The 51,197-nt window shown below is 68.9% G+C and carries 77 protein-coding genes and 1 tRNA gene (1 of these 78 only partly in view); 11 read left to right on the plus strand and 67 right to left on the minus strand.

Annotated elements, in window-relative coordinates; translation table 11 throughout:
* Positions 1-260 precede the first annotated feature (260 nt).
* The 36 genes from WFH25_RS14060 to WFH25_RS14225 all read right to left on the minus strand — a co-directional run bounded on the left by WFH25_RS14060 (position 261) and on the right by WFH25_RS14225 (position 14,048).
* Entirely contained in the window at positions 261-413 is a 153-nt protein-coding gene (locus tag WFH25_RS14060; protein ID WP_336698200.1) for a hypothetical protein, read from the minus strand.
* Positions 410-1,084: a DUF7341 domain-containing protein gene (locus WFH25_RS14065; RefSeq protein ID WP_336698202.1), complete on the minus strand. Its 675-nt coding sequence runs from the start codon at positions 1,082-1,084 to the stop codon at positions 410-412. Before WFH25_RS14065 ends, WFH25_RS14060 begins: the two co-directional genes overlap by 4 nt.
* Positions 1,081-1,323 carry a hypothetical protein gene (locus tag WFH25_RS14070; RefSeq protein WP_336698203.1) on the minus strand — a complete coding sequence of 81 codons (243 nt, stop codon included), beginning with the start codon at positions 1,321-1,323 and terminating at the stop codon, positions 1,081-1,083. The genes WFH25_RS14065 and WFH25_RS14070 overlap by 4 nt, the downstream gene beginning before the upstream one ends.
* Positions 1,320-1,994, minus strand: a complete 675-nt coding sequence (locus WFH25_RS19385; RefSeq protein ID WP_442892421.1) for an HNH endonuclease signature motif containing protein — start codon at positions 1,992-1,994, stop codon at positions 1,320-1,322. Before WFH25_RS19385 ends, WFH25_RS14070 begins: the two co-directional genes overlap by 4 nt.
* Positions 1,995-2,178: 184 nt before the next feature.
* Entirely contained in the window at positions 2,179-2,316 is a 138-nt protein-coding gene (locus WFH25_RS14075; protein ID WP_336698204.1) for a hypothetical protein, read from the minus strand.
* A 100-nt stretch (positions 2,317-2,416) separates the two neighbouring features.
* Positions 2,417-2,890, minus strand: a complete 474-nt coding sequence (locus tag WFH25_RS14080; protein ID WP_336698205.1) for a hypothetical protein — start codon at positions 2,888-2,890, stop codon at positions 2,417-2,419.
* 102 nt (positions 2,891-2,992) lie between these two features.
* Positions 2,993-3,490, minus strand: a complete 498-nt coding sequence (locus WFH25_RS14085) for a hypothetical protein (protein ID WP_336698206.1) — start codon at positions 3,488-3,490, stop codon at positions 2,993-2,995.
* Complete coding sequence (locus WFH25_RS14090; protein WP_336698207.1) at positions 3,487-3,699, minus strand: hypothetical protein; 213 nt, start codon at positions 3,697-3,699, stop codon at positions 3,487-3,489. The genes WFH25_RS14085 and WFH25_RS14090 overlap by 4 nt, the downstream gene beginning before the upstream one ends.
* A complete protein-coding gene (locus WFH25_RS14095) occupies positions 3,696-3,827 on the minus strand; it encodes a hypothetical protein (protein ID WP_336698208.1) in 132 nt (43 codons plus the stop codon). The genes WFH25_RS14090 and WFH25_RS14095 overlap by 4 nt, the downstream gene beginning before the upstream one ends.
* Positions 3,824-4,078 (minus strand): FDXHR family putative zinc-binding protein, encoded by a 255-nt coding sequence (locus WFH25_RS19390; RefSeq protein WP_442892422.1) that lies wholly within the window; start codon positions 4,076-4,078, stop codon positions 3,824-3,826. Before WFH25_RS19390 ends, WFH25_RS14095 begins: the two co-directional genes overlap by 4 nt.
* On the minus strand, positions 4,078-4,530 hold the full coding sequence (locus WFH25_RS14100; protein WP_336698210.1) for a hypothetical protein: 453 nt from the start codon (positions 4,528-4,530) through the stop codon (positions 4,078-4,080). Before WFH25_RS14100 ends, WFH25_RS19390 begins: the two co-directional genes overlap by 1 nt.
* Positions 4,530-4,838: a hypothetical protein gene (locus WFH25_RS14105; protein ID WP_336698211.1), complete on the minus strand. Its 309-nt coding sequence runs from the start codon at positions 4,836-4,838 to the stop codon at positions 4,530-4,532. Before WFH25_RS14105 ends, WFH25_RS14100 begins: the two co-directional genes overlap by 1 nt.
* Positions 4,828-5,166 carry a hypothetical protein gene (locus tag WFH25_RS14110; protein WP_336698212.1) on the minus strand — a complete coding sequence of 113 codons (339 nt, stop codon included), beginning with the start codon at positions 5,164-5,166 and terminating at the stop codon, positions 4,828-4,830. Before WFH25_RS14110 ends, WFH25_RS14105 begins: the two co-directional genes overlap by 11 nt.
* Positions 5,157-5,990 (minus strand): hypothetical protein, encoded by an 834-nt coding sequence (locus tag WFH25_RS14115; RefSeq protein WP_336698214.1) that lies wholly within the window; start codon positions 5,988-5,990, stop codon positions 5,157-5,159. Before WFH25_RS14115 ends, WFH25_RS14110 begins: the two co-directional genes overlap by 10 nt.
* 15 nt (positions 5,991-6,005) lie before the next feature.
* Positions 6,006-6,299, minus strand: a complete 294-nt coding sequence (locus tag WFH25_RS14120; protein ID WP_336698215.1) for a hypothetical protein — start codon at positions 6,297-6,299, stop codon at positions 6,006-6,008.
* 5 nt (positions 6,300-6,304) lie between these two features.
* Positions 6,305-6,451, minus strand: a complete 147-nt coding sequence (locus WFH25_RS14125; RefSeq protein WP_336698217.1) for a hypothetical protein — start codon at positions 6,449-6,451, stop codon at positions 6,305-6,307.
* A complete protein-coding gene (locus WFH25_RS14130) occupies positions 6,444-6,794 on the minus strand; it encodes a nuclease-related domain-containing protein (RefSeq protein ID WP_336698218.1) in 351 nt (116 codons plus the stop codon). Before WFH25_RS14130 ends, WFH25_RS14125 begins: the two co-directional genes overlap by 8 nt.
* Entirely contained in the window at positions 6,775-7,329 is a 555-nt protein-coding gene (locus tag WFH25_RS14135; RefSeq protein WP_336698219.1) for a hypothetical protein, read from the minus strand. Before WFH25_RS14135 ends, WFH25_RS14130 begins: the two co-directional genes overlap by 20 nt.
* Before the next feature lie 2 nt (positions 7,330-7,331).
* Positions 7,332-8,153, minus strand: a complete 822-nt coding sequence (locus tag WFH25_RS14140; protein WP_336698221.1) for a PD-(D/E)XK nuclease-like domain-containing protein — start codon at positions 8,151-8,153, stop codon at positions 7,332-7,334.
* A gap of 23 nt (positions 8,154-8,176) precedes the next feature.
* Complete coding sequence (locus tag WFH25_RS14145; protein WP_336698223.1) at positions 8,177-8,581, minus strand: hypothetical protein; 405 nt, start codon at positions 8,579-8,581, stop codon at positions 8,177-8,179.
* Between the two features lie 65 nt (positions 8,582-8,646).
* Positions 8,647-8,838, minus strand: a complete 192-nt coding sequence (locus WFH25_RS14150) for a hypothetical protein (RefSeq protein WP_336698225.1) — start codon at positions 8,836-8,838, stop codon at positions 8,647-8,649.
* Positions 8,835-9,161, minus strand: a complete 327-nt coding sequence (locus WFH25_RS14155; protein WP_336698227.1) for a hypothetical protein — start codon at positions 9,159-9,161, stop codon at positions 8,835-8,837. Before WFH25_RS14155 ends, WFH25_RS14150 begins: the two co-directional genes overlap by 4 nt.
* The gene (locus tag WFH25_RS14160) at positions 9,154-9,471 is read right to left on the minus strand and encodes a hypothetical protein (protein WP_336698229.1); all 318 of its coding nucleotides are present in this window, start codon (positions 9,469-9,471) and stop codon (positions 9,154-9,156) included. The genes WFH25_RS14155 and WFH25_RS14160 overlap by 8 nt, the downstream gene beginning before the upstream one ends.
* Entirely contained in the window at positions 9,468-9,602 is a 135-nt protein-coding gene (locus tag WFH25_RS14165; protein WP_336698231.1) for a hypothetical protein, read from the minus strand. The genes WFH25_RS14160 and WFH25_RS14165 overlap by 4 nt, the downstream gene beginning before the upstream one ends.
* 97 nt (positions 9,603-9,699) lie before the next feature.
* Positions 9,700-10,047, minus strand: a complete 348-nt coding sequence (locus WFH25_RS14170) for a hypothetical protein (protein ID WP_336698232.1) — start codon at positions 10,045-10,047, stop codon at positions 9,700-9,702.
* The gene (locus WFH25_RS14175) at positions 10,044-10,562 is read right to left on the minus strand and encodes an HNH endonuclease signature motif containing protein (protein ID WP_336698233.1); all 519 of its coding nucleotides are present in this window, start codon (positions 10,560-10,562) and stop codon (positions 10,044-10,046) included. Before WFH25_RS14175 ends, WFH25_RS14170 begins: the two co-directional genes overlap by 4 nt.
* Positions 10,559-10,732 (minus strand): hypothetical protein, encoded by a 174-nt coding sequence (locus tag WFH25_RS14180; RefSeq protein ID WP_336698235.1) that lies wholly within the window; start codon positions 10,730-10,732, stop codon positions 10,559-10,561. The genes WFH25_RS14175 and WFH25_RS14180 overlap by 4 nt, the downstream gene beginning before the upstream one ends.
* A complete protein-coding gene (locus WFH25_RS14185) occupies positions 10,729-11,049 on the minus strand; it encodes a hypothetical protein (protein ID WP_336698236.1) in 321 nt (106 codons plus the stop codon). The genes WFH25_RS14180 and WFH25_RS14185 overlap by 4 nt, the downstream gene beginning before the upstream one ends.
* Positions 11,046-11,315, minus strand: a complete 270-nt coding sequence (locus WFH25_RS14190) for a hypothetical protein (protein ID WP_336698238.1) — start codon at positions 11,313-11,315, stop codon at positions 11,046-11,048. The genes WFH25_RS14185 and WFH25_RS14190 overlap by 4 nt, the downstream gene beginning before the upstream one ends.
* 62 nt (positions 11,316-11,377) lie before the next feature.
* Positions 11,378-11,542 carry a hypothetical protein gene (locus tag WFH25_RS14195; RefSeq protein WP_336698240.1) on the minus strand — a complete coding sequence of 55 codons (165 nt, stop codon included), beginning with the start codon at positions 11,540-11,542 and terminating at the stop codon, positions 11,378-11,380.
* 161 nt (positions 11,543-11,703) lie between these two features.
* On the minus strand, positions 11,704-12,012 hold the full coding sequence (locus WFH25_RS14200) for a hypothetical protein (protein WP_336698242.1): 309 nt from the start codon (positions 12,010-12,012) through the stop codon (positions 11,704-11,706).
* Entirely contained in the window at positions 12,009-12,482 is a 474-nt protein-coding gene (locus tag WFH25_RS14205) for a hypothetical protein (protein WP_336698244.1), read from the minus strand. Before WFH25_RS14205 ends, WFH25_RS14200 begins: the two co-directional genes overlap by 4 nt.
* Entirely contained in the window at positions 12,467-12,946 is a 480-nt protein-coding gene (locus WFH25_RS14210) for a hypothetical protein (RefSeq protein ID WP_336698245.1), read from the minus strand. The genes WFH25_RS14205 and WFH25_RS14210 overlap by 16 nt, the downstream gene beginning before the upstream one ends.
* Before the next feature lie 7 nt (positions 12,947-12,953).
* A complete protein-coding gene (locus WFH25_RS14215) occupies positions 12,954-13,232 on the minus strand; it encodes a hypothetical protein (protein WP_336698246.1) in 279 nt (92 codons plus the stop codon).
* A gap of 340 nt (positions 13,233-13,572) precedes the next feature.
* Positions 13,573-13,815: a helix-turn-helix domain-containing protein gene (locus tag WFH25_RS14220; RefSeq protein WP_336698247.1), complete on the minus strand. Its 243-nt coding sequence runs from the start codon at positions 13,813-13,815 to the stop codon at positions 13,573-13,575.
* Complete coding sequence (locus tag WFH25_RS14225) at positions 13,812-14,048, minus strand: hypothetical protein (protein ID WP_336698248.1); 237 nt, start codon at positions 14,046-14,048, stop codon at positions 13,812-13,814. The genes WFH25_RS14220 and WFH25_RS14225 overlap by 4 nt, the downstream gene beginning before the upstream one ends.
* Positions 14,049-14,178: 130 nt before the next feature.
* On the opposite strand from WFH25_RS14225, the gene WFH25_RS14230 reads away from it, so the two are divergent.
* Positions 14,179-14,430: a helix-turn-helix domain-containing protein gene (locus tag WFH25_RS14230; RefSeq protein WP_336698250.1), complete on the plus strand. Its 252-nt coding sequence runs from the start codon at positions 14,179-14,181 to the stop codon at positions 14,428-14,430.
* A 60-nt stretch (positions 14,431-14,490) separates the two neighbouring features.
* On the opposite strand, the gene WFH25_RS14235 is transcribed toward WFH25_RS14230, so the two are convergent.
* The 9 genes from WFH25_RS14235 to serS all read right to left on the minus strand — a co-directional run bounded on the left by WFH25_RS14235 (position 14,491) and on the right by serS (position 19,772).
* On the minus strand, positions 14,491-14,646 hold the full coding sequence (locus WFH25_RS14235) for a hypothetical protein (RefSeq protein ID WP_336698252.1): 156 nt from the start codon (positions 14,644-14,646) through the stop codon (positions 14,491-14,493).
* Between the two features lie 115 nt (positions 14,647-14,761).
* Positions 14,762-15,961, minus strand: a complete 1,200-nt coding sequence (locus tag WFH25_RS14240) for a tyrosine-type recombinase/integrase (RefSeq protein WP_336698253.1) — start codon at positions 15,959-15,961, stop codon at positions 14,762-14,764.
* 327 nt (positions 15,962-16,288) lie between these two features.
* Positions 16,289-16,510 carry a hypothetical protein gene (locus WFH25_RS14245; RefSeq protein ID WP_336698254.1) on the minus strand — a complete coding sequence of 74 codons (222 nt, stop codon included), beginning with the start codon at positions 16,508-16,510 and terminating at the stop codon, positions 16,289-16,291.
* Complete coding sequence (locus WFH25_RS14250) at positions 16,507-16,863, minus strand: hypothetical protein (protein WP_336698255.1); 357 nt, start codon at positions 16,861-16,863, stop codon at positions 16,507-16,509. Before WFH25_RS14250 ends, WFH25_RS14245 begins: the two co-directional genes overlap by 4 nt.
* Complete coding sequence (locus WFH25_RS14255) at positions 16,850-17,062, minus strand: hypothetical protein (RefSeq protein ID WP_336698257.1); 213 nt, start codon at positions 17,060-17,062, stop codon at positions 16,850-16,852. The genes WFH25_RS14250 and WFH25_RS14255 overlap by 14 nt, the downstream gene beginning before the upstream one ends.
* The gene (locus WFH25_RS14260) at positions 17,059-17,364 is read right to left on the minus strand and encodes a helix-turn-helix transcriptional regulator (RefSeq protein WP_336698259.1); all 306 of its coding nucleotides are present in this window, start codon (positions 17,362-17,364) and stop codon (positions 17,059-17,061) included. The genes WFH25_RS14255 and WFH25_RS14260 overlap by 4 nt, the downstream gene beginning before the upstream one ends.
* A gap of 154 nt (positions 17,365-17,518) precedes the next feature.
* Positions 17,519-17,603, minus strand: a tRNA-Ser gene (locus WFH25_RS14265).
* A 52-nt stretch (positions 17,604-17,655) separates the two neighbouring features.
* A complete protein-coding gene (locus WFH25_RS14270; protein ID WP_175473690.1) occupies positions 17,656-18,510 on the minus strand; it encodes an HAD family hydrolase in 855 nt (284 codons plus the stop codon).
* Positions 18,507-19,772 carry a serine--tRNA ligase gene (gene serS / locus WFH25_RS14275; protein ID WP_070418122.1) on the minus strand — a complete coding sequence of 422 codons (1,266 nt, stop codon included), beginning with the start codon at positions 19,770-19,772 and terminating at the stop codon, positions 18,507-18,509. The genes WFH25_RS14270 and serS overlap by 4 nt, the downstream gene beginning before the upstream one ends.
* A gap of 128 nt (positions 19,773-19,900) precedes the next feature.
* On the opposite strand from serS, the gene WFH25_RS14280 reads away from it, so the two are divergent.
* Complete coding sequence (locus WFH25_RS14280) at positions 19,901-20,971, plus strand: diacylglycerol/lipid kinase family protein (RefSeq protein ID WP_083403430.1); 1,071 nt, start codon at positions 19,901-19,903, stop codon at positions 20,969-20,971.
* 286 nt (positions 20,972-21,257) lie between these two features.
* On the opposite strand, the gene pheA is transcribed toward WFH25_RS14280, so the two are convergent.
* Genes pheA through WFH25_RS14300 form a run of 4 tightly spaced genes read right to left on the minus strand, consistent with a single transcriptional unit; the run spans position 21,258 to position 24,702 of the window.
* On the minus strand, positions 21,258-22,214 hold the full coding sequence (pheA, locus tag WFH25_RS14285; protein ID WP_071296051.1) for a prephenate dehydratase: 957 nt from the start codon (positions 22,212-22,214) through the stop codon (positions 21,258-21,260).
* Between the two features lie 52 nt (positions 22,215-22,266).
* Positions 22,267-22,812, minus strand: a complete 546-nt coding sequence (locus tag WFH25_RS14290) for a MarR family winged helix-turn-helix transcriptional regulator (protein ID WP_070418120.1) — start codon at positions 22,810-22,812, stop codon at positions 22,267-22,269.
* Positions 22,813-22,840: 28 nt separating this feature from the next.
* Complete coding sequence (locus tag WFH25_RS14295) at positions 22,841-23,278, minus strand: hypothetical protein (protein ID WP_336698264.1); 438 nt, start codon at positions 23,276-23,278, stop codon at positions 22,841-22,843.
* Positions 23,275-24,702 carry a molybdopterin-dependent oxidoreductase gene (locus WFH25_RS14300; RefSeq protein WP_336698265.1) on the minus strand — a complete coding sequence of 476 codons (1,428 nt, stop codon included), beginning with the start codon at positions 24,700-24,702 and terminating at the stop codon, positions 23,275-23,277. Before WFH25_RS14300 ends, WFH25_RS14295 begins: the two co-directional genes overlap by 4 nt.
* A gap of 54 nt (positions 24,703-24,756) precedes the next feature.
* Here WFH25_RS14300 and WFH25_RS14305 point away from each other — a divergent pair, with 54 nt between their 5' ends.
* The 3 genes from WFH25_RS14305 to WFH25_RS14315 are packed head-to-tail and all read left to right on the plus strand — an operon-like array spanning position 24,757 to position 27,493.
* Complete coding sequence (locus tag WFH25_RS14305) at positions 24,757-26,202, plus strand: glycosyltransferase family 87 protein (protein WP_336698266.1); 1,446 nt, start codon at positions 24,757-24,759, stop codon at positions 26,200-26,202.
* A gap of 5 nt (positions 26,203-26,207) precedes the next feature.
* The gene (moaA, locus tag WFH25_RS14310) at positions 26,208-27,251 is read left to right on the plus strand and encodes a GTP 3',8-cyclase MoaA (protein WP_336698267.1); all 1,044 of its coding nucleotides are present in this window, start codon (positions 26,208-26,210) and stop codon (positions 27,249-27,251) included.
* Positions 27,248-27,493 carry a MoaD/ThiS family protein gene (locus WFH25_RS14315; protein ID WP_070418116.1) on the plus strand — a complete coding sequence of 82 codons (246 nt, stop codon included), beginning with the start codon at positions 27,248-27,250 and terminating at the stop codon, positions 27,491-27,493. The genes moaA and WFH25_RS14315 overlap by 4 nt, the downstream gene beginning before the upstream one ends.
* A gap of 72 nt (positions 27,494-27,565) precedes the next feature.
* Here WFH25_RS14315 and WFH25_RS14320 read toward each other — a convergent pair whose 3' ends face one another.
* Genes WFH25_RS14320 through WFH25_RS14340 form a run of 5 tightly spaced genes read right to left on the minus strand, consistent with a single transcriptional unit; the run spans position 27,566 to position 31,780 of the window.
* Positions 27,566-28,612, minus strand: a complete 1,047-nt coding sequence (locus WFH25_RS14320; protein ID WP_336698268.1) for an ABC transporter ATP-binding protein — start codon at positions 28,610-28,612, stop codon at positions 27,566-27,568.
* Positions 28,609-29,433 carry an ABC transporter permease gene (locus WFH25_RS14325; RefSeq protein ID WP_336698269.1) on the minus strand — a complete coding sequence of 275 codons (825 nt, stop codon included), beginning with the start codon at positions 29,431-29,433 and terminating at the stop codon, positions 28,609-28,611. Before WFH25_RS14325 ends, WFH25_RS14320 begins: the two co-directional genes overlap by 4 nt.
* A gap of 3 nt (positions 29,434-29,436) precedes the next feature.
* Positions 29,437-30,279: a molybdate ABC transporter substrate-binding protein gene (gene modA, locus WFH25_RS14330; protein ID WP_336698270.1), complete on the minus strand. Its 843-nt coding sequence runs from the start codon at positions 30,277-30,279 to the stop codon at positions 29,437-29,439.
* Positions 30,276-31,373, minus strand: coding sequence for a ThiF family adenylyltransferase (locus WFH25_RS14335; protein ID WP_336698271.1), 1,098 nt, complete (start codon positions 31,371-31,373; stop codon positions 30,276-30,278). Before WFH25_RS14335 ends, modA begins: the two co-directional genes overlap by 4 nt.
* Positions 31,370-31,780, minus strand: coding sequence for a TOBE domain-containing protein (locus WFH25_RS14340; protein ID WP_336698272.1), 411 nt, complete (start codon positions 31,778-31,780; stop codon positions 31,370-31,372). The genes WFH25_RS14335 and WFH25_RS14340 overlap by 4 nt, the downstream gene beginning before the upstream one ends.
* A gap of 92 nt (positions 31,781-31,872) precedes the next feature.
* On the opposite strand from WFH25_RS14340, the gene WFH25_RS14345 reads away from it, so the two are divergent.
* Positions 31,873-33,546 (plus strand): glycosyltransferase family 39 protein, encoded by a 1,674-nt coding sequence (locus WFH25_RS14345; protein ID WP_336698273.1) that lies wholly within the window; start codon positions 31,873-31,875, stop codon positions 33,544-33,546.
* Between the two features lie 20 nt (positions 33,547-33,566).
* Here WFH25_RS14345 and WFH25_RS14350 read toward each other — a convergent pair whose 3' ends face one another.
* From WFH25_RS14350 to WFH25_RS14370, 5 genes are all read right to left on the minus strand, one after another.
* Positions 33,567-34,499 (minus strand): 4-(cytidine 5'-diphospho)-2-C-methyl-D-erythritol kinase, encoded by a 933-nt coding sequence (locus WFH25_RS14350; RefSeq protein WP_070418109.1) that lies wholly within the window; start codon positions 34,497-34,499, stop codon positions 33,567-33,569.
* A 9-nt stretch (positions 34,500-34,508) separates the two neighbouring features.
* The gene (locus WFH25_RS14355) at positions 34,509-35,825 is read right to left on the minus strand and encodes an O-acetylhomoserine aminocarboxypropyltransferase/cysteine synthase family protein (RefSeq protein ID WP_070418108.1); all 1,317 of its coding nucleotides are present in this window, start codon (positions 35,823-35,825) and stop codon (positions 34,509-34,511) included.
* Positions 35,825-36,877, minus strand: a complete 1,053-nt coding sequence (locus tag WFH25_RS14360) for an LLM class flavin-dependent oxidoreductase (protein WP_336698274.1) — start codon at positions 36,875-36,877, stop codon at positions 35,825-35,827. The genes WFH25_RS14355 and WFH25_RS14360 overlap by 1 nt, the downstream gene beginning before the upstream one ends.
* Positions 36,878-36,967: 90 nt before the next feature.
* Positions 36,968-37,957: an ATP-grasp domain-containing protein gene (locus WFH25_RS14365; RefSeq protein WP_336698275.1), complete on the minus strand. Its 990-nt coding sequence runs from the start codon at positions 37,955-37,957 to the stop codon at positions 36,968-36,970.
* A 60-nt stretch (positions 37,958-38,017) separates the two neighbouring features.
* Positions 38,018-38,860 (minus strand): helix-turn-helix transcriptional regulator, encoded by an 843-nt coding sequence (locus tag WFH25_RS14370; protein WP_071296062.1) that lies wholly within the window; start codon positions 38,858-38,860, stop codon positions 38,018-38,020.
* Between the two features lie 101 nt (positions 38,861-38,961).
* Between WFH25_RS14370 and WFH25_RS14375 the strand changes: the two genes are divergently transcribed.
* The gene (locus WFH25_RS14375; RefSeq protein ID WP_336698276.1) at positions 38,962-39,705 is read left to right on the plus strand and encodes an SDR family oxidoreductase; all 744 of its coding nucleotides are present in this window, start codon (positions 38,962-38,964) and stop codon (positions 39,703-39,705) included.
* A gap of 82 nt (positions 39,706-39,787) precedes the next feature.
* Here the strand turns inward: WFH25_RS14375 and WFH25_RS14380 are convergent, their stop codons facing one another.
* The 3 genes from WFH25_RS14380 to WFH25_RS14390 are packed head-to-tail and all read right to left on the minus strand — an operon-like array spanning position 39,788 to position 41,477.
* A complete protein-coding gene (locus WFH25_RS14380) occupies positions 39,788-40,237 on the minus strand; it encodes a hypothetical protein (protein ID WP_336698277.1) in 450 nt (149 codons plus the stop codon).
* 57 nt (positions 40,238-40,294) lie between these two features.
* Entirely contained in the window at positions 40,295-40,834 is a 540-nt protein-coding gene (locus tag WFH25_RS14385) for a hypothetical protein (RefSeq protein ID WP_336698278.1), read from the minus strand.
* A gap of 46 nt (positions 40,835-40,880) precedes the next feature.
* The gene (locus WFH25_RS14390) at positions 40,881-41,477 is read right to left on the minus strand and encodes a hypothetical protein (RefSeq protein WP_336698279.1); all 597 of its coding nucleotides are present in this window, start codon (positions 41,475-41,477) and stop codon (positions 40,881-40,883) included.
* Between the two features lie 302 nt (positions 41,478-41,779).
* Between WFH25_RS14390 and WFH25_RS14395 the strand changes: the two genes are divergently transcribed.
* Both WFH25_RS14395 and WFH25_RS14400 read left to right on the plus strand, forming a co-directional pair.
* On the plus strand, positions 41,780-42,250 hold the full coding sequence (locus WFH25_RS14395) for a YbaK/EbsC family protein (protein ID WP_071296066.1): 471 nt from the start codon (positions 41,780-41,782) through the stop codon (positions 42,248-42,250).
* Positions 42,250-43,167 carry a pentapeptide repeat-containing protein gene (locus tag WFH25_RS14400; protein ID WP_336698280.1) on the plus strand — a complete coding sequence of 306 codons (918 nt, stop codon included), beginning with the start codon at positions 42,250-42,252 and terminating at the stop codon, positions 43,165-43,167. The genes WFH25_RS14395 and WFH25_RS14400 overlap by 1 nt, the downstream gene beginning before the upstream one ends.
* Here the strand turns inward: WFH25_RS14400 and rsmA are convergent.
* The 4 genes from rsmA to rsmI all read right to left on the minus strand — a co-directional run bounded on the left by rsmA (position 43,112) and on the right by rsmI (position 47,388).
* Positions 43,112-43,963: a 16S rRNA (adenine(1518)-N(6)/adenine(1519)-N(6))-dimethyltransferase RsmA gene (gene rsmA / locus WFH25_RS14405; protein ID WP_070418099.1), complete on the minus strand. Its 852-nt coding sequence runs from the start codon at positions 43,961-43,963 to the stop codon at positions 43,112-43,114. The two genes, WFH25_RS14400 and rsmA, sit on opposite strands and share 56 nt — an antisense overlap.
* Entirely contained in the window at positions 43,963-44,871 is a 909-nt protein-coding gene (locus WFH25_RS14410; RefSeq protein WP_092385956.1) for a TatD family hydrolase, read from the minus strand. Before WFH25_RS14410 ends, rsmA begins: the two co-directional genes overlap by 1 nt.
* Positions 44,868-46,445, minus strand: a complete 1,578-nt coding sequence (gene metG / locus WFH25_RS14415; protein WP_336698282.1) for a methionine--tRNA ligase — start codon at positions 46,443-46,445, stop codon at positions 44,868-44,870. Before metG ends, WFH25_RS14410 begins: the two co-directional genes overlap by 4 nt.
* 121 nt (positions 46,446-46,566) lie before the next feature.
* Complete coding sequence (gene rsmI, locus WFH25_RS14420; RefSeq protein WP_336698283.1) at positions 46,567-47,388, minus strand: 16S rRNA (cytidine(1402)-2'-O)-methyltransferase; 822 nt, start codon at positions 47,386-47,388, stop codon at positions 46,567-46,569.
* Positions 47,389-47,454: 66 nt separating this feature from the next.
* On the opposite strand from rsmI, the gene WFH25_RS14425 reads away from it, so the two are divergent.
* On the plus strand, positions 47,455-49,086 hold the full coding sequence (locus WFH25_RS14425) for a dolichyl-phosphate-mannose--protein mannosyltransferase (protein ID WP_070418095.1): 1,632 nt from the start codon (positions 47,455-47,457) through the stop codon (positions 49,084-49,086).
* Between the two features lie 56 nt (positions 49,087-49,142).
* Here the strand turns inward: WFH25_RS14425 and WFH25_RS14430 are convergent, their stop codons facing one another.
* Entirely contained in the window at positions 49,143-49,790 is a 648-nt protein-coding gene (locus WFH25_RS14430; RefSeq protein ID WP_070418094.1) for a TetR/AcrR family transcriptional regulator, read from the minus strand.
* A gap of 166 nt (positions 49,791-49,956) precedes the next feature.
* On the opposite strand from WFH25_RS14430, the gene WFH25_RS14435 reads away from it, so the two are divergent.
* Positions 49,957-51,197: the 5' portion of an MFS transporter gene (locus tag WFH25_RS14435; RefSeq protein ID WP_071302831.1), read on the plus strand. The gene runs 301 nt beyond the window's last position; 1,241 of the gene's 1,542 nt are visible here — the first part of the coding sequence; the start codon lies at positions 49,957-49,959; its stop codon lies beyond the right edge, outside the window.

Below are 51,197 nucleotides of genomic sequence, written 5' to 3' on the forward strand. Positions count from 1 at the left end.
GTTTGGGGTTGGCAGGGGTGACAGGATTCGAACCTGCAGCCGGCGGGTTTGGAGTCCGCTGCTCTTCCATTGAGCTACACCCCATCGAGGCCCCGTATGCGTCTGCGGGGCTACCAGCTCGTATTCACCACTCCGCACCTGAGGCGGGGGTCAGCGCGTCATGATCGCGCTTGCTTGTGGGAATGAGTAAAGCCACCGACCTGGTGTGGTTGGTGGCTTTAAGGCGCACTGGTGGTACGCACTTCCGATGGTACAACAGTTCAGTGCGTGTCGGGAGTGCTTTCTGACTGCAACACGCCGGATCGTGCTGCACGACGTAGATATGCGATTGTCAGGTAATCGCCGCCGCGGTGTTCCTCCCAATCCGCTTGGGCCAGCAGCTGCTCTACCGAAACCGGGTTGTTGCTAATCATGCGCTCATCCTCTCACTCACCTCTGTCAGTTCTTCCCCGAGTTCCTTGATCGCATCCCAGTTGTCCCACCGTGTGCGGCACCGCTGGCATGTGACCTGTTCCTCGGATGTGCGCCCGTCCTCATCACGCCGGTACGACAGGATGAGTCTGGCGGGCTGTCGTTCACCGTCCTGGTCGATCCACTGCTGATCCTTGCAGAGCACGCACAGGTAGCCGGTGGGGATCTGCTTGATGCTGCGGTCGAGCTTGGCGGTGATGACGCGTTCCCACCGGCGGAGTTCGCGGACGTGCCACTCGACCCACTGCAACGTGTCGGGGTTCTCGGCAGTGCGCTCGGCCTTCACGTACCAGCGCCTAAGGGACGCGGGTAGGTCAGATCGGTCGAACGCGGTCAAGTCGTGGCGCATCCAGTCACGGAGCTCGGTCTGGATTTTGGTGAGCTCCCACAGCGCATCGGAGTCGAGAACGTTGCGTTCCCGTGCACTGGCCGACTTGGAGCCGCCGTCGTTTCCAGCGGACGGCACGACCGCGTCGGCCAACTGTTGCAGCAGTGGCGGGTGTTCGACGGGAACGGTGCGCAGGTATTCACCGTCGTCGGTGGTCTGCTTGACATGGTCGATGGTCGGCTTGGTGAGGGCGTCGACCGCGTCGAGCAGTCTGGTGTCGGTCATGCTTCCTCCCTAAGCCATGTCTTCGCCTCACGCTTCACCTGTGCCGTCCTAGCATTCGTGGTATCGACGAGCAGGTATCCGTATGAGTTCATGACCGACGCCGCGTACAACTGCTCTTCGCGGGTCAAGCTTTCCGGGGCATACCGGAGCTTCCAGGAAACGCTTACTTCCTCGTCGCGCTCCATTTCTGGGCGCGGCCAGTTACTATCGGCAATCCTCATCCAGCTGATGTTGCTCATCGTTCTTCCTCCCGTGCGACGTCGTGCGCCGGCTCTTCGCTAGCAGTGAAGATGGCGGCTCGGGCAGCGATTACCGCAGTGCGAGCTTCCTCAACGCTGTCGAAGTAGCCGACGTGGACGTTCCTGTCGTTGTGTCGTACAGAACCGCGGTATCGGCCGGTTGCTTTCGTGAGCGAGACGCCACGCACATTGGTCGAGCTGTTGCTGTTAGCGCCCGCGCGATGTTCCCCGTTCTGCTTGTTCGTTACGGCGCGTAGATGGTCAGGTCTGACGCAGAGCTTGTTGTGGCACAGATGATCGATTACTAGTCCCTCAGGGATGCGCCCATTTGAACGCATCCAGGCGACACGGTGGGCGAGAAACGTGTGCTTGTGCCACATGATCTGCCCGTAACCGCTTCGCATCGGGTGCCCGATCCATGGATGGCATGAGCCAGATTCCGTCCACCTCGCGTCAAATCGCTCAATGAACGCTTCGTCTTGCAGCGCTTGAGCGACTAGATCAGTCGCAGTCATTTGCGTCCTCCCAGTACGCCTTGTCGGTGTTGCGTTGTATAGGCCACCGCCACACGTCGGTGGCAGCAGTTGGGGCCACAGCCGGTGTGACTGTGGCCCCTTGGTTGCCGCTCGCTTCTTCGAGTAGCCATTTGCGGAAGATGCGTTCGAAGTCATCCATCGGCTTTACCGTTGCGTCGTGCGAGGTCGCGTTCTGCCTCGGCAGCGGACAGTGCGGGCATGTACTTCGCTTCAGCCGCCGCGTAACCGATGTCGTACCCAGCGGTGAACGACACGGGATCTACTTCGTCGTCATCAGGTCGAGCATCTGACCACTTTCGCCACGCTTGGTCGCTTCCAATCATCGTCGTTCTCCTGTCTCCGGTACGGGTTCATCTTCCTCGTCGTCGGCGTACTCGCGGCACATCAGGTCAGCGGTGTCCTTGTCGATTCCGTGGTCGAGCAGTCGTTCGCGCCACTCGTCGCGGGTCAGTGCCATCGGTTCCTGTACCTTTCGTCGGTGCTGGTCTGCCAGACGAAGACGCCGCCTGCTGCGATGAGGCAGCAGGCGGCGTCCAGGGCTATGGCGAGCGCCGGGTTCACGGTGTCGGTCCGGTCGTGGGCGGCGGGGTCACGTCGCGGATCGTGGACGGGTCGATGCTGGCAGGCGACCACCGCTGCCCCTCGTCGCTGATGGCGAGCATCATGTCGAAGTGTTGAGCGATGAACCAACGGCGCTCGATCCCGCCGCATTCCTCGGGATCAACGTGCCGTGCGGTGAACGTCGCCCCCGGCACCATGTCGGCGATGCTCGGCGGGGCGGCGTTCGCAGCGCACGCGGTGCAGCCCTTCCGCATCGTGATCTGACCCGGCTCCCAGTGCGGGCATGCGATCAGTTCGGCGGTCGGGGTCGGCTGCGAGAGCACGGTGCGGAGCAGATAGTCGGCAGTTGCGAGATATTCACTGCGGTATAGGTCGCCTTCGAGGTCCCAGCGTTCGGGCGAGCATCGGTCTTCCTGCTCCGCCAGCGCTTTCGCGATCCGTTCGCGCATCGATACGGTCGGCTCAGCCACGGTCGGCCTCCTCGTCAGCTTCCACCGGTTCCGGCTGGTCTCGTAGCCATGCGTTGAAGTCCGCACTGTTGGCAATCGCCAGCACTTCGTCCGTGTGCTTGCTCATCGGTCGGCTCCGTTCTGGATCAGGGCGAGCAGGCGTCGCGCTGCGTCGATGCCCGCGAGGATGGCGGGGACCTCTTCGGCGTACCAGCCGGGACGGACGCCCTCCTGCTGGGCCAGCCACTCGAACGCAGCGCGCATGCCGATTTCGGTCGGCAGCACACAACCGCCCATCTCCTCGACGGCGGCAATGTCAGCCTCCGCGATCTGCTCGCGCGTCGGCGGGTGCAGGGCAACTGGGACTTCTCGACTGCCGCGCATGTCATGCACGCTGCTCGTAGCGGTCTCGTCGGTGGTCGACACCGGGCGCTCGATGCGGTCGATACGCGCCATGGCTAGTCTGCTGCCCGATACGTACAACACGCGGTCGCCATCGACGATGTCCGTCCACTGCGGGTCGTCGCCCTTGTCTCGGTCCGCGATGACGCGGTACTGCTGCTGGTCGAGTTCGTGAGTGATCCACGCGTTCTCTTCGTCGGTGGTCTGCTGCTCGGTCATGATGCGCGCTCCGGGGTGTAATCGGTGGTGCCGTATGCGGATCGTGTTGGTGCTGCCCAGACGGCGAAGGAGTCTTCAGTGAGGGTGTTAATCCGGTCAGCCATGCTCTTGTTCACCTCAGCGGCGTACCTGAAGGCCTCAGCAATCGTGAACGGCCCCGCAACGTCGTCGGGGCCGAGGATGTGCACGTACCACTGCTGCTCGGTCATGTGGTGATCCCTTCTGCGGTGAGGGTGCGTTGGATGATGTGGACGCCGTGCGGTGTGATGTCGCCGGAGTCGATGAGCATGCGGAGAAGCGCGTCGAGGCGGGCGCGGGTGGAAGCGGTGTCGGTCACGAAGCGTCCTTAAACACGTCTGCAGCCCATGCAGGGCCGCGCCACGTACCGTCGATGAGACGTAGACCCTTGCTCGCCCACCTCGGTTCTGACGGATCGCGGCAGATCACGCTTCCGTCGTCTGCGAGTACCTGGTGCCAGTCGAAAAGGCTCAATCCTTCGAACGTCTCGTGGCAGGCGCTGCAGTGTCCGGTGCGGTTGCCTCGCTGGTTCCACGTTTTGCCACATGCTCCGTGGCTCACGGTTGCCATCAGAACGGCGTTTCGTCGTTGGGGATGCCTGCAGTAGCCCACGCGTCCTGCGCGCTCGTCTGCGGCCCGTTCTGCTGCGTGTGGTCCACCTGGCCGGCGTACGGTTCGGACTGGCGTGCATGGTTCCCCTGGCCGTTCTGGGGTGCAACTGTCACCGACGTCGCCTTGCAGACGAGGTCGTAGTACTTCTTCCCGTTCGCCTCACGCACCTCGGTGACCTCGGTGCCGGTGACGACGACCCGGTCACCATTCCGGAACTGGGTGAAGTCGATGCGCACAGGTAAGTCGTTCGCGTACCCACCCTTGACGGTCCGGAACGTGCGCGCTGTCGTCACCCACTGGTCACCATCACGCTTCCGGTGCGGTTCAGCGGTCTTCATTGCCCAGTCGGGATGCTGCTGGTGGTTCTGCGTCCAGTCCTCGACGAATGCGGTGAACGTGATCTGAGCCATCAGGCTGCCTTCCTTGCCCGGTACGCCTGAATGGACGCTTCGAGCTCGATGTCGTGTTCGGTGATGTGTGCGTTGATGGTGGTGTCGGCGTCTGCGAGTTGCAGTCGGTGTATCTCGCCGGCCATGTCGTCGTCGGTAGCTGCTCGGATGCGTTCCTGTTTCAGCCATTCGTGCGCATGCCGCATCTCGTGGTCCTGTCTGCTGCCGGGGCGTTCGTGCTCGAGGTTGCCGTGGACGCGCATCCGTTCAAGTTCGATCGCTACCGGGTCGATGGAGGCGATGAAGTTCGCCCACGCGTCATCCATCACGCGCCGCCCTGTACTCGGCAAGCGCCTTCTGGAACTCGGCTTCATGCGCTGCCCGGTCGAGTGTCACGGCGGCCGGTTCCAGTGCCGGCCGTGACATCCGCCGCTGCCGTTCCAACACGTCGTGTACACGACGTGCAGCCGCGTTCACATGCCCGGGCAACAGGTAGGCCGTGGATTCCTTGAAGTGGAGCACCACGGCCTGCTGTGCGACGTCGAGCGTGAGATGTGACAACGCTTGCTGCCAGACGATTACGGTTTCGCGTTGCACTTTGCGGTTGTCGTATGCGGCGACGACGGTGAGCAGCTTCGCGGTTTCGTCTAGGTCCACCCGTCTGCCTCCATCCCGCGTTCCGTGAGTGACGGCAGCGATGAGGGCGCGTTCATCCAGTCGTCAGGACCGCTGAACGTGCCGACGAGAGACGCTGCCTGCTGAGCCGGCGTGGGCCGCTGCTGTTGTTGCGCTCGAGCGGTCGGCAGTTCGTCGTTCCACCTGTCGCCGTTCAACCAGACGCCCAGCGCCGGCACGAACTGCCGATCCGTCGTCGCTGCGTACGCGTCACCAAACCGAATGATCGCCGCGACAAGCTCTTCGACGTCGATGCGCTTGGCTGCCTTCTTGAACCGCTCAAAGGCTTCCTTGCGCTCTACCTTCTTGGGCCAGTGCTCCCACGCCTCTGCGAACTCACTGTCGAGCACCGCAGGTGCGGGAGAGATCTGTTCCTCTGTTCCCCTGTTCCTCTGTTCCCCTGTTCCAGACGCCTCTTTTGCTGCAACCCTCGCGAGGGTGTCGCGAATTTCAGCGCCGTTCGCTTCCGACCTGGGGAAACGTGGTTTGTTGGGGCGGTCGATGCGCTGGTGCTTGTCCCAGTTCACAACCTCGAGGTACGGGCGGCTCTCGACGGTGTATCGGACGATGCGACCTGCTGTAGCAAGCTGCTGCAACCCTCGCGACACCCTCGCGAATGTCTCGGGAGGGTTGCGCTCAAGGTCGCTGGCAAACAGGTCAGCAGCGATAGACGAAAGCTTGTCAACACCCACACCGTTGTCGTCCACATACGACCACAGCCCGACGAACAGCAGCCGCTCATCCCACTCAAGTGCGCTGATGTCGTCAGAGCGCCAGAACTCCGGCTTGATCGATCTGATGCGCACGGCTTCTCCTTCCTATCATTCCCGCCACCCCAATTGGGGACGCATGGCTGCAAGGCCGGACAGCGCATCGAACTCGTCGCGGTCGATGGCTCGGACAGACTCAACCTCGCGATGCGTCCAGTGCCCAGCCGTGCGTTCGGTCCCTGCGTGGCGACCAGTTGTCACGTACGCCGTGCCACCGTCATCCCAGCCCACGAAAGCGCCGTCCACGCTGCGATCGATCGGGCTGTAGTGGATGGACGTGACTACGCCGCGTCTGCCGCCGATGATGCAGTTGGTGCCGGCAACCTCGACGTAGATCGTTTCCATCTCCATCAGTCGTCACCCCACACCGCTGCGTGCATAAGCCGTTCGAGGTCACGAATGTCGAGGATGACCTTGCCGAGCTCTTCCAATGCGTGTTCGTCGATTTGGTGACGGATGCGGCGGGTGACGTCGGTGATCGTCTCGGTCCTAGCCATTTGTCGGTCCTCCGAGCAACTTCACGAGGCCGTCGACAGTGAGCGTCACGTACTGCTCACCGGCTTGCCCCTTGCCGCAACGCTTGTGCACGACGACACCGACGAGCGCGTCAGCGTTGCCTCGTTCGACTTCCGCTTCCTCAACCCACGTGCCGAGCGTCATGCTCTTGTGGTTCTTGCACTCGATGACGACCTTGCCGAATGGAGAACGGACCCCGGAAATGTCTCCGAGGTCCGTGTTTCCGCGCAGCACTTGCCGGTCTATGCGGTCGTCGAGGGCGGCTGCGAGGTGGTCTGCGATGAGCCGTTCGAACGCTGTGCCCTTAGCCTTGCTGCGGCTCATCTGCGCCTCCTACCTTGACCGCGTTGTACTTGTCCCGGATCTGCTGCACCACGTCTGCGGGTGCGCCTGCCTGTGTTGCCTGCTGTCCGAGTGCACCGATCGCGGCGAGGTCGGTGCCGGCGTTGGTGAGTTCGGTCATCCAGTCAGGCAGCGGCTCGACGTGCCATGTCTGCGTCCGGCCAGCGCCCGACGCACGGATCATCACGTCTCGCGGTCCGTCGATGTGCGACAGGTGGCTGATGCGAGTACCGCCGCGCTTCTCCTTCCCGAACATCACGTCCCTGTCGTTGTAGACCGTGACGTGACGGCCGACCCACCTGCTACCGTCCTTGCCCCAGCAGCCGGCGAGGACGTCAAGCATCCCTTTACTAGGACGCCAAACGCGGTCCAGGCCGACTAGGCGGATCTCGACTACTGCTCTACCGTCTCGCGTGCCGAGCCGTGAGCCCGTGTCGATGGTGAAGGTGCGCGGTTCGACGAGTTCGATTGCGTCGAGCTGATCGCTCTTTGGCGCAAGAGCTTCGGTAATATCCAATGTCAGAACTCGATTCCGTGGAGCGGCCCGTACTCGTCCTCATGTGCGTAGACGAGCCAGTTGGGCGGGCTGATGAGTTGCGGCTCGGTCGGGTAGCCGGGCCAGATGCCGGATGCGGTGCAGTCGGCGTAGAGCTCGAGGGCTCGTTGCACGCGCGCGTCACCCATGCGCGCCCATTTGATGTCGAGCGTGTGGACGCCGACGAGGTGGGGCGCTTCGGTTTCGACGACGACGAAGTAGAACGGGACCGACTGGCCGAGGGTGCGGAGGTAGTGGGCTTGCTGCACGTCGTAGCCGTAGTCCGCGACGGTGCGGGTGAAGCCGTCGACGGATGCGGACTTCGCGGTCGTCTTGAGGTCGACGGCGACGGGGCGTCCGGTGACCGACAGGTAGTCGAACCGTGCGCGCATGTCGACGCCGGTGTCATCGTCCGTGGCGAACACGGACGTCTCGGGGTGGCCGCCGCGCTCGAACAAGGGCCGGGCGACGGGGTGCTTGAGCACCGCTTCCGCCATTCCGTCGATCCGCGCGGCCTGCGCCGGCGCTACTGGCGTGAGGCCTATCGCGCGCTGCTCTTCCGCCCACGCGACCGTCGCGGCCTTCGTGCTGACTGCACCGGATGCGGTCACGTGCTCGTCGGGGTAGGCGATCGTGCCTGCCCCAACGCCAAGCACCCGTGTGTGGACTGCGGTGCCGATGTCGAACGACTGTTTGCCAGGCTGCGGGTGCTTCCGCCAGTAGTCGAACCGGGCGGGACTGTCGAGGATGCGACGCGCGCCGGTCGAGCTGAGTGCGGGGTGCGCGTGGTACTCCTGCTCCGGCATGTCGAGTCGGATCGTGGGGGCGGTCACGCGATCGCCTCCATGCGGCTGAATGGCGCGTACTGGGCGGCGTGTTCGTCGGTGAACCAGCGTTCCTCGGAGTGGCCGTGGGTGAGGTCCATCCAGGGGCGGTCGGACTCGACTTTGGTCCGGTACCAGGGGACGCCTTCACGGTCCTGGTAGACGCCGGGAGCGGTCGGCATGATCGGGGCCGGCTGCACGTTCCACAGGCTCCTGTTGACGCGAGCCATGACGGCGTCCAAGTCCGTCTTGTCACTGCTGAGCAGCACACGCTTCGGCTCGTGGTCTGCGCTGAGCAGGTGCATGATCGCCATGAGTGCGTGTGTCTGCGCGAGGTCGGTGTTCCCGGCTCTCATGTTCTGGACAGCCGCATCACGGGACTCGGCTGCCTCCCTGAAGCTGTTGCTCATGTCTGCCTCCTGGGCATGGTGATGGGCGCGCCGACTCGGGTGCGGCGCGGTGAGAAGTGCGAGGCTCAGTCGCAGGGGTCGGTGTCGTCGTGCTCGGCGGCGCGTGCGACTGCCTTGCCGAAGAAGTCGTCGTCGAAGTCGACGGACACCCAGCAGGTGTCGCAGCCGCAGAGGACGCCGTGACGCGTCGTGCGACTGACGGCCGCTGCGAATGAGTTCATCTCGTCGATATACGGACGCGCGTCGATGTCGCTCACAGCGCGTCTGCCTTCCAACAGGTGCAGTCACCGAGTTGCAACACGCCGTCTACCCAGTCCACATGTCCGCAGTTTTCATTGTGCGGTGCACCATCGATCGCGGCCCGCAGCCGGTCATTCTCGCTGTCGCTGCGTCGGAGCGCGTCCGCCAACTGGTCACGCTGCTGGATCGCGTTGCTGTCGGACAGCCGTAGCCGGTCCACCTCGTCAGCGGCGGCTGCAAGAGATGACTTCACGTCGTCGTACCACTCATCGAACTCGTCAAAGCTAGGTGACTGTTGCGCCAACGCCCGCAACGTGTCCGTGCGTACCGGTTCACTCATTGCTCACGCCTCGCTTCTCCGGGTACAGCGCGTCGAGTAGCGGGCTGATGGGCACCCACCCGTTGCCGTCCTCGTCGTCCTGTGCCATGTCCGCCACGCGTTCAACTGCGGCGGCACGGTCGGCCCAGTAGTCACGTTGACTTCCGACATCCGCGACGAGGCTGGTGACCGCTGCAAGTTGGTCAGCGGCAGCACGGAGGGCGGCTGTGAGCGTGTGGACCATCTCCGGCGTTCGAGTGTGTGCGTAGTCAGCGCGGTCATCGCCGTCATCCGCCAGCGCGCGAATCTGCTCCGGGGTGGGGCCGTTCACCGTTTCCTACTTCCGAGCAGGATGACGATGGTGATCGCGCCGAACGCGAACCCGAGGATGACGCCGAAGATGAACTCGCTCATGCTGTCGGCTCCGTGCTGTGGTTCCAGCCGTAGCCCTGGTCGCGCCATCCCTCGCACCAGCAGCCGTCGCACGAATGCGGGTAGTCGAGGTCCGCGGGTGATGCGGGGTGGTGGTATCCGTGTGGGCAGACGTGCAGCTCGATGCTCATGCGCTCATCCGTTCGTCGGCGGAGATGATCGCGGCGGCGATGCGCTTGGCGATCGTGTTGTGCGCCTCGGGGAACTGCACGGCGGCCGCTAGTTCGGCGTCGATCGCGTCGAGCAGGTCGGGGTTGCCCGCGGTGCCGACGATCAGGCGAGCGGTTCCAATGCTGATGCCGCTGATGTCGAGAATTGGCTTAAGCTCGTTCTCCTCGGTGGGGTTTAAGAAAGCGTCATTGCCGACCGTCGCGCCGTCAAACTCGGAGTGCTCCCGGTCTACGAGCCACGGCGCATCAGGTGACGCACCGCGCCACTTCGCGAGAATCGTGCGCGCTCGTGCGATATCAGTCACGGCTTCATCTCCAAGAGTTCGGGATTTACGTAGGGCATGTGCAGTCGCGCCCACTCGCGCCAAGCGACGTAGGCTTCCCAGCGTGTATCGAAGTACCCCAGGAACTTGTTTCGGCCGGACTGGGATCCTTCCGCTCGCCAAGCCGCCTTGCGCTTGTCCCAGTGCGCTCCGGGATAGCCAGACGTGCTCCGTCCATCGACGCGAGCCCGACTCTGCTTGTTCTGATCGCCAGTCACGAGGCGCAGATGCCAGGGGTTGACGCAGTTCCGGACGAAACAGATGTGGTCTACTTCCATCCCTTCCGGGATGTCACCAACTACTTCCGCGTAGACGACTCGGTGGGCCATCGCCCCCGTCTTGCCGACGGTGAAGCGGCCGTAGCCCTTCTTGTCGCAGTACGCGGTCCACAGAACGTGCCCATCACTGGTCACGCTGATCTTGGTGGCGAGACGGTCGAGCACTGAACGTGGACGGGGACCGAATCGCACGTCGCGGGCTTTCTGGATGTCGGTCATCGATCCTCCCGGGGCGCGTTGATGACTGCATGCACGCGGATGAGTGCAGCCAGGAACAGGGCGAGGAAGGTGGCGACGAGTGCCACCCACCACGGGGACGACCGGTCGATGCCCGATGCGAACGCGATCGCGACGAGAGCCGTGTACAGGAGTGCGCCGGCGATCCTCATGAGGTCACCGCCCGCTTCTTCTCAGCCCGGATGCTGCGACACTTCCGGCAGTACGACCAACCCTTCGGATCGACGAACGAATGCTCACGGCGGCTGTGACCGTTGCGGCACACATCACCGTCCGCGTACGCCCGCTCCGGTACACGATGCGTCTCGTACGGTTCGAGGCCGAGCGCCTGCAACGTAAGCGTCAGGTCGTCGCCGGTCAGACGCGTCGCCAGCAGCTCACGGACGATACGCACGTCAGGTTCGCGGACCTGCGCGGTGGGACGCGGATCAACGACACGCAGATCCTCAGGGGCGAAGAACGCGGTCACGACGCCACCGTCCACAGCTGCGACGGGTTGCCGCGCTCAGTCAGACCGAACAGCAACCGGCCCGACTCGTCAGCGCAAGGACGCACGAGACGCTTGTCCTCGAGCTCCTTCCGTCTCGACCTGATCGACGACGGCGACGGCATCGTCCACGCCTTCACACGTGCACGGCGGCTGTACGTCGCGATGATCCCCTCGTCCGTGATGCCGGAACCGAATACGTTGGCGTCGCGGATGATGTCGAGGATGCGGGACTGGACCGTGGACACGTCAGCCACGGTCGCTGCGGCTGCGTGCGACGAGGACGGGTCAGATGTGCGGGCTGCGGGGCTCATGCCGTTGCCTCGGGAACCAGCACGTCGATAGTGAGGTCGTCGTAGTTCACGCCGTGGGTGACGGTGGGCGCCATCATGAGCGCTCGGCCGGTAGCGTGACTGTCGACTTCGGCGTACTCGTGTCCCGTCTGACCGTTGTAGACGCGGTACTTGTAGTTCATGGCGGTTCCCTTCTTCGGGGTGGATGTGAAGAAGCGGCCACCTAGGACTTCGGGTGAACTAGGTGACCGCTCAGTGCCCCCGCGCGGATTCGAACCGCGGCAATCCCGACAACGACTCGGGGGCTGGGTGGTTGAGCTCATTCAGGGGCCGGCACCTGTGGCTATTCGCCGGTTCGAATAAGTCGAACTGTGCGCTCCAAATTTTCTTTGGTGGGCTTAACTCCAGCGCGTTTCAATGTGCGATACACATCGACGTACAGTTCAGCGACCTTGTCCGCGGTGCGCCTCTTTCGTGGGCGTTCCCTGTCATTGATGACCAACTCTGGGTTGTTCGCAACCCACGCCCGGATCGCGTCAACCAAGCGCTTGTCGTAGATGACGCCCACCTTGTGCGGCCAATGCACCTCCCAGAACGTCCTGCCCGATCGACGAGTGATCACCCGAAACCGAAGTTCTGTAATGTCAATCACGCTTGCTCCTTAGCTGCTTCCCGTGCGGCTTTCCTGCGCGCTCGGTATTCCCGGTTGTATTCGGCACGGTCGCGCTTGGGTCGAACGCGCGTGGCCTCACGTTTGCGACTGCGAGCGAGCTCGCTTTCGCGTTGCTCAGGACTCATGTTCTCTACGCGGCGGCGAGCATTATCCCGCTCGCGAAATGACGGATCTTCATCGCGCTTAGAGCGATGCCATTCGCGCGACTGAGCATCACGGCGTTCCTTGTTTGCGTGATACCAGCGACGATTGTTCTCCCGATACCGTTCGGGGTGAGCAGCGCGGTACTCCGCATGAAGCGATCGAAGGTGCTCCCGGTTTGCCTCTCGCCATTCCGTTTGATATGCCCGAATTGCTACTCGTTCAGCAGATCGTCCTGCCTCGACTGCGGCTTCGACAATCGCATCAAGTTCGGCTTCTGTCAGCGTCAACATCACTTCGCCAGCCATTCGAGCGAGACAATGCCGAGCTCATGCAGCCCGTCGATTGCTTCCTGGTGAAGGGCGATTGTCTGGCCGATGCCGTTTGCCTGCTTAGTGAGCATCGCGATTCGGTCAGCGTGCTGTTCTGGCGTCGCATGCCCCCATGTCGTGCTGACTCCACCACCGAGGTCGATGCGCTGGTCAAGCAGTGGGGCGAATTTGCGGAGCATCGTCGCCTTGTACGCGTCTCGCGCTGCCGTCTTCGCGGCACTCTTCGCGTCCGCTCGAATCTGAGCAACGAGCGGCACCGATCGGGATGCCGTCTCGATCTGGCGGACGTTGGCGCGTGCTCTCCTGGCTGCGACTGTCTCGACGTACCGCAAGGCGATTGCCACGAGGTCGTCGGTGGACAGCGAATACAGGGCGCTGCGGTGGTCGTCCGCGGCGATCACCGACTCAAGAACGTCGGTGCGGGTCTGGGTGATCGTCATCGTGTCCTCACTTGTCGATGTTGTTGAGTGCTTTGCGCATGTCAGCGAGTGCGGCGCGGTATCCGTCGCGGTAGCCGTTCTCGTACGAGGCATCTGTCAATGCCCCATCCGCGTGGACACCCGAAATGGCCTCGACGTCGGAGCGCCGAATCATCACGCGCCGGCCGATCTTGCGCGTCTGTAGCGGGCAGTCCGGCTGCCGCAGATACCAGCGGAAGGCGGCTTCTGTCTTCCGAAGCAGGGGCGCTGCTTCGGAAACCGTGAGCAGTTGTTCTTCGTTTGCCATGTGCCCTGCCGCGGGAACGATCCGCGGTACGCCTGCCAGGGCTGTCGGTCCGTCCTCTGCACCAGGGCTGGTTCCCCTTTGATGTGCAGGTGTAGGTGCGCCGCTTCCCGAGTGGGACAGTCCAGACACGGGCACCCGTAGCTCCCGACAAAGTTCTTGGTGTTGCGGCTGCCGTGGTCGCGTACCGGTTCCCCCACGTGTGGGGTGACTCCGCGACTCGGTGAGCCCTCTGTGGTGTTGTGATGGTGCGAGCGCGGCGACGGCGTGCTCCGCGGAGCCGTTTCGAGGCGCGACAATCAGCGCCATCCACATGGCGCGCTGTTTGCGGTAGAGCGGATGGCTAGCTCTGGCGGAGTCGCCGTAGTGAGCTGTCGGAGATTCCCCAGGGGTTCGCGGTGGGGAGTGGTTCGACGGTGTTGTCGGTTTTCCACTTCACGATTGCTTCGCGGGGGAAGATGTAGTCGCGGCCGTTTTTGATGTGGCCGATTTGTTTTGCTCGAGCCATTCGCTTGAGCTTGTCGGGTGTGAGTCGCAGGTAGTCGGCGGCTTCGTCGGCGGTGTTCATGTCCTGGAGGTCGCTCATCCGGTTTCTGCCAGGTTGGGCAGGGGGAGGAAGTCGATCAGCGGGTTGCCGGTGACTTTCCCGATTCGGATGAGGTCCGGGATGGTGAATTCGCGTCCGCCGGCTAGGGACCGGTTGAGCGTCGTTCGGGCGATTCCGGTAGCGTTGGCGAGCTGCATCCGGTTGATGTCAGCAGCGGCCATTGCTGCGGTGACCCTTGCGGCGATCTCTGTGGTGATCGTCGTGGTGTCCATACGTTCACTGTAGTGACCGTTTGGTCACTTGGCAACGTGTTTTGTGCCGAGTTTGGGGTACAGTTTTGCGGACAAGTAGAACGGTCTGTGCACTTGCGGATGGGCCAGAATGGGCCATATAGTGTCCGATGTGAACAACGAGACGCCTGAGATCGACCCCTACACCGCCGCGTTTGCTGCCGAGCTGCGCGCCGAGCGGGGCCGCAAGCAGATCGGCTTCGATGAGATCGCCGCGAAGACCGGCATCAACAAGCGAACCCTGTTCCGCCTCTTTGATGGTGAGCGAGACCTTCGTGCCAAGCACCTCATCGTCATCGCGGAGGCACTTGACGTGACTCCGCAGGATCTCATCACCCGCGCGATGGGTTCCGTCGGCGAGTAACTTCCACACATACGAAAGAAGCCCCCGGCTGGTTAGGCCGGGGGCTTCTTCGTGTTCGCGTCAGCAGTGGACTGCAGTGTCCGCTGCTGTGAACAGTGAGCAGAGGTTGACGTCGAGCCGGCGCGCCTCCCGCGCGAGCTCGGTCATGCTCGGGTTGTCACGATCGGTGATGGTCATGCCGGCTTGCTGTGCGCCGTATCCGACCACGATCGCCATGTCGTGTGATTGGTCCAGGGTCCCCAACTTGCTGATCCTCTCTCGAGTCCTTGTGATGCGTTCGAACATACGTTCGACGACTGACAGTGGCAACCCCTCCTCGCGTGTTGGTTGGTCACGCTTCGATCTCGGGCAGTGCGCCGGCCATGGCGACCTGCGTAGCCTGCGCTGCGAGGGTCAGGTTGTCGGGTGACAGGTGTCCGTAGCGGTCAACGGTCGTGGTGATGGACTCGTGGCCCAGGCGGCGCTGGATGACTGGCAACGGTACGCCTGCGTTGATCAGCCAGGAAGCGTGGGTGTGTCGAAGGTCGTGGATGCGGGGTTCCTTGTGAATCTTCTGTCCATCGGGCGCAGGCTGGTCGAACCACTCCACTCCCCCACGGTTCGGCACCCAGTGGTCCTTGTGCTTCCGTTCGACCTTGAATGCGGGCCGTCCGTTGGCGAGGTTCCGGGCTGGCTCCCACACTTCCTTGTAGAACGTCTGCTGCAGGATGGCGTTGCCGTGGCGGTTGGTGAACACGAGCTCACCGCGTGCTTCTACGAGCGGGCGCACTACGTCGATCAGTCCGGGCGGCAGCGAGATGGTCCGCTTCGACCGTGACGTCTTCGGCGCGCCCAAGTAGCGTCCCTTCGCCTGGCTGTCTTTCCAGGCACGGGAAACGCGGACGACGCCTGCCTCGAGGTCGAAGTCGCCGGGTCGGAGCGCGGTGGCTTCGGACCAACGCATCCCGGTGCCGGCGAGTGTCTGGATCAGCGGCTGCCACTGTACGGGGATGAACGACAGCAGCCGCGTGTACTCGTCCCCGGACAGGAACGTCATTTCACGCGACTCAGACGACGGCATGTTGCTGCCCTCGCACGGGTTCCGGTCGACGACACCGCGCTGAACAGCGTGCTGGAACATGGCGTAGAGGAAGCCGTGGCGGTTCTTGATCGTCTTCGCACCGAGCGGCTTGGGCAGCTTCCCCTCGACTTCACGTGTCGGCGTCGACTGTTCGTTGATCCATCCGGCGATCGTGTCCGGCGTCACCATGTTCAGCGGCAGGTGACCCATCCACGGGCCGATCGAGCGGCGCATGAACATGCGGTAGTGGTCGAGCGTCTTGCCTTCCACGCCTGACTTGGAGGCGATGTACGTTTCCGCGTACTCGGCAACGGTCGCGGTCTTCGGGCCGACGTCGCGCTTCATCCACGAGAGGGCGAACTCTGGCCCTTGCTGTCGGATCAGCCCGACCAGCGTGCGTGCGTCTGCCTCGCTGTCGAGAGCGATGCTCCGCGATGCTCCGTCGAGTCGGTAACGCACGTCGTACTTCATGCGCTGGTTCGGTGCTGTCCCGACTACTCGCTGTCGGATGCTGGCGCTGTACGCCATGGGGGTCCTTCCTTTGCCAGATGAATAGCGCCCGCCGACGACTTGCACGCCGGAGTCTGCTAGTCGGGCTGGTGCTCGTTCATGCCACCCGTTTGTCCAACCATCGTTGGGCTTTCCTACGGGCTCCACGTGTCGTAAGTGCCCTGCCGGTGAAGATGCATTCGGCACCGGCAGACATGAACGTCGAACAGATCACCAACGCAGTGCGTAGGCCATTCGAACGTTTGGGAGTCACGCGTATTTGGCAAAAGTGAGGTGTCCGCATCGGATTCACGACGCCTCCCCGTTGATAGCGCGAGCCAGTTCAAGCGCTCCGGGGCGGACAAAAGCAGCCACGTTCGCGGACTCGGACTGACCGAAAGTAAGCACGGCCAGCATGTCTGAGTCTCGTTCCATCCGGCGCTTAATGGTGCAGACAGCGGTTGACAACTCGCTAGCTTCGGCGTTCCATTTCTCGCCAGCCGCCACTGATGCTTCGAAATCGTTGGTCATTCTGTTCCTCCGTTGATCGCGCGCGCCAGGATGATGCCCGCATGCACCGACCCCTCATGCCGCAGCGAGGGTCGGGCCTCCTCGTGCACCATTGCGTAATTGAGAATTGCCAACTGCGCATCGATGGTGCGGTGCATGGTGACGATCAGCTCACCGGCTTGTTCGGACACGGGCAGCGATGAGTGATCGCCCCACGACGAAACGATGTCCCCGTAGTGGTCACCAATCTCCACGTATCCATCGCGGCCACCAACGATTCGCCAAGTGTTCCGGTACGGCTTGTCCGGGTTGGCAATCGGACGAAGTTCGCTCAGCCGCTTGTGTGCGGCCTGCAGTTCCTCAAGCGGGGTCATGCGTACTCCACTTCATGATCGGCTCGGAGCCGTCCCAGACGACATCAACGCGGATGGCCAGACCGTCGATCTGACCGGTGTACTGGAAAAGCGGCAGGTGTCGAGTGGTGCCATTTGGCCTTCCGCCGAACTTCGACTCCGCGGCGTCGTCGGACTGGCGAAGCATGCGCTCCGGAAACGATTCCTCGCGCGGGCTCATGAGAGCACCTTCCGGATCTGGTCGACTTGGTAACGGAGCATGGACAACTCGGCTGCGCGCATACCGGCAGAATCAACTTCGTCGCCCGTAAGTTGCTCCACGGTGACACCCAGGAGACTCGCGACGGCCATCGCTTCAGAAAGACGCAACGGACGCTCCCCGTTCTCCACCAGCCAGACAGTTGTCTGGCTCCACTTCAAGCCGCCCGCACGAAGCAATCGGGCAAGCTCGGCTTGGCTCAGGTCGCCGCGGTATCGGCGTACCTGTGTGCCGATGCGTGACTCAACGCTGTCATCAGTCATGCGGCAACTATACGACCAAATGGTCACTTACGCGACCGATTGCTGCCACGATGCCACAGCCCCGCAGGACGAACATCCGCGCCGTTGTGGCATGAACTGGTGGCAACCCGCGTGGGCGATCCCACAAACATCCAGTTGAACTGGGCTTTTCGTGCGGAGGGTGTGGGATTCGAACCCACGAGACATCTCTGCCCACCTGTTTTCAAGACAGGCTCCATCGGCCGCTCGGACAACCCTCCAGCGACGCGACCACGTGGCGAGACGTGATCGCGTCCCGGGAAGTCTACCGGGCTAGCGCGGCAGGGAGTCGAGCGCAGCCGCCAGGCCGTCGTCGGTGACGCCGCCCGTGAGCTCGTTGCCCGCGTCCACGACGTCCTCGGGTGCCTGCCCCATGACGACGCCGCGCCCCGAGGTCGAGGCCCACCGGAGCATGTCGATGTCGTTCCGACCGTCCCCCGCCGCGAACACGCGGGACCGCGGGATGTCGAGCCACTCACGGACCCGTTCCATCGCGGTGGCCTTCGTCACGCCCTCCGGGGCGATGTCGAGCCACGACGTCCACCCCACCGAGTACGAGACCTTGTGCAGCCCCATCCGCTCGACGATCTGCAGGAAGTCCTCGGTGTCGTGGCCGGGCGAGATGACGACGACACGGGTCGCCTCGACGCCGAGCAGCCGTTCGAACGGGACGTGCTCGCCGGCGACGGTCATCGTGTCGTCGGGGAAGTTGCCGGAGAGCAGGAAGTGGCCGGTCTGGTCCTCGACGCCGAAAGCGGCGTTCTCGAGGGCGCCGTGGATCGTCCGGAGGACCTCGCTCGGGTCGAACTGCTCGACGTGCACCCGCTCGTAGGAACCGTCGGACCGGCGTCCCAGGGTCAGCGCGCCGTTCGCGCAGACGAGGTACTTCGGCTGGATGCCGAGCGTGTCGAGCAGCGGGACGGTCATGCCCTCACTGCGACCGGTGCTGAGCATGACCTCGTGCCCGGCTGCCTCGGCATCGCGGAGCGCGGCGATCACGGTGTCGGTGACGACACCGTCCTCGCGCATGGTGGTGCCGTCGATGTCGAGCGCCACCAACCAGCGCTTCGTCCGGGCCGGCGCACCCGCACCGGCCGAACCGTCGACGAACCGACCCTGCGTGCTCATCGGGGCTCGATCACCTCGACGCCGCCCAGGTAGGGACGGAGGACCTCGGGCACGACGACCGAACCGTCGGCCTGCTGGTGCGTCTCGAGGATCGCGACGATCCACCGGGTGGTCGCGAGGGTGCCGTTCAGGGTCGCCACCGGCGCGGTCTTCCCGCTCTCGGTGCGGTACCGGATGTCGAGGCGACGAGCCTGGAACGTCGTGCAGTTCGACGTCGACGTGAGCTCGCGGAAGGTGCCCTGCGTCGGGACCCACGCCTCGATGTCGTACTTGCGCGCCGCACTCGTGCCGAGGTCGCCACCCGCAACGTCGATCACGCGATAGTGCAGCCCGAGGTCCTGCAGCATCTGCTCCTGGTACCCGACGAGCTTGGCGTGCTCGGCCTCGGCCTGGTCCGGGTGGACGTAGGCGAACATCTCGAGCTTGTTGAACTGGTGCACGCGCAGGATGCCGCGGTTGTCCTTGCCCGCCGACCCCGCTTCGCGCCGGTAGCAGGTCGACCAACCGGCATACCGCAGGCCGTCGCCACCGTCGAAGGAGAGGATCTCGTCGGCGTGGAACCCGGCGAGGGCGACCTCGCTCGTGCCGGTCAGGTAGAGGTCGTCCGCCTCGAGCCGGTAGACCTCGGCCGCGTGCTCGCCGAGGAAGCCCGTGCCGGCCATGGTCTCGGGGCGCACGAGCGTCGGGGTGATGAGCGGCTCGAAGCCGGCGGCGATCGCACGGTCGAGGCCGAGCGACATCAGGGCGATCTCGAGCCGGGCACCGAGGCCGCGCAGGAAGTAGAACCGCGAGCCGGAGACCTTCACGCCGCGCGGGATGTCGATGATGCCGAGGTGCTCGCCGAGGTCGGCGTGGTCCTTCGGCTCGAAGTCGAACTCCGGCTTCGTGCCGACGGTGCGGAGCGTGACGAAGTCGTCCTCGCCGCCCTTCGGCACGTCGGGCAGGACGACGTTCGGGATGCTCCGGACGACCGCGTTGAAGGACTCCTCGGCCGCGGTGACGGTCGCCTGCGCTTCCTTCACCTTCGCGGCGAGCGCCTGGGCCTGCTGCACGAGCGCGGCCTTCTCGTCCTTCGGGGCCTTCGCGACGGTCTTGCCGAAGGCGTTCTGCTCGGCCCGGAGGGACTCGAACGAGGTGATCGCGCTCCGCCGTGCCGCGTCCGCGGCGACGGCCTCGTCGACGACGGCGACGGAGGCGCCGCGCGCCTCCTGCGAGGCCTTGATGACGTCCGGGTTGTCACGCAGCAGCTGGGGATCGATCACCGCACCATCCTAAAGGGGCGCAGTTGCGGACGGACTGGAGGCGCGGTGCGGGCCCGACCCGCGCCTCCAGGCCCGGGACGGGTCGTCACGACCGTCCGCTCGCAGCATCCGATCGGTACCGTTGGTGCATGTCGACCCCTTCGGAGACCGCGCCCGCGGACCAGGACGCCCTCCAGACCGAACAGCGGACGGCCGCGGTGGTCTACAACCCGGTCAAGGTCCACCTGCCGACCCTCAAGCGCACCGTCGAGAAGCACCAGCAGGAAGCCGGCTGGGCCGAGACCCTCTGGTTCGAGACGACGGAGGAGGACCCGGGCGGCGGCATGGCCCGCGCCGCGCTCGAAGCCGGTGCCGACGTCGTCGCCGCCGCGGGCGGGGACGGGACCGTCCGTGCCGTGGCCGAGGTGGTGCACGGGTCAGACGCCTCGCTGGCGCTGCTGCCGAGCGGCACGGGAAACCTGCTCGCGCGGAACATGAAGTTGCCGCTGGACGACCTCGGCGGGATGGCCAAGGCGATCTTCACCGGGCACGACCGTTCGATCGACTTCGGACTGCTCGGTGTCGAGCGTCCCGACGGCTCCCGCGACCGGTTCGGCTTCGTCGTGATGGCCGGCCTCGGGCTCGACGCCCGCATGCTCGCGAACACGCGCCCCGAGCTGAAGAAGCGCGTCGGGTGGCTCGCCTACCTCGACTCGCTGTTCCGCTCCGTCCGTGACACCGACGGCTTCGAGTTCAAGTACCGGCTCGACGAGTCGGCACGCAACGGCTCGGTCCGGGCGCACTCGGTCATCGTCGGCAACTGCGGCATGCTCCAGGCCAACGCCATGCTCCTGCCCGATGCCGAGATCGACGACGGGGTGTTCGACATCGTCGTGATGCGGCCTCGCGGGTTCTTCGGCTGGGTGCGCATCGCCGCCAGGGTGTTCTGGGAGAACGGGATCCTGCGGTGGTTCCGCCGGTCGGCCCTGTCCGACACCGTGATCGGCCGCCGGATCACCACGGCCGCGAAGCAGGAGCGCCCGCTGCGGTACCTGCGCGGCGAGGAGTTCACGCTGCGCCTGGCGAAGCCGGACGAGTTCGAGATCGACGGCGACCCGGTGGGCGAGATCGTGGCGTTCCGCGCGAAGATCGACCCGGGCTCGCTGGACGTGCGGATCCCCGCGGTCGAGCCGGCGACGGGCCGCGGCCGCCGGCGGTAGCCGCGCCGCCGCGGGCGCCGCGGTGCGCGCTCCGCACAACGAAAGTCCATCGGAACCACGCGACGACGTGGTGACGAAGGTCTCGCGAGGTACGGCATACCTCTACCTCGACGTCGCCGGCTCCTTCGTGCAGTCGTCCCGCAGCCGCTGGCGCTGCCGGTCCCTGCTCTGGTGCGCTGACGCCTTCGAACCACGGATCCGACGTGGAACCGCCCCTCGCGGCTGGTTCCATGTCGGATTCGTGGTTCGACCCTGCAAGGCCGCGCGGGCGCGCGCAGCGCAGCGCTCAGCGCGCCTCGGGCTCGCCCGACACGATCGCGCGCAGCCAGTCGCGCGCCTCGACGAACGCGACGTCCGAGTAGCGCGCGGGCACCTCGGGCCGGACCCCGTCGGCCCGCGGGTACGACCCGAGGAACGTCACCCGCGGGCTGAACCGCCGCAGGCCGAGCAGCGCGTCCGCCACGCGCTCGTCCCGCACGTGCCCGTCGAGGTCGATGACGAACCGGTACCGCCCGAGCTCGTCGCCGATCGGCCGCGAGGACAGCAACCCCATGTTGATGCCCCGCGTCGCGAACTGCTCGAGCATGTCGACCAGGGCGCCGGGGTGGTCGGCGGGCAGTTCGACGATGACGCTGGTCTTGTCGGCCCCGGTCGGCTCGGGCAGCGCCAGGGTCTTCGACACGAGCACGAACCGGGTGACCGCCGAGGCGTTGTCCCCGATGGACGAGGCCAGGACCTCGAGCGCGTAGTGGTCGGTGATCCCCGGGGGTGCGACCGCGGCGTCGGCGGTGGGGTGCTCGTCGAGCAGGGCTGCCGCGGCGGCCACGTTCGAGGACGCCGGGATGTGCCCGTGGCCGCGGACGTTCGCCTCGAGCCAGTTGTGGGTCTGGGCGTAGGCCACGGGGTGCGCGTTCACGGTCCGGACGTCGGCGAGCGCGGTGCCGGGGCGGGCGACGAGCACGAAGTCGACGGGGACGAGGTACTCCCCCACGATGCGCACGCCGGGGATCCGGGCGAGGGCGTCCTGCGTCGCGCTGACCCCGCCGTCGACGCTGTTCTCGATGGCGATGACGGCACCGATCGACCGGCCGCTCACGACGTCGTCGAGGGCCTCGCCGACGTTGTTCACGCTCCGCCAGGGCTTGCCGGCCGCGGCGTCCACGAGCTTGAGCGCAGCCTCGGTGAAGGTCCCTGCGGGTCCGAGGTAGGAGTACGTGTCGGACGGCGCGGCGGACTCGGTCATGCGGCGAGCCTATTGCAACGCCCACGGCCCGCAGGCGTGCGTGACGGCGGCGTCAGTCGGTCGCCGTACCCGTCAGCCGGGCCTCGCAGATGGCGGGCTCGTCGTCGTCGCGCGGGTAGGTCAGGGCGGCGAACCGCCCCTCGGGGTCGAGCCGGCTGAGGAGCGCCGCGGCGATGCCGTCGAGCTGCCCGACCTGCTCGTCGCTCAGCGCGTCGATCACCACGCGACGGGCGGTCCGGACGTGGTCGGGCGCCGCGTCGACGATGGTCGCGTAGCCGGCGTCGGTCAGCCGGACGTCGGTCGCGCGCCGGTCGTCGGTCGAGGGACAGCGCGCCACGAGGCCGCGCTTCTCGAGCCGGGACACCACGTGGGACAGCCGCGGCAGCGAGGCGTTCGTCGCCGAGGCGAGCGCCGACATCCGGAGCGTCCGGGAGTCGGTCTCGGAGAGCATCGCGATGACCATGTAGTCGAAGTGCGTCAGGTCGGCGTCGCGCTGGAGCTGCTGGTCGAGCGCGGCCGGCAGGAGCTCCATGACCGCGACGAGCTTCATCCACGCGCGCAGCTGGTCGCGGGTGAGCCACGGGGTGTCGTCGGTCATGCGTCGAGTCTACCGAAAGGTTGTCGGTTCAACCAGTACTCGCGCGAACGCGTGCCGGACGACGTGCGGCGACCACGAGCACCACCACGACGACGAGCAGCAGGACCCCCTCGACGAGGAGCAGCCGCGCGCCGTAGTCGAACGGCAGCACCGTCGGGTTCTTCTGCCCGTGCGCCTTCGCCGCGATCTCCGGCAGGACCACGAGCGCGAGGACGCTCCCGAGCACGACGACCGCCTGCACGACGACGAGGGCCCAGGCCCGCAGCGTCCGCCCGGTCCGGCGGAGCAGGAGCCCCACTCCGACGACGAACGGCGACAGGATCGCGTCGTGCAGGACCACGGCCCCGAGGAGCCAGGTCGCCAGCCCCCAGATCCGGTTCGGTCGGACCGTCGTCACGAGGACGTACGCCCCGAACGCGATGACGAGCACCCCGACCACGACGAGCACGATGCGTGCGGCCCTCATGCGATCACCTCGATCTTCTCGATCCACTTGGTCTGCAGCACACCGGGTCGTCCGGGAGCGATGATCCGCGCCGGGAACCCGTGGTCGAGGTCGAGCGTCGCGCCGTTCAGCTCGAGCGCGACGAGCGTCGTCGGGTCCTCGGCGTACTCGGGGCCCATGTCCATGATGCGGTAGCCGCCGTGCCGCTCGAGGCTCGTCACCCGCACGTGCGACCCCGGCGCCGCCTGCACGGCGCCGAGCAGGTCGCGCATGCGCACGCCCTTCCAGGTCGCCATCTGGCTCCACCCCTCGACGCAGGAGATCGGGAGCTCGGCCTCGGCGGTGCCGAGCGCGACGAGCTCGGCTCGCGAGAAGGTGCGGACCACGTCGTGCCCGACGACGGTCAGGGACCAGTCGGCGGCGGTGGCGGTGGCCAGCACACCGGCGGCACGGGCCGTGCGGTTGACCGGCAGGTCGTTCGGCCCGCGGTGCCGCTGTCGGGCGCCGAACACGTTGAACGGCTCGGCGAGCGTGCTCGACTGTCCGGCGGTCAACGCCACGACACCGACCGTCGCGGCGGTCACACCGGCGAAGAACCCGCGTCGGGCGATCCGCTCACGTCGACCGTCGTTCGCCTCCGGCGTGGCCCGGGAGGCGCGGCTCGCCTCCGCCGCACCGTCCTGCGGCACGCCGAGACTCGGCTCTGCGGACGCCGCTCGGGTCGCGGACGCCGAGTCCGGTCCGCCGGGACGAGTCTCGGCAGCGTCCGCCGGGACGGCCGGCTCGGCCGGCACGCCGTCGACCCAGCGGAGCACGCGGCCGGTGACGCCGCGGGGGTAGGACGCGACCGCCTGCGGTGCCGGAGCCGACGTGGCGGGGTCCACCCGTGCCTCCTGGGACGGCGAGAGCAGCTCGCTCCCCGCGGCCGGGTCGACCACGAACCGGCCGTGCTCGTCGTACGAGTCCCGCTTCCGCCAGTACCGGCTGATCAGCCGGAGCTTCACGCCGATGTGCAGCACGAGCGACCCGATGAGCACGTACGCGAGCGCGTTGTGGACCTGCTTGAACGGGAACGGCCACGGGTACCACTGGTACGTGTTGAGCAGGCCCGTCGTCACCTGCACGATCGCCGACGCCACGAACACCGCGATGGACAGCCGCTCGAGCAGGTGCAGCGGACCACGCACCGGCGGGGTCTGCACGAGTGCCGGCATGACCGTGTTGAGCTTCGCGAGCAGCAGCGGGATGATCGCGATCCCCGCGGTGATGTGCACGCCCTGCGTGAACTGGTAGAGCTGCGCGGGACGGGTCGGGAACCGCATCCACGGCAGCGGCTGCTGGAGGAAGTAGCTGTAGACGCCGGTCGCGAAGCAGACCAGGAACGCCACCCCGAGCAACCGCCCCAGGACGACCGCCGTCCGCGCGTTCCGGTTCGGCGACGCCATCGCGGATCGTGCATCCAGGAGCAGCCCGCGGACCATGGATAGCCTCGTCGCACCATGAGTGAACGACTTCGCCCCGGCCGACTCCTGCCGACCGTGCTGGCCGTGGTCGGCGTGCTCGCTCTGTCGGGCGTCATCGCCTTCGGCGTCACGCATCTGGGGTTCCTCCGGTCCGGTCATCGTTCCCCATTCGTTGCGTGGACCCTGATCGCTTGGACGGTGTTCGCGCTCGCGGTGCTCGCGCTGCGGTTCGTCCCGGCGAAGTGGATGACGTGGCTCGTGGTCGGCGGTGGCCTGGTGGTCGGGCTCGCCGCCATCGCCGGGCCGCCGAACACCAGTACCGACTCTGCTCGCTACGCCTGGGACGGCATCGTGCAGCACGCCGGGATCTCCCCGTACGCGCACACGCCGCAGTCGACCGCGTTGTCCGGTCTGCGCCCCGACTGGCTCTTCCCCGACAAGGTCGACGGCACGTGCAAGCCCCTCGAGCCCCGGTTCCGCGGCCTCGGCGACGGCGCGGACGGGCACTGCGTCGCGATCAACCGCCCGGACGTCGTGACGATCTACCCGCCGATGGCCCAGCTCTGGTTCGCGGCGGTGCGGGCGTTCGTGCCGGCCACCGCGCAGTACATGCCGTTCCAGGTCGCGGGGCTGCTCCTGTCGCTCGGCGTCACCGTGGGCCTGGTCGTCGTGCTCCGCAAGCTCGGACGACCGACGTGGTGGGCCGCACTCTGGGCGTGGTCCCCGCTCGTCGCGTCCGAGGCCGTCACCAACTCGCACGTCGACGCCCTCGGCGCGGCCCTGGCCACCGCCGGCGCCGTGCTCGTCGCCTTCGGCCGGCCGATCTGGGGCGGGATCGCCCTCGGCGCCGCGACCGCGACGAAGCTCATCCCCGCGCTCGTGTACCCGCCACTGCTCGGTCGGTGGCGGAACTGGTGGGCGATCCCGGTCGGCATCGCGGTGTTCGGGCTGCTCTACGTGCCGTACGTGCTGACGACGGGCCTCGACGTCCTCGGCTACCTCCCCGGGTACCTGTCGGAAGAGGGCTACGAGGACGGCTCCCGGTTCGCCCTGGTCTCGCTCGTCTTCCACGGCGACGCGGCGACGCTCGTGGTCGGACTGCTCGTCCTGCTGGCGGCGTTCGTGGCGTGGCGGCTGTCCGACCCCGCGCGGCCGTGGTCCGGCGAGGTCCTCCTCATCGGCGTGACGTTCCTCGCGGTGAGCCCGCGCTACCCCTGGTACGCGCTGCTCCTCATCCCCTTCGTGGTGCTCTCCGGCCGCTGGGAGTGGCTGTCGATCGGGCTCGCCATCGCACTGCGCGGCGTCTGGCCGTCGGCGGACGCGTACCGCTGGTGGCTCGCCGCCGCGGTCGCCGTGGTCATCGTCGTCACGCTGGTGCGCACCCGGCGGTCCGACTGGGAGCGCTGGGGGCGCCGGCTCGCCTTCCGGGAACGAGCGCTCGCGATGTCATCAGGTGGAGGACCCGCCGACCCCGTACGCTGACGCTCATGGCACCCGCGACCATGCTCGGCTCCACCGGCGGCCTGCTCGACCGGTTCGGGCGGCGCGCGGTCGACCTGCGCGTGTCGCTCACCGAGCGCTGCAACCTCCGCTGCACCTACTGCATGCCGGCGGCCGGGCTGCCGTTCGCCCCCGACGACGCGCTCATGACCGCGGCCGAGATCGAGCGGCTCGTCCGGCTTGCGACCGACCGCTTCGGCGTGCGCAAGGTCCGCTTCACCGGCGGTGAGCCGATGCTCCGCCACGACCTCGTCGACGTGATCGCCCGGTGCGCCGCGCTCCCCGACGCCCCGGAGCTGTCGCTCACCACGAACGCGACCGGGCTCGCCCACCGCGCAGCCGCCCTGTACGACGCCGGCCTCCGACGCGTGAACGTGTCGCTCGACACCGTCGACCCGGACGTCTTCACCACCGTCACCCGGCGCCCGTTCCTCGACAAGGTCATCGCCGGGCTCGAGGCCGCCCGGGCAGCGGGGCTCGCGATCAAGGTCAACGCGGTGCTGCTGCGCGGCGTGAACGACCACCTGGCGCCGGACCTCATGCGGTGGTGCCTCGACCGCGGCTACGAGCTCCGGTTCATCGAGCAGATGCCGCTCGACCCCGACCACGCCTGGGACCGCACGTCGATGGTGACCGCGGCCGAGACCCGGGCGATGCTGTCCGAGTCCTTCGCCCTGGTGCCGGACGAGGCGCCCCGCGACGGCGCCCCGGCGGAGCGCTTCCGGGTGCTCGCGCGGACGGCCGACGGCGGCGTCGGTGCGGAGCTCGGCACGATCGGCATCATCGCGAGCATCACCGAGTCGTTCTGCGCCGACTGCACCCGCACCCGTCTGACGGCCGACGGCAACGTCCGCAGCTGCCTCTTCTCGGACGACGAGACCGACGTGCTCGGCCCGATGCGCAAGGGTGCCTCCGACGACGAGGTCGCCGAGCTCTGGCGCCTGGCGATGTGGGCGAAGCCCCGCGACCACGGCGACGACAGCGACGACCTGGTGCACCCCACGCGGGGCATGAGCGCGATCGGCGGATGACGGTGACGACGATCCGGTTCTTCGCCGCGGCCCGGGCAGCGGTGGGCGTGGACGACGTCGCGGTGCAGGCAGCGACGCTCGACGAGGCCCTGCGGTCGGTGACCGCGGACGATCCCGATCGGTGGCGGGCATTACAGGAGCGCTGCTCGTACCTCGTCGACGGGGTGACCACGCGCGATCGGGCGACCGGGCTCGACGGCGTGGCGGTCGTCGACGTCATGCCGCCCTTCGCCGGCGGCTGAGCCCGGCGACTGAGCCCGGCAGCCGAGTCCAGCAGCCGAGTCCGGCAGCTGAGCCCCGCGGCCGAATCCGGCTCAGTCCGGCGTGGGTCCGTCCGGCCGGTAGACCGTCAGTTCGTCCGCCGGGACCGCGATCCGCACGGCATCCCCCGGCGCGAGCCCCAGCGCCGCAGCCACCGCGACCGTGACGTCCGCCACGAGGTCGCCGGCCCGCACCCGGACGAGCCCGTCCCGCGGTTCGAGTCCGGTCACCCGGCGCTCGGGCCCGGCACCGTCGCGCGTCACGACCGCGGCCGTCGGGTGGTAGACGGCGAGGGCGGACGAGCCAGGAGGCGCGGTGCCGGTCGACGACGCGAGCGCACCCCCGTCGTCGAGGGCGATCCCACCCCGGGTGGCGGTGCCGCGCAGGAGCGTCAGACCCGAGAAGGACGCCGCGAACGCGCTGGTCGGACGCCCGAGGACGACGGCGGTCGGCCCCTGCTCAGCGACCCGGCCGCCCTCGAGCACGACGATGCGGTCCGCGAGGGTGACGGCCTCGAGCGGGTCGTGCGTGACGAGGACCGTCGGTCGACCGGTCCGGGCGGTCCCGAGGGCAGAGCGGACCTCGGCCCGGGCGTCGACGTCGAGCGCCGAGGTGGGCTCGTCGAGCAGCAGGAGCGCCGGCTCGGTGGCGAGGGCCCGGGCGATCGCGACGCGCTGGGCCTGCCCTCCCGAGAGCGTCCCCGGTGCGCGGTCCGCCAGACCGGCCACGCCGACGGCGGCGAGGGCCGCGTCGGAGCGGAGCCGCGCCTCCTGGCCCCCGGAACCGGCCGCGCGCGGTCCGTAGCCGACGTTGCGAGCGACCGACAGGTGGGGGAAGAGGTCCGCGCGCTGGGCGACGAGCCCGACCCCGCGGCGGTGCGCTCGGACGCCCGTGAGGTCGCGGTCGCCGAGCAGGACCGATCCGGACCGGATGCGCAGCAGTCCGGCGAGGGCCTCGACGACCGTGGACTTACCCGCGCCGTTCGGCCCGACCAGCGCGACGCACTCGTCCGGTGCGACGTCGAGGTGGACGTCGACGCCACGGTCGGGGACGACGACGTGGGCGCGGAGGCCGCTGTGCGCCGGACGCTCGCGGCTCATGCGATTGCCGTCCGGGTGCGGAGCGCGGAGGCGCCGATGACCACGAGCGCGACGACGACCAGCACGAGCGCCAGCGCGACCGCGGTGTCCGGGTCGATCTCGCGCTGCAGGTAGATCTCGAGGGGCAGCGTCCGGGTGACGCCCTGCAGGCTGCCGGCGAACGTGAGGGTCGCGCCGAACTCCCCGAGGGCACGGGCGAAGCAGAGGACGAGGCCGGCCAGGATGCCCGGGAGCACCCGCGGTGTCGTCACCGTCAGGAACGTCCGGGTCGGGGAGGCTCCGAGCGTCGCGGCGACCCGCTCGAACCGGTCACCGCCGACGCGCAGCGCACCCTCGATCGAGGACACCAGGAACGGCATCGCGACGAAGGTCTGCGCGATCACGACCGCGGCCGTGGTGAAGGCGATCCGGAGGCCGTGGTCGTCGAGCCACGCCCCGACGACGCCGAGCCGACCGAACGCCGCGAGCAGGGCCAGTCCCCCGACGACCGGCGGCAGCACGAGCGGCAACAGGACCAGGGCGCGTGCGGCCCCGATCCACCGCGACGTGGACCGGGCGAACAGGACGGCGAGCGGGTAGCCGAGCACGAAGGCGATGCCCGTCGCAGCGGCGGCGGTCCCGAGGCTCAGTCCGAGGGCGGTGAGCGACGCGGGCGACGTGACGAGTGCGCCGAACGACCCCCAGTCGACGCGGCCGACCATCGCCAGGACCGGGACCACCACGAACAGGCCGCCGAGGACCGCCGGGACCGGCAGCCACCACGGCACCGGGGTGCGGACGGACGGGCTCGCCCGGGGTGTTCGGTCAGTGTGGTCGGGCACGGCTCAGGGGGCTCCGAAGCCGGCGTCGGCGAGCACCTTCTGGCCGGCGTCGGAACGCACGTACGCCGTGAACGCCGCCGCGAGGTCGGGGTTCGACGCGTCCTTCAGGACACCGATCGGGTAGGTGTTCACGGCCTTCGACGCCGCGTCGAACCGGACGCCGTCGACCTTGCCGCCTGCGCCCTCGACGTCGGTCACGTAGACGAGTCCCGCGTCCGCCTGGCCGGACTCGACCTTGCCGAGGACGTCGGTCACCGACTGCTCCTCGCTGACCGGCTGCAGGTCGACACCGGTGGCCTGCTCGACCTTCGCGGTCGCGGCACCGCACGGCACCGGGGTGGCGCAGGTGACGAGCTGCACGTCCGAGGCGGTCAGGTCGTCGAGGTCCTTGATCCCCTTCGGGTTGCCGGGAGCCACGGCGATCTCGAGGACGTTCGTGGCGAAGTCCCGCGGCGAACCGGCGGCGATGTCGGTCTTCACGAGCTTGTCCATGTTCGCCTCGTCGGCGGACGCGAAGACGTCGGCGGGGGCGCCGTTCTGGATCTGCGTGACGAGGTCGCTCGAGCCGGCGAACGAGAAGGTGATCGTGGTCCCCGGGTGGGCGGCCTCGTACTGCTCGCCGAGGGTCGTGAACGTCTTCTGGAGGGACGCCGCGGCGAAGACGGTGATCTTCCCCGTCGGGGCGGCGGCCGTGCTGCTCGCGCTGGTGCTCGGGGCGGTGGCGTCCGTCGTGCCGGCCGTGCCAGCCGTGCCGGCCGTGTCGGCCGTGCTGCAGCCGGCGAGGCCGACGGCGACGAGGGCGGTCGCGGCGATCAAGAGGGCGGCGTTCCGCACATGCGTCGTCATCGCTCGATCGTATCCGCATCTGCGGTCACTGTGGGCCGGATCGTCGGCAGGCCCTCCTGGTCCCAGGCCTGGATCCCACCGTCGAGGACCGTCGCGTCACGACCTGCGGCACGGGCTGCGCGTGCCCAGGCGGTCGCGCGGACGCCACTGGCGCACACCACGACGACGGGTCGGTCGTCGTCCGCGGCGAGGTCGTCCGGCGGGATGCTGCCGGCGACGATCCCGGTGGCGCGTTCCGCCGGGGTGCGGACGTCGACGAGGACGGGTCCGCCGCTGCCGCCGGTGGTCCGGTCGAGTCGAGCGGCGAGTGCCGCCGGGGCGATCCGGGGCGGGGCCTCGTCCACCGAGGGGACCGGACGCCGGGAGCCCGGGCCACGTCGCAGCGTGCTCTCGGACCAGCGCCACCGCCGGGCGTCGACCGTGAGCACCCTGCCGGTCAACGGCTCCCCGATGCCGGCGACGAGCGCGGTCACCTGGGCCGCCATCACCGAGCCGACGGCGCCGCACAGCGCGGGCAGCACGCCGTCGAGCGCGCAGGACCCCTCGTCCGGCAGGGCGTCCGGATGCAGGTCGTGGAAGTCGATCGGCTCCGGCCCGGCGTCGTGGAACACGGACACCTGCCCGTCGGTGCCGAGGACCGTGCCCCACACGAACGGGACCCCGGCCGTGGAGCAGGCGTCCGAGATCGCCCGGGTGACCTCGACGCTGTCCGCGGCGTCGACGACCACGTCGTGGCCCGCGACGTGGTCGGCGTGGAAGGGCTCGGCGAGTGCGACGACCTCGAGCTCCGGGTCGACGCCACGCACCCGCTCGGCTGCGCACTCGGCCTTGGGTCGCCCGACGTCCGCCGCGGCGAAGAGCGTCTGCCGTGCCAGGTTGGACGTGTCGACGACGTCGTGGTCGACGATGGTGACGCGGCGGAGCCCCGACCCGGCCAGGTACGTGAGCACGGGCGCGCCGAGGCCACCGGCGCCGACGACGAGGACGCTCGCCTCGGACAGCGCCCGGACGGCCCGGTCCCCCGCGCCCTGGAGCGCCGCGGTGCGGGACAGCAACCGACGGCGGTCGTCGCTCGGGTGCCGGTCGTCGGTCATGCGTCCGTCGGTTCCGCCGGCACCTCGACCGACACCATCGTCGCCTTGACCGATGCGACGGCGACCGTCCCGACCTCGAGCCCGAGGTCGCGGACGGCCTCGGCGCTCATGAGCGACACGACCCGGTGCGGGCCGCTCTGCAGCTCCACCTGCGCCATCACGCCGTCGACCACGAGGTCGGTGACGATCCCGACGAACCGGTTGCGCGCCGAGCTCTTCGTCCCCGACGGGTCGTCGAGCTGCCCGCCGGTGCCGCGGATGTACGCCGCGAGTTCCCGCCCGTCCACGACGGTCCGTCCGGAGGGGTCGGTCCCCCGCGTGAAGGTCCCGGCGTCGACCATCCGCCGGACGGTGTCGTCGCTGACGCCGAGGTACCGCGCGGCGTCGCGGATGCGGAGCTTCGTCATGGTCCTCCGCACGATACCGGTATGTGGAACTCTCAGTCTGGACTGCGGGGACGCCGGGCACCTGCCCAGCCGCCGCGGATACCGTCCTCACCGTGACTGCACCACGGACCGGCACCATCAGCATCCCCCGAACGTCGGGGATCGCGCCGGTCCGTGCCCGCTCCCGCTCCTGGTTCCGCGGCCTCGTGTCGAGCATCGGCACCGCCGTCGTCCGTACGCCCGAGTTGACGGTCGGCGCGTTCGGCGTGATCGTCTGCGCCGCCTTCGCCTGGGTCCCGTCGCTCTGGTACGACGAGGCCGCGACGGTCACGAGCGCCCAGCGGACCTGGCCGCAGCTCTGGGCCGAGCTGCACAGCGTCGACGCCGTGCACGGGCTCTACTACTCGCTGATGCACGTCTGGTTCTGGCTCGTCGGGTACACACCGTTCACGCTGCGGTTCCCGAGCGCCCTGGCCATCGGCGTGGCGGCGGGGCTCCTCGTCGCGCTCGGGCGCCGGCTCGGCGGACTTCGCCTCGGCATCACCGCCGGGCTCGTGTTCCTCGCGCTGCCCCGCGTGCAGTGGGCCGGGTCCGAGGGTCGGCCGTACGCCACGATCACGACCCTGGCCGTCTGCCTCACCCTCGTCGGCCTGACCGCGGTCCGCCGCACCCGGACAGGTCGCAGCCTGCACTGGTGGGCGGCCTACGGAGCACTCGCACTCGTCTCGGTGACCTTCAACGTCTACCTCTCGCTCGCAGTCGTCGCGCACGCCGTGACCCTGCTGTGGACGCTGGTCGCCCGCCGCGCGGCCGTCCGTCGCGCCACGGTGTCCCGCCGCGGCCACGACCTGGGTCCGGCGCTCGTGACGCGCGGGGTCCTGGTCCGCTGGGCCGTCGCAGCCGCCTTCGCCGCCGTGGCCGTCTCGCCGCTCGTCGTCGAGGTCGCCTCGCAGTCGAAGCAGGTCGCGTGGATCGCCGGCATCGGCGAACGTACGGGCGTGCAGGTGTTCGCCACGGCCTGGTTCGGCGGCGTCGACGTGTACGCCGCGGGCGCGTGGGCGCTCATGCTCGTCGGCACGGTGTTCGCCCTCGTCGAGGCGCACCGGCGCTCCGCCACGGTCCGGTCGCTCGTCCGCGCGCAGGCGGTCCGCGTCGCCGTGCCGCTCGTCGTCATCCCCACGGCCGCGCTCGTCCTCGCCACGGCGATGGGGAAGCACCTGTACTCCCCGAAGTACGCCACGCTGAGCCTGCCGTTCGTCGCGCTGCTCATCGCCCTCGCCCTGACGCTGGTCCGGCCGAAGGCGCTGCTCGCCGCAGCCGTGGCCGCCGTCCTCGTGCTGTCGGTGCCGACGGCCGTGGCCGTGAAGGAGCCGCTCGCGAAGCAGGACTCGACCTGGGCCCGTGCCGCCTCGATCATCGCCACCGAGCGGAGCACCAACCGCGCCGACGCCGACGAGGGTGTCGTGTTCGGCAGCGTCTACGGGCACCCCGGCACCACCGCCGACGTCATCCGCGTCTCCTACCCGTCGGCGTTCGCGGGCATGACGGACCTCGGCGTGCGCAAGGTCGGAGCCGAGTCCGGTGTCCTGTGGAACCAGACCGGGGACCTCGAGACGACGATCCCGAGCCGCCTGGGCGACATCGACACGGTGTGGTTCGTCGGCGGGACGGTGAAGGCGCGCAACATCGAGCCGGAGACCGCCGCGGTGCTCGCGGAGCACGGTTTCACCGCGAAGGAGCACTGGAAGACCGGCACGGTCGTCATCACGGAGTACGTCCGGAACTGACCGACCGACCGGGCCCGCTGTCAGTGCAGGACGCGGGCGCCGTGCACCGGTCCGGCGGCACGCACCGCGACCATGCCGGCGGCGCTGAGCTCGACCTGCACCTCGAGCGCGGCATCGCGGTCGGCGACGAGGAACGCCACCGTCGGCCCGCTGCCCGACACCAGTCCGGCGAGGGCACCGGCCTTCTCCCCGATCTCGAGCGTCGTCGCGAGCGCGGGCTGGAGGCGCATCGCCGGGGCCTGCAGGTCGTTGTGCAGGCAGTCCGCGAGCAGGTCGGGATCGCCGGCGCGGAGGGCCTGCAGCACGTTCGCCTCGACCACGGGCGTGGTGGGTGCCGGCGCGATGTCCGCACGGTACCGCTCACGGTGTTCGTCGAGCGCCCGGTACACGGCGGGCGTCGAGAGGCCGGCGTCGCTCAGGGCGAGCACCCAGTGGAACTCGCCCTTGGCCAGCGCCGGGCTCAGCTCGTCGCCGCGCCCGGTCCCGACCGCGGTCCCGCCCGCGAAGGCGAAGGGCACGTCGGCGCCGAGCTGCGCGGCGAGACGCAGCAGTTCCTCACGCCCGAGCGCGGTCCCCCACAGCGTGTCGACGGCGAGCAGGGTCGCTGCGGCGTCGGCCGATCCACCGCCCATCCCACCGGCGACCGGGACCTGCTTGTCGATGGTGAGCCGGACGCCCCCGCGGTACCCGGCGGCGTCGGCCACGAGGCGCGCGGCCCGGATCGCGAGGTTCGACTCGTCGACCGGGACCGACCGGGTGTCGATCGGCCCGGTGAAGGTCACCGAGAAGTCGTCCGCCGGCTCGGCCGAGACGTCCTCGTACAACGAGACCGCCTGGTACGCCGTCGCCACGTCGTGGTACCCGTCGTCCTGCAGGGCCCCCACCGACAGGTAGACGTTGATCTTCCCGGGGGCGCGCGTCCGCACACGGGTCGGTGCGGCCAGCGTGGTCATGCCCCCAACCTATCCCGACGCAGCCGCGAAGCCGCGCGCGAGGTCCGCGAGGATGTCGTCCACGTGCTCGAGTCCGATGGACAGCCGGATCAGCCCGTCCCCGACCCCCGCGGCCGCCCGCTCCGCCGAGGTCATCTGCACGTGGGTCGTCGACGCCGGGTGCACGACGAGCGAGCGCACGTCACCGATGTTCGACACGTGGTCGAACAGCTCGAGCGCCGCGACGAACCGCCGCCCGGCGTCGACCCCGCCGTCGAGGTCGAACGCGAGCACCGCCGACGGACCCGCCGGCACGTACCGCTGGGCGAGTTCGTGCCACGGCGACGACGGCAGCCCGGCGTAGTGCACGCCGAGCACCTGGTCGTGCGCATCGAGCCACGTCGCCACCGCGGCCGCGTTCGACACGTGCCGGTCCATCCGGAGCGACAGGGTCTGGATGCCCTGCAGCACGAGGAAGGCGTTGAACGGTGCGATCGCCGGCCCGAGGTCGGCGGAGAGCTTCGAGCGGGTGCGCTGGATGAAGGCGCGCCGCCCGAACTTCGCCGCGAAGTTCGTGTTCGCGAACCCGGACTGCTCGGTCGTGGCGAGCTGCGGGTACCGCTCGGCGTGCGCCGCCCAGTCGAAGTTCCCGCTGTCGACGATGAGCCCGGCGATGGCGCTGCCGTGCCCGGCGAGGTACTTCGTCGCCGAGTGCACGACGATGTCCGCACCGTGCTCGATCGGCCGGACGAGGTACGGCGTGGCGATGGTGTTGTCGACGATGAGCGGCACGCCGTGCTCGTGCGCGACACCGGCCACCCCCGCGAAGTCGAGGACGTCGCCGCGCGGGTTCGGGATCGACTCGCCGAAGAACGCCTTCGTCTCCGGACGGACCGCCGCTGCCCACTCGTCGAGGTCGGTCGGGTCCTGCACGAACGTGAACGCGATGCCGAGGTCGCCCAGGGTGGAGGCGAAGAGCGTGTAGGTCGCGCCGTAGAGCGACGCACTCGACACGATGTGGTCTCCGGCGCGGGCCAGGCCGAGGACGGCGAGCGAGGTCGCAGCCTGCCCGGACGCGAGCGCGAGGGCGCCGACACCGCCTTCGAGGTCGGCGATGCGCCGCTCGAGCGCCGCAGCCGACGGGTTGTTCACCCGCGAGTACGTGTGACCGGGCGCGTTGAGCATGAACCGGTCGGCCGCGTCCTCACCCGACGGGTACACGAACGCGGCGCTCTGCGCGATCGGCGGCACGTTGGCACCGAACCCGGGGTCCGCCCGGAAGCCGGCACGGATCTGCCGGGTCTCGAAGGCCCAGCCGGCCTCGGTGCCGTCGGAGGCGTCGCCCATCAGACGACCGCCCCGGACGGCGCGGCCACGGACGGCCGGACGAGCGGGATGACCTGCTCGCCGAACCGGTCCATCTCCTCGAGCTGCGGCGAGAACTGCAGCAGCAGCGTGTCCACCCCGGCGTCCTCGAACTCGCGGATCCGCGCGGCCACCTGCTCCGGCGTCCCCACGAACCCGGGGCGGAGCCCACGGTTCGACACCGAGTAGTCCTCGAGCGACGGCACGTGCTCGAGCTGCGACTTCGAGATGAAGTCCTGGTACGACTCGTAGGCCCTGCCGTGCTGCACGTCCGTGATCCGGGCGAGCTCGGCCTGCGCCTCCTCCTCCGTCTCGCGGACGATGACGTAGGCGGCCATGCCGAACGCCTCGAACGGCGGCAGCCCCGCGTCGACACGGCGTTCCTTCATCTCGGCGATCTTCGTCCGGAGCTCCTCGACGGTGCCGCCGTGGGTCACGTAGGCGTCGGCGTACCCGGTGATCGCCGCCTTGCCGGCCTCGCTCTCGCCGCCGGCGTAGATGCGCGGGGTGACCCGGGGCTTCGGCTCGAGGTGGCTGTTCTCGATGTCGTAGTACTCGCCGTGGAAGGAGTACGGCGTCTCCCGCCAGAGCCCCTTCATGATCTCGACGAACTCCGCCGTGCGCTTGTACCGGTCGTCGTGCTCCGAGAAGATGCCGCCGTACTGCTTGGCCTCTTCCGCCCACCACGCGCTCACCACGTTGAACGTGAACCGGCCGCACGAGATGTCGTCGATCGTCGCCGCCTGCTTCGCCGTCACCGCGGGCAGGTGGTACCCGGGACGCATCGCCGCCATGATCTCGAGGCGCTCGGTCGTCGCCGCGAGGGCCGCGGCGAGCGACCAGGCCTCCAGCGAGGGCGCGGCCGTGCCCTTGATGTCGTTGAGGTTGAGCTCCGGCACGAGCGTCAGGTCGAAGCCGATCCGCTCGGCGCGCTGCGCCAACCGCTTCACGTAGTCGAAGGTGACCGGCATGTTCTCGTTGTCGACGTTGCGCAGCCAGCCGCCGAAGAGCGGGGTCCAGTATCCGAATCGCACGGGGTGAGTTCCTTGGGGAGGTGGGGAGGGACGGACTGGAGGCGCGGGGCGGGCCCGCACCGCGCCTCCAGTCCGGTGGATCTTGCGTTCTCAGGCCGTGAGCTGCGCCGCGTACTGCGTCTCCAGCAGGCCACCGAGGTACCGTGCGATGGAGCGCGGGCCGGAGGCCGGCGCGGTCTCCTCGACGGCGGGGTTGTAGTTCGTGTTCGTGTTGATGTCGTAGACGACCGTGCGACCGTCCGTCGTCTCCATGAACTCGACGCCCGCGATCTGGATGCGCTGCTCGGCGAGGAACCCGCGGAGCTGCTGGACGAGCGGGTGCTCGGCGGTGACCTCCGTGCGGACGCTGAACGCGCTCGGCTGTTCGGCTCCCGGCACGTCGCAGACTGCTCCCGCGATGACCTGGGGGACCTCGCACGCGTCGGCCGGGCACAGCTCGAAGCTGCCGGCGCTCGTGTCGACGCGGACGGCGTAGACGAACTCGCCGCCGACGAACTCGACGCGCGTGATGAACGGCTCGCGGGCCGTGAGGTACTCCTGCAGCAGGGTGATGCCGTCGACGGGCTCCTCGAACTCCGGGCTGTCGACGTAGGCGTCGAACTCGGCGAGCGAGTCGAACCGGCGGACGCCGAGGCCCTTGCCGCCCTGGTTGTGCTTCGTGATGAACGGGACGTCCTGGCCGCCGGTGAAGTCGTGGGCCGCCTGCTTGAGCGTCGTGCGCCCGAAGACGGCCGTGGTGCGGGGCACGTCGAACCCGGCGTTCCGGAGCAGTCCGTGCTGGGCGACCTTCGAGACCTCGAGCTCGAGGACGTGGCTGCCGCCGACGACCGGTCGACCGGCGCGCTCGAGCCAGCCGAGGACTGCGCGGGTGTACTCCTTCGAGTGCTCGTGCCCGCGTGTGTGGGAGCTCGCCGACATCCGCGACCAGTACACGCCCGGTTCGGGGTCGGCTGCGAGGTCGATCTGTCCCTCGGTGAGGAGGATCTCCTCGACGGGGACACCCTCGGCCTCGAAGGCAGCGGCGAGCGGCGGGAACCACTCGGGGTTCTCGTGGATGACGTACACGCGGGGAGTGCTCACCTCGCCACCCTAGGCACGGCCTGCCGGGAGTCGCCAGGTGTGTGACGCGGGTTTACTCCGTCAGCGGGCGAAGGTCTGCTGGCCGACGACGCCGAGGAGCTCGAGCTTCTGCGCGTCCTCGCTGCCCGTCGGTGCCGTGAAGAGCAGCAGCGCCTGCGTCTGGCTCGTCGTGTGGAGCACCTGGCAGTCCACGGTGATGCGACCGAGCTCGGGGTGGACGAACGTCTTGTGGTCCTCCCACCGGCTCGCCACCTCGTGCAGGGACCACAGCGCTCGGAAGTCCGCGCTGTTCGCCTCGAGGTCGGCGATGAGCTCCGCCGCCCGGGTGTCCGTCGGTCCCGCGGCGCCGACCGCTGCGCGGAGTGCGGCGACCTGTGCCCGGGCGAGCCGCTCGTGCTCCTCCGGCGCGTACTTCGCCCGTTCGTAGCCCGTCATGAACCAGCGCCACGGCTGGTACCGCTCGTTGCCCGGCAACCCCGTGGTCGTGCCGAGGAGCGCGGCCCCGAGCCGGTTCTCGACGAGGGTCTCCCCCAGGTCGTTCACCACGATCGCCGGGGTGTCCTCGAGGCGGTCGAGCACCCGGAGGATCGCGGGGTCGACGTGGTCGGAACGGTGGACCCGAGCGGGCGCGTTGTGCCCGGCGAGGCGGAACAGGTGGTCGCGCTCGTCGAGGCTGCAGCGGAGCGCCCGGGCGATCGCCGCCACCATCTGCTCGGACGGCTGCGGTCCGCGCTGCTGCTCGAGGCGCGTGTAGTAGTCGGCGGACATCCCCGCCAGCGCGGCGACCTCCTCGCGCCGGAGGCCCGGCGTGCGGCGGCGCTGCCCGGAGCCGAGCCCGACGTCCTCGGGGCGCAGCAGTTCGCGGCGGCGGCGGAGGAAGTCGGCGAGCCCGGGGCGGTCCATGCCTTCATCGTGCACCGGGCCCGGCGACCGTGCCAGGGATCGGCGGTCCCCCGATGACGGCGCTCTGGTTCGGGCGGTCGGGCGGGTGGATCGTGGTCGTCATGGACATCACGAACTTGACCGTCTTCATCCCCGGCGCGACCTCGGGCATCGGCCTCGGGCTGGCCCAGCGCCTGCAGGCAGCGGGCAGCACCGTCGTCATCGGCGGCCGACGTCGCGCCCTGCTCGACTCGCTGCACGACGAGTACGGCTTCGGCACCGTCGAGCTCGACGTCACCGACCCGGCGTCGATCACCGCCGCTGCCGCCTCCGTCATCGACGCCTACCCGTCGCTCGACGCCCTCGTCACGATGTCGGGCATCATGCGCGCCGAGGACCTGCGATCGTCGGAACACCTGGCCGACGCCGTCGCCACCGTCGAGACGAACCTGCTCGGCACCATCCGCCTCATCGACGCGTTCCTGCCGCACCTGCTCGGTCGTCCGGCGTCGACGATCGTCACCGTGTCGTCGGGGCTGGCGTACACACCGCTTGCCGCGACCCCGACCTACAGCGCCACGAAGGCCGCGGTGCACTCGTACACGCAGTCGCTCCGCCAGCAGCTGACCGAGTCACCCGTCTCGGTGCTCGAGCTCGTGCCGCCGGCGGTCGCCACGGACCTGATGGGCGAGGGCGTCGACTTCGGCGGGATGCCGCTGTCCTCGTTCCTCGACGAGGTGGTGTCGCTGCTGCAGGCCGGCGCCGCGCCGGAGATCCTGGTGCAGAACGTGCTGCCGCTGCGGTGGTCGGAGCGGGACGGGACGCAGCAGCAACTCATCGAGGCGCTGGCGTCGCGTCGGCACTGACGAGCGGCTCGCCGTCCTCCGCTGGCGGGTGCCGGCTCGCCGGCCTCCGCTGGCGGGTCGGCGGTGGCGCCGTCCGCCTCGCTCAGTCGGTGGCGCCGTCCGCCTCGCCGCGGGCTCCGCGCCGTCGGATCACGCCGTCGAGGAACCGGTTGACGAGTCGCCAGGCCGGCCACGCGAGGGCCCCGACCAGCGCCGTGTCGACCGGGCGGCCGAGCGCGCGGATCACGACGTACGCGCCCGTCATCGCCAGGCCGGTCGACAGGGCGGCGTTGAGGCGGCGGGGCGTCCAGCCCTGGCCGTGGCTGTGGTCGTGGTGGTCGCCGTCGCCGTCGCCGTCATCGTCATCGTCGGGGAGGCGGTCGAACGTGATCCCCCATGCGACGAACAGCCCGCCCAGCACGACGGCCACCCACGCGGCGTCGTCGGACGGATCCCGGAGCAGCGCGAGCACGGCGAAGACCACGATGGCGCACCCCGCGACCACTGCCGTGAGCAGGAGGACGAGTGCGGAACGGGAACGCGGTGCAGACACCCCTCGAAGCCTAGGGCCATCCGGTCGATCCGCACGTGCCCCGTTCGGGACCCCGGTTCAGAGTGCCGCGAGCAGGTCCTGGAGCTCCGCCTTGGCGTCGGGCATGCGGTCCGGTCCGGTGAGCCGTTCCCGCTGCACGGCGATCCGGACCGTGCCCGCCCGGGAGCCGTCCTCGGTGGTGAGCAGCACCGACTCGCGATCGGGGAACGTCCACCGCGCCGACGGCCGCTTCCCGCCCCGGCGTTCCGAGGTCGGGGCGAACCCGAACGCCGTCGTGCAGACCGGCACGACCCCGTCGAGCACCGTCTCGCGCTCCCCGGGCACCTGGCGCGACGCCGACACCGCGAACGAGCCGTCCGATCGTTGCCCGGGGATCCGGAGGCCCCTCGCCTGCTCGTACCCGATCGTGACGCCCTGCGCCCACCACGGCTCGACGCCCTGTTCGACGATCCAAGCGGCGATGGCGGCGTGCCCGATCGTCCGTCCGTCGATCTCATCGATGCGGGCGTACCAGTCGTCCGGCGTGCGACCGGTCGCCGCGAGCACGTTGTCGGCTGCCATCCCCTGCGCGTTAGATCGCACCGTCCCGTCGGTCATGCCGCCATCGTAGGGGCGGTGCGATCGCATCACGCTCGTGATCTCGTCAGGGACTCGTCCAGCCGCTCGAGCGTCGACGCGCTCGGGTGCCACGGACGAACTGCTGGGGTGTGAAGATCGGGAGCAGCGAGGGATCGACCTCTCCGAAGGACTGGTCGACGGTCACGATGCCGTCCGCGCCGGACGCCATCACCATCGCCGCCTGGACCGAGTCGAGGGCGGGGAGACCGAAGCGCTCGCGGTAGTACATGACGTCCTCGAGCAGCGGTGTGAGCTCCACGTACACGGCGTCCGTCATTGCGATCAGCGCCTGCCACCGGGCGAGCATCGCGCGCGCCAGCTCCGAGACGGATGCCTGGGAGCGTGTCCCCGTGAGACGGACTTCTCGGAGGGCGAGGTCGAAGGCAGCGTCCTGGAGCTGGAGCTCGAGGACGTCGTTGAAGAACAGCGTCGTGTCCGCCAGCACCATCCGTTCGAGGAAGCCGGCGGCCGAGTCGTGCCCAGGAGCGCTGCGCTCGAGTGCGGCGACGACGAAGCTCCGCTCGAGCACCACCGCAGCGGGCATCCGTGCCACGTCCTCCATCGGGAAGACACGGTACGGCTCGTCGATCGGAGCGAACTCCAGCGGCATGTCCTCAGACACCCCGCCAGGTGTGACGAGTGGGACGGGGAGCGATCGTGAAGGTCGACGTGCTGAGGATCTCGCGGACCCGTTGTGCGCGTTCCGCCGGGGTGCCGGTCGGTCGGGTGCGACGTGCTTCGATCTCAGCAGGAGTGAGCGTGCGATGCGCGAAATGCGGACGACGGGTGCTGGTCATGGTGTCTCCTTCGGTTCGTCGGGACGACCGTAGGCGGGCACGGAGCCGGTCTGCAAACATGTTGGATTTCCATGACTTCAGGGCAGGTGCTCGCGCTCGACACCGCTTCCCACGAGGATGGACGGTGATGAACGACCGCCTCGCCACCGTCCAGCGCATCGTCGCCGAAGCCGGCATCGACGCGACCGCCCGGGAACTCCCCGACTCGACCCACAGCGCCGCGCAGGCCGCCGCCGCGCTCGGCACCGAACCGGGAGCGATCGCGAGCAGCCTGCTGTTCCTGGCCGACGGGGAACCCCTGCTCGCGATGACGTCCGGCCGGCACCGGGTCGACACCGACCTGCTCGCCGCCCAGATCGACGCGACCGAGCTCACCATGGCCACCGCGAAGCAGGTCCGCGAGATCACCGGGCAGCCGATCGGCGGCGTCTCCCCCGTCGGGCACCCGGCCCCGATCCGCACGGTGGTGGACGAGGCGCTCCGCGAGTACGACACGGTCTGGTCTGCGGCCGGGACCGCGAACAGCGTGCTCCCCCTGACCTTCGAGCAGTTGCTGTCGCTGACCGGTGGGACGGTCGTCCGGGTCAACGACCACTGATGGCGACGCGGACGCGCGTCGAGCTGGGGCGACGAGAGGACCTTGGCGCCGACTGCGCGAACTGCTTCGGCCTGTGCTGCGTCGCCCTGGCGTTCACGAAGTCCGCGGACTTCCCGTTCGACAAGGACGCCGGCGACCCGTGCACGAACCTCGACGACGCGGACGGCTGCCGGATCCACCCGCACCTGCGTGAGCGGGGCTTCTCCGGCTGCACGGTGTTCGACTGCTCGGGGGCCGGGCAGAAGGTCTCCCGGCACACCTTCGCGGGCCGCTCGTGGCGCGACGACCCCGAGACGCGGCGCTCCATGTTCGCCACGTTCCCGATCGTCCGACGACTCCACGACCTCCTGCGGTACCTCGACGAGGCGATCACCCTCGTGCGAGCGACACACGACGAGACCTCCTGGGTCACGGCCTTCGAGCGCGTCCGTCTGCTGAGCGATGGGACGCCGGAGGACCTCACCACCCTCGACGTCGACGCGGAGTACGACCGTGCCCGTCCGCTCCTGCTCGAGGCGAGTGCGATCGCGCGTCGGCAGGGTCCGGTCGGTGCCTACGACCAGCGGGTCGGTCCGGGGACGGACCTCGTCGGCGCGGACCTGCGCGGGGCCGACCTGCGCGGGGCGACGCTGTGCGGGTCGCTCGCCATCGCGGCGGACCTCCGGGGCGCCCGGTTGGACCGTTGCGAGCTGCTCGGCGTGGACCTCCGCGACGCGGACCTGCGCGGCACCGATCTCCGCGGCGCGGTGTTCCTCACGCAGATGCAGGTCAACGCGGCACGGGGCGACGCGGCCACGGTCCTGCCGGAGGGGTTCCAGCGCCCCGGACACTGGCGCACGACGGCGGACGCGGCCGCCGGGGTCACTCCGCCGCGGCGAGGACCGTCCGGCCGAGGCGCACGAAGTCGTCGGCGCTGAGCATCTCGCCCCGAGCCGTCGGGTCGACCCCACCGGCGGTGAGGAGTTCCGACGCCCGGGCACTGCTGCCGAGGACACCGGAGAGGCTCTGGCGGAGCATCTTCCGCCGCTGCTGGAACGCCCCGTCGACGAGCGCGAAGACCTGCGCCCGCAGTGCTTCGTCCCCGGGCGGGTCGTGCCGGTCGAACCCGACGAGGACGCTGTCGACGTTCGGCACCGGCCAGAACACCTGCCGGCTGACCTGTCCGGCGATCGACCACGACCCGTACCAGGCGGCCTTCACGCTCGGCGCCCCGTAGACCTTGCTGCCGGGGCCCGCGGCGATGCGGTAGCCGACCTCGGCCTGCACCATGACGAGCGCCCGTTCGATCGACGGGAAGGTCGCCAGCAGGTGGAGCAGCACCGGGACGGAGACGTTGTAGGGCAGGTTCGCGACGACGTGCGTGGGCGCCTCGGGCAGGTCCGTCGCGGCGACGGTGAGGGCGTCCTGGTGGATGACCTCGAGCCGGGCCGCCGGTTGCATCGTGGCGACCGTGGTCGGCAGCTGGGCGGCGAGCCGGCCGTCGATCTCCACCGCGGTGACGGACGCGCCCGTCTCGGTCAACCCGAGCGTCAGCGAGCCGAGACCGGGACCGATCTCGAGCACCTTCGAGTCGGCGGTGACCCGACCGGACGCCACGATGCGACGGACCGTGTTCGCGTCGTGCACGAAGTTCTGGCCGAGCTTCTTCGTCGGCGTGACGTCGAGCTGGGCCGCGAGGTCCCGGATCTCCGCCGGGCCGAGGAGCGACGCCACTACTGCTCCACCGTCACGGGCTCGGCGTCCCACGCGCCGTAGACGAGCTCGGTGTTCGAGGCGATCTGCGCCGCGAGCATCGAGGCGTCGGTCCCGAGGGTCTCGGCCATCGACCGGAGGGTGAGCGGGATGAGGTACGGCGCGTTCGGGCGACCGCGGAACGGCGTCGGCGTGAGGTACGGGGCGTCGGTCTCGACCATGATCAGGTGACGGGGCGCGACCTCGAGCGCGGCACGCAGGGGGGCCGCGTTCTTGAACGTCACGGTGCCGGCGAACGACATGTACCAGCCGCGCTCCGCGCAGAGCCGGGCGAGGTCGGGGCCGCCGGAGAAGCAGTGGAACACGGTCTTCTCGGGAGCGCCGACACGGTCGAGGACCTCGACCACGGCGTCGTGCGCGTCGCGGTCGTGGATCGTCAGCGCGAGGTCGTGCGCCTTGGCGATGCGGATGTGCTCCTCGAACGAGCGGACCTGGGCGTCGCGGCCGTCCTCGCCGGTGCGGAAGAAGTCGAGACCGGTCTCGCCGATCGCCCGGACCCGGGGCAGTGCCGCGAGCCGTTCGATGCCGGCGAGGTGCTCGTCGAGCAGACCCTGTTCCTGCAGCGACGGCGCCTCGTTCGGGTGCAGCGCCACCGCGGCGAGGACCCGGGGTTCCCGTGCGGCGATGGCCGCCGACCACTCCGAGGTGGCCAGGTCGGTGCCGACCTGCACGACACCGCGGACACCGACGCTCGACGCGCGGTCGAGGTGTTCCCGGTAGTCCAGCGCGCCGTCGCCGCCGTCGGCGATCTCCATGTGGGTGTGGTTGTCGTAGACCGGGACGACGAGCGCCTCGGGCAGGGGCGGGTAGGTCAGGTCCCGCTTGGACCCGTCGCCGTCACCACGGGCGCGGAGGTGGGCGTCGGTCACGCTGCGCCCTGCTCCGACTGCTCGATGCGCGGGAACAACCCGGACTCGAGCGGGACCACGGTCGAGGCACCCTGCCACTCCCACGCACGGTCCACCCGCTGCTCGGCGATCGATCCGCCGGCACCGATCGAGGCCCAGAGCTTCTCGGTCGCCTTCGGCATGACCGGCGAGAGCAGGACGGCGACGGTGCCGAGCCCACGGAGCGCGGTGGTCAGGACGGTGCCGAGCCGCTCGCGCTGCGCGTCGTCCTTCGCCAGCGCCCACGGCTGGTGCTCGGTGATGTACCCGTTCAGCGCGTCGACGAGCTCCCACACCGCGGCGATGGCCTCGTGCGGGGCGAACGCGGCGATGGCGGCGTCGGCGCGCTCGGTGACGGAGACCGCGAGCGCGTCGATCGCTTCGTCGGACGAGGTCAGCGACCCACGCTCGGGCACCGCACCGTCGAAGTACTTCTGCAGCATCGCGACGAGGCGGGAGGCGAGGTTGCCGAAGCCGTTCGCGAGCTCGGCCTGGTAGCGGGCGGAGATGTCCTCCCAGCTGAAGTTGCCGTCCTGCCCGAAGGTGATGGCACGGAGGAAGTAGTAGCGGAAGGCGTCGGACCCGAACGTGTCGGTGATCTCCGACGGCGCGATGCCGGTCAGCTTCGACTTCGACATCTTCTCGCCGCCGACGAGCAGCCAGCCGTGGCCGAACACCCGCTCGGGGACGGGCAGCCCGGCGGCCATGAGCATCGCCGGCCAGATCACCGCGTGGAACCGGGCGATGTCCTTGCCGACGATGTGCACGCTCGGCCAGAGGCGCTGGAAGGCCTCGTCGTCGTCGGTGCCGTACCCGAGCGCCGTGACGTAGTTGAGCAGGGCGTCGAACCACACGTAGAGGACGTGGTCGTGGTCCCACGGGATCTGGATGCCCCAGTCGAAGCTCGACCGCGAGATCGACAGGTCGCGCAGACCCTGCTTGACGAACGAGATGATCTCGTTGCGGACGCTCTCCGGCTGGATGAACAGCGGGTTCGACTCGTACAGGTCGAGCAGGCGCTGCTCGAAGTCGGACATCCGGAAGAAGTAGTTGCGCTCGGACAGCACCTCGACCGGGATCGAGTGGATCGCGCAGACCTGCTGCCCCTCGTACGCACCGGTGCCGGGGACGAGGTCGCTCGGCTGCTTGTACTCCTCGCAGCCCACGCAGTAGAAGCCCTCGAACTCGCCCGCGTAGATGTAGCCGTCGTCGTACAGCTTCTGCAGGAACGCCGTCACGCCGCGCTCGTGGCGCTCGTCCGTGGTGCGGATGAAGTCGTCGTTCGCCACGTCGACGGTGTCGAGGAGCGGCTTCCACGCCTCGGTCACGAGCCGGTCGGCCCATTCCTTGGGCGTCACGTCGTTGGCCGAGGCCGTCCGCAGGATCTTCTGCCCGTGCTCGTCGGTGCCGGTGAGCAGCCACGTGTCGTCGCCGCGCTGCCGGTGCCAGCGCGCGAGGACGTCCGCGGCGACCTCGGTGTAGGCGTGCCCGATGTGGGGCACGTCGTTCACGTAGAAGATCGGCGTGGTGATGCTGAACGAGGACCCGTCGGACATGCGGACCATCCTACGGGCGGGCGGGAGCCGCATGACGCGCCCCGCGCGCCACCTGTGGAGAACCGGACGGGAGGCGCGGTGCGTGTCCGGAACCGCGCCTCCAGTCCGGTGACGCTCGCGTCTACCGCGCCGCCAGCGCGCCCTCGTAGAGGTCGCGCTTCGACAGCCCCGTCGCGTCCGCGACGGCTGCGGCCGCCTCCTTCATGCGCGACCCGGCGGCCACACGCTCCAGCACGAGCCGGACGCCGTCCTCGATCGTCGTGTCGTCGAGCGCTCCGGTCGACCCCTCGACGACGACGCAGATCTCACCGCGCACCCCGTCGGCTGCCCACGCCGCGAGCTCCGCGAGGGACCCGCGTCGGACCTCCTCGTGCAGCTTCGTCAGCTCGCGGCAGACGACCGCGCGCCGGTCGTCCCCGAAGCCCGCGGCCATGTCCGCGAGCGTGTCGCCCAACCGGTGCGGCGACTCGAAGAACACCATCGTCCGCTGCTCCCCGGCGAGCGATGCGAAGAGCCGCCGACGTTCCCCGCCCTTCCGCGTCGGGAACCCCTCGAAGCTGAAGCGGTCGGTCGGCAGCCCCGACACGGCGAGCGCCATGAGCACCGCCGAGGGTCCCGGCAGCGCGGTGACCGTGACCCCGGCGGCCGCGGCGGCCGCGACGAGGGGGAAGCCCGGGTCGCTGATGGCGGGCATGCCGGCGTCGGTGAGGACGACGACGTCCTCGTCCCGCGCGAGCTCGACGACCTCGGCCGCCTTCGCCCGTTCGTTGTGCTCGTGCAGTGCGATGAGGCGCGGGCGGTTCTCGATGCCGAGCGCCCGCATGAGGTGGATCGCGGTGCGGGTGTCCTCGGCGGCGACCACACTCGCGTTCGAGAGGGTCTCGACCAACCTCCGGGAGGCGTCTCCGAGGTTGCCGATGGGCGTTGCTGCGAGCACGATCACGGGACCATTGTGGTCGCCTGAGCGCGACAGCGGAGACATGGCGTCGGTCCGTAGGATGCTCTCTCGATGACCAGCGAGCTGACCGACGACCGCACCGCCGTCCCCGACGGGCCGGTCGGCTCCCGTCTCGACGACTGGTGGGGGCGCACGCTCTCCACCGCCAGGCGCGTCGCCGTCTGGCGCTGGGCCGGGCCCCTGGCCGTCACGCTGCTGGCCGCGGTGCTGCGGCTCGTCGCCCTCGGGCACCCGCACTCGCTCGTGTTCGACGAGACGTACTACGTCAAGGACGGCTGGTCGATCGTGCACCTCGGGTACGAGGGCACCTGGCCGGGCAACCCCGCCGACAGCTCCCAGCCGACGACGGACCAGCGGTTCGCGTCCGGTGAGACCTCGCTGTTCACCAGCGCTGCGGAGTTCATCGCGCACCCGCCGCTCGGCAAGTACCTCATCGGCCTCGGGATGCTCCTGTTCGGCGCGGACAACTCGTTCGGCTGGCGGTTCGCCGTGGCGGTGCTCGGCATCGCGACCGTGTTCCTCACAGCGGTCATCGCCCGGTCGCTCTTCCGCTCGACGCTGGTCGGCACCCTCGCCGGCTTCCTGCTCGCGATCGACGGGCAGGCGATCGTGCTGTCCCGTGTGAGCCTGCTCGACGGGATCCTGACGTTCTTCGTGGTGCTCGGCTTCGGCGCGCTGCTGCTCGACCGTCGCTGGACGTCCAAGCGGCTCGACGCCTGGGTCGCCCGGCGCACGGCAGCCGGCCGCGACACGCTCTGGGGACCGGTGCTCTGGTGGCGTCCGTGGCTGATCGCGATGGGGGTGGCGCTCGGACTCGCGACCGCGACGAAGTGGTCCGGCATGTACTTCCTCGCGTTCTTCGCGGTGTACTCCGTCCTGACCGACATGATGCTGCGGAAGCGGGCCGGCATCGAGTTCTGGTCCTCGAGCGCCTGGCTGCAGCAGGGACCGGCGTCGTTCCTGCTCACGGTGCCGATCGCGGCGGTCACCTACGTCGCGTCGTGGACCGGGTGGTTCGTGTCGAAGGACGGCTGGGACCGCGACTGGATCGCCACGGGCGGGCAGCGCTGGACCGGCGTGCTGTCGTGGGTGCCGGACAGCCTGCAGAACTGGTGGCACTACCAGTCCGAGATCTACGGCTTCAACATCGGCCTGCACACCCCGCACTCGTACCAGGCGAACCCACTGCTCTGGCTGCTCATGCAGCGGCCCACGTCGATGTACTACGTCGGCACGAACGCCGGCCAGGACGGCTGCACGGCGACCCGCTGCGGGGAGGCCATCACCGGCATCGCGAACCCGTTCATCTGGTACGCGGCAGTCATCGCGACCGTGGCGCTGCTGGTGCTCTGGATCCTGCGCCGCCGGTGGGAGTACGCCTTCGTCCTGATGGGCGTCGCGGCGGGGTACCTGCCGTGGCTGCTCTACGTGAACCGAACGGTGTTCCAGTTCTACACGGTCTCGTTCGAGCCCTTCATGGTGATGGCGCTCGCCGCGGCGATCGGGTTGGTGCTCGGTTCACGGGACGATCTCCGGCCACGCCGGACCCGAGCGGTCGTCTGGGTCGGCGTGTACCTCGGGGTCGTGGTGCTCGCGTCGGCGTACTGGTTCCCGATGTGGACCGGCATGCAGATGCCGTGGGACTTCGTCCGGTCGCACTACTGGGTGCCGAGCTGGTTGTAGTGCTCGGAGGTGCCGGGACTGCGCGTGCGCGGTGTCAGGACCGCGCGTGCGCGGCGTCAGGACTGCGCGTGCAGTGCTCGCTCGATCGATTCGCGGTCGAGCGGCTCGCCGAGCATGGGCGCTTCCCGTTCGCCCGGTAGCACGCCCTCGATGAGGACCTCGGCGTAGCGGCGCCACGCGTTCGGGTCGTGCGCGCGGGTGGTGTCCGCGACGGCGCCGACCATCGAGGTGAGCATCGGCAGGTCGCGGTAGTCGAACCCGACCCGCACGACGCCGGCGTCCCGCGCACGGCGGATGATCTCGGAGACCTGGGTCTCGAGTCGATCGCGTTCCTGCACGATCGACGGACGCGACTTGCCGGCACGCACGATGGCGTCAGCGAGGGCCCGGTCGCGTGCACGGAACTCGAACACGCCCATCAGGTACACCCGCAGGGACTCGCGCGGATCGGACTCGTCCGCCGCACGTGCTGCCGCGTCGTTCATCGCCTCGAACTTGGTGGCGAGCAGCGCCTCGATCAGGGAGTCCTTGTCGGCGAAGCGGCGGTAGACCGTCCCGACGCCGACCCCGGCCTCGTGCGCGATGTCGTTCAGCGTGACCGACAACCCGCGTTCTGCGAAGCACTTGCGTGCCGTCTGCAGGATCAGCTCGCGGTTGCGTGCTGCGTCGGCGCGGAGGGGGCGCTCGAGGTCGGTGGTGCTCACGGCCTCGACGCTAGTTGAACTTTCTGGGAATAAGCGGATGCGGACCTTCCGTTTCGGTCTACACTGGTCACAAGCGGATGCATCGCATCCGCTTCACCCCTCCCTCTCCCGGAGCGCCCGACGGCGCGTGCTCCACCATCCCTCCACCTTCTCGAAGGAGGCTGCCGTGACGGCAGAACAGACCGTGCCGACCCCCACGGGGACAGCACCCACGACTTCCGGCTCCACGCCCGACAAGAGCAACCACCGTTGGATCGCCCTGGCGGTCATCGCCCTCGCGCAGCTGATGGTTGTGCTCGATGCGACGATCGTCAACATCGCACTGCCCTCGGCCCAGGCCGACCTCGACTTCGGCACCGACCAGCGCCAGTGGATCGTCACGGCGTACTCGCTCGCGTTCGGTTCGCTGCTGCTCCTCGGCGGGCGGCTCGGCGACCTCTTCGGCCGGAAGAACACCTTCATCATCGGGCTCGTCGGCTTCGCCGTGGCGTCCGTGCTCGGCGGCCTGGCGGACTCGTTCGGCCTGCTCGTCGCCGCTCGTGCGCTGCAGGGCGTGTTCGGCGCGCTGCTCGCCCCCTCCGCGCTGGGCATGCTGACGACGACCTTCCGCGACCCGAAGGAACGCGGCCGTGCGTTCGGCATCTTCGGGTCGATCGCCGGCTCGGGTGCCGCGATCGGCCTCCTTCTCGGTGGCGTGCTCACCGAGTACGCGTCGTGGCGCTGGTGCCTCTACGTGAACGTCGTGTTCGCGGTGCTCGGCGTCATCGGCGCCCTGGTGTTCATGGCGAAGCCGCCGAAGGTCGAGCGCCCGCGCATCGACGTCGCCGGTGTCCTCACGATCACTGCCGGCCTGGTCGGCGTCGTCTACGGCTTCTCCAACGCCGAGACCAACGGCTGGGACTCCCCGGTCACGATCGTCATGCTCGCCGCGGGCGTGGTGCTCATCGCGGCGTTCGTCTTCATCGAGACCCGCGTCGCGCACCCGCTGCTGCCGCTCCGGGTCGTGCTCGACCGTGACCGCGGTGGCTCGTTCATCGCGATCGGCCTGGTGGCGATCGGCATGTTCGGCATCTTCCTGTTCCTGACCTACTACCTCGAGCAGACCCTCGGGTTCAGCTCGCTGCAGACGGGTCTGGCGTTCCTGCCGATGCCCCTCTCGATCATGATCTCGGCGACGCAGATCGGTGGTCGCCTGCTCCCCCGCGTCGGGCCGAAGGTGCTCATCTTCGCCGGTGGTCTCGTCGCGTCGATCGGTCTGCTGCTGCTCCTCCGCACGGACCTCGACAGCTCCTACGCGGGCACCGTCCTGCCGGCGCTCATCGTGATCGGCCTCGGCATGGGCACGATCTTCTCGTCCGCGATGAACACCGCGACGACCGGGGTCGCCCGTGCCGACGCTGGCGTGGC

It is taken from the genome of Curtobacterium sp. USHLN213 (genome assembly GCF_037144815.1).
GTDB lineage: Bacteria > Actinomycetota > Actinomycetes > Actinomycetales > Microbacteriaceae > Curtobacterium.

Bases quoted from the DNA above. Each gene is read 5' to 3' on its own strand.
- WFH25_RS14060 (WP_336698200.1), bottom strand. From the start codon at position 413: ATGATTAGCAACAACCCGGTTTCGGTAGAGCAGCTGCTGGCCCAAGCG.
- WFH25_RS14065 (WP_336698202.1), bottom strand. From the start codon at position 1,084: ATGACCGACACCAGACTGCTCGACGCGGTCGACGCCCTCACCAAGCCG.
- WFH25_RS14070 (WP_336698203.1), bottom strand. From the start codon at position 1,323: ATGAGCAACATCAGCTGGATGAGGATTGCCGATAGTAACTGGCCGCGC.
- WFH25_RS19385 (WP_442892421.1), bottom strand. From the start codon at position 1,994: ATGACTTCGAACGCATCTTCCGCAAATGGCTACTCGAAGAAGCGAGCG.
- WFH25_RS14075 (WP_336698204.1), bottom strand. From the start codon at position 2,316: ATGGCACTGACCCGCGACGAGTGGCGCGAACGACTGCTCGACCACGGA.
- WFH25_RS14085 (WP_336698206.1), bottom strand. From the start codon at position 3,490: ATGACCGAGCAGCAGACCACCGACGAAGAGAACGCGTGGATCACTCAC.
- WFH25_RS14090 (WP_336698207.1), bottom strand. From the start codon at position 3,699: ATGACCGAGCAGCAGTGGTACGTGCACATCCTCGGCCCCGACGACGTT.
- WFH25_RS19390 (WP_442892422.1), bottom strand. From the start codon at position 4,078: ATGGCAACCGTGAGCCACGGAGCATGTGGCAAAACGTGGAACCAGCGA.
- WFH25_RS14100 (WP_336698210.1), bottom strand. From the start codon at position 4,530: ATGGCTCAGATCACGTTCACCGCATTCGTCGAGGACTGGACGCAGAAC.
- WFH25_RS14120 (WP_336698215.1), bottom strand. From the start codon at position 6,299: ATGGAAACGATCTACGTCGAGGTTGCCGGCACCAACTGCATCATCGGC.
- WFH25_RS14125 (WP_336698217.1), bottom strand. From the start codon at position 6,451: ATGGCTAGGACCGAGACGATCACCGACGTCACCCGCCGCATCCGTCAC.
- WFH25_RS14130 (WP_336698218.1), bottom strand. From the start codon at position 6,794: ATGAGCCGCAGCAAGGCTAAGGGCACAGCGTTCGAACGGCTCATCGCA.
- WFH25_RS14140 (WP_336698221.1), bottom strand. From the start codon at position 8,153: ATGCCGGAGCAGGAGTACCACGCGCACCCCGCACTCAGCTCGACCGGC.
- WFH25_RS14145 (WP_336698223.1), bottom strand. From the start codon at position 8,581: ATGAGCAACAGCTTCAGGGAGGCAGCCGAGTCCCGTGATGCGGCTGTC.
- WFH25_RS14155 (WP_336698227.1), bottom strand. From the start codon at position 9,161: ATGAGTGAACCGGTACGCACGGACACGTTGCGGGCGTTGGCGCAACAG.
- WFH25_RS14165 (WP_336698231.1), bottom strand. From the start codon at position 9,602: ATGGCGCGACCAGGGCTACGGCTGGAACCACAGCACGGAGCCGACAGC.
- WFH25_RS14175 (WP_336698233.1), bottom strand. From the start codon at position 10,562: ATGACCGACATCCAGAAAGCCCGCGACGTGCGATTCGGTCCCCGTCCA.
- WFH25_RS14180 (WP_336698235.1), bottom strand. From the start codon at position 10,732: ATGAGGATCGCCGGCGCACTCCTGTACACGGCTCTCGTCGCGATCGCG.
- WFH25_RS14195 (WP_336698240.1), bottom strand. From the start codon at position 11,542: ATGAACTACAAGTACCGCGTCTACAACGGTCAGACGGGACACGAGTAC.
- WFH25_RS14205 (WP_336698244.1), bottom strand. From the start codon at position 12,482: ATGGCTGGCGAAGTGATGTTGACGCTGACAGAAGCCGAACTTGATGCG.
- WFH25_RS14210 (WP_336698245.1), bottom strand. From the start codon at position 12,946: ATGACGATCACCCAGACCCGCACCGACGTTCTTGAGTCGGTGATCGCC.
- WFH25_RS14215 (WP_336698246.1), bottom strand. From the start codon at position 13,232: ATGGCAAACGAAGAACAACTGCTCACGGTTTCCGAAGCAGCGCCCCTG.
- WFH25_RS14220 (WP_336698247.1), bottom strand. From the start codon at position 13,815: ATGAGCGACCTCCAGGACATGAACACCGCCGACGAAGCCGCCGACTAC.
- WFH25_RS14225 (WP_336698248.1), bottom strand. From the start codon at position 14,048: ATGGACACCACGACGATCACCACAGAGATCGCCGCAAGGGTCACCGCA.
- WFH25_RS14235 (WP_336698252.1), bottom strand. From the start codon at position 14,646: ATGGCGATCGTGGTCGGATACGGCGCACAGCAAGCCGGCATGACCATC.
- WFH25_RS14240 (WP_336698253.1), bottom strand. From the start codon at position 15,961: ATGAAGTACGACGTGCGTTACCGACTCGACGGAGCATCGCGGAGCATC.
- WFH25_RS14245 (WP_336698254.1), bottom strand. From the start codon at position 16,510: ATGACCAACGATTTCGAAGCATCAGTGGCGGCTGGCGAGAAATGGAAC.
- WFH25_RS14250 (WP_336698255.1), bottom strand. From the start codon at position 16,863: ATGACCCCGCTTGAGGAACTGCAGGCCGCACACAAGCGGCTGAGCGAA.
- WFH25_RS14255 (WP_336698257.1), bottom strand. From the start codon at position 17,062: ATGAGCCCGCGCGAGGAATCGTTTCCGGAGCGCATGCTTCGCCAGTCC.
- WFH25_RS14260 (WP_336698259.1), bottom strand. From the start codon at position 17,364: ATGACTGATGACAGCGTTGAGTCACGCATCGGCACACAGGTACGCCGA.
- WFH25_RS14270 (WP_175473690.1), bottom strand. From the start codon at position 18,510: ATGAGCACGCAGGGTCGGTTCGTCGACGGTTCGGCCGGTGCGGGTGCG.
- WFH25_RS14280 (WP_083403430.1), top strand. From the start codon at position 19,901: ATGTCGACCCCTTCGGAGACCGCGCCCGCGGACCAGGACGCCCTCCAG.
- pheA (WP_071296051.1), bottom strand. From the start codon at position 22,214: ATGACCGAGTCCGCCGCGCCGTCCGACACGTACTCCTACCTCGGACCC.
- WFH25_RS14290 (WP_070418120.1), bottom strand. From the start codon at position 22,812: ATGACCGACGACACCCCGTGGCTCACCCGCGACCAGCTGCGCGCGTGG.
- WFH25_RS14295 (WP_336698264.1), bottom strand. From the start codon at position 23,278: ATGAGGGCCGCACGCATCGTGCTCGTCGTGGTCGGGGTGCTCGTCATC.
- WFH25_RS14300 (WP_336698265.1), bottom strand. From the start codon at position 24,702: ATGGCGTCGCCGAACCGGAACGCGCGGACGGCGGTCGTCCTGGGGCGG.
- WFH25_RS14305 (WP_336698266.1), top strand. From the start codon at position 24,757: ATGAGTGAACGACTTCGCCCCGGCCGACTCCTGCCGACCGTGCTGGCC.
- moaA (WP_336698267.1), top strand. From the start codon at position 26,208: ATGGCACCCGCGACCATGCTCGGCTCCACCGGCGGCCTGCTCGACCGG.
- WFH25_RS14315 (WP_070418116.1), top strand. From the start codon at position 27,248: ATGACGGTGACGACGATCCGGTTCTTCGCCGCGGCCCGGGCAGCGGTG.
- WFH25_RS14320 (WP_336698268.1), bottom strand. From the start codon at position 28,612: ATGAGCCGCGAGCGTCCGGCGCACAGCGGCCTCCGCGCCCACGTCGTC.
- modA (WP_336698270.1), bottom strand. From the start codon at position 30,279: ATGACGACGCATGTGCGGAACGCCGCCCTCTTGATCGCCGCGACCGCC.
- WFH25_RS14335 (WP_336698271.1), bottom strand. From the start codon at position 31,373: ATGACCGACGACCGGCACCCGAGCGACGACCGCCGTCGGTTGCTGTCC.
- WFH25_RS14340 (WP_336698272.1), bottom strand. From the start codon at position 31,780: ATGACGAAGCTCCGCATCCGCGACGCCGCGCGGTACCTCGGCGTCAGC.
- WFH25_RS14350 (WP_070418109.1), bottom strand. From the start codon at position 34,499: ATGACCACGCTGGCCGCACCGACCCGTGTGCGGACGCGCGCCCCCGGG.
- WFH25_RS14355 (WP_070418108.1), bottom strand. From the start codon at position 35,825: ATGGGCGACGCCTCCGACGGCACCGAGGCCGGCTGGGCCTTCGAGACC.
- WFH25_RS14370 (WP_071296062.1), bottom strand. From the start codon at position 38,860: ATGGACCGCCCCGGGCTCGCCGACTTCCTCCGCCGCCGCCGCGAACTG.
- WFH25_RS14375 (WP_336698276.1), top strand. From the start codon at position 38,962: ATGGACATCACGAACTTGACCGTCTTCATCCCCGGCGCGACCTCGGGC.
- WFH25_RS14385 (WP_336698278.1), bottom strand. From the start codon at position 40,834: ATGACCGACGGGACGGTGCGATCTAACGCGCAGGGGATGGCAGCCGAC.
- WFH25_RS14395 (WP_071296066.1), top strand. From the start codon at position 41,780: ATGAACGACCGCCTCGCCACCGTCCAGCGCATCGTCGCCGAAGCCGGC.
- WFH25_RS14400 (WP_336698280.1), top strand. From the start codon at position 42,250: ATGGCGACGCGGACGCGCGTCGAGCTGGGGCGACGAGAGGACCTTGGC.
- metG (WP_336698282.1), bottom strand. From the start codon at position 46,445: ATGTCCGACGGGTCCTCGTTCAGCATCACCACGCCGATCTTCTACGTG.
- WFH25_RS14425 (WP_070418095.1), top strand. From the start codon at position 47,455: ATGACCAGCGAGCTGACCGACGACCGCACCGCCGTCCCCGACGGGCCG.